This window comes from Rhodococcus sp. C26F, from assembly GCF_053345925.1.
On the sequence record NZ_JBKFBA010000024.1, the window covers coordinates 1 to 41,175 of the forward strand.

The following is a 41,175-nucleotide window of genomic DNA, read 5'->3' on the forward strand; positions in this document are numbered from 1 at the left end:
CGCGCGACGGCCGCCGACGCCGCAGCGCGCGCAGGATGCCGGCTCGTAGCGGTCGGCACACCGATCTTCGAACCTCCGAGCGGATCGGTCACCGCGTGCTGGAGAGCCGCGCGGGACGGTCTGGCCGGGCACGGTGTGGATCTCGGCTCTGAGCAGTTGGTTCCGGCAGTCGACCTGATCCGGCGACTGCTCGTGCAGGTCCGCCCGGTCCTCGAGGAACTCGACGCATATCGCCCCGTGCACGACGCCCTGGCGGTAACCCTGGACCGAGGCAACGGCGCGATCAGACAACGTCGCATCCTCGAGCGCGGTGGTTCCTTCACCGAGGTGGTTGCCGACGCGACGCGGCGCACCGTAAAGGGTTGTACGTCCGATCTGCTGTAGGCGCTGCATTTTCAAGCTTGCCGCGCTGTCGACTTCCCGATGTGAGGGGCGCTCGGGTGACCTACTGTCGGATCAACACTGGTCGACCGGTCGGTTCACCGCCGGTTCACAACGGTGAGGTGGTGGATCTGCCATGGCCGACGGGATCTCTTCCGCCGAAAACAGTCAGCTGTCCGGCCGAAGTCGGTTGCTCGCCGTCCTTCTCGCGATGGCGATGTTCGTCCTTGTCGTCGACACGTCGCTGATGAACGTGTCGATCTCGGCGGTGGTGCGCGACCTCGACACCACCGTCAGCGGTGTGCAGTCCGCGATCGCGCTCGAGGCGCTGGTCTCGGCGGCGTTCATCCTGATCGGCAGCAAGGTCGGTGACCTGATCGGCCGCAAACGCGCTTACGTGCTGGGACTGCTCGGCTACGCGACGGGCGCGGCGGCAATGACCCTCGCGCAAGGACTGACCGTGGTGATCCTCCTGTGGGCGGTGGTCGGTGGGATCGGCGCATCGCTGCTGCTGCCTGCCATGCAGTCACTGGTACACGGCAACTTCCACGGCGCCGCGCAGAAGAAGGTCTACGCACTCGTCGGCGCGGCAGCTGCGATCGCCGCTGCAGTCGGCCCATTACTCGGCGGCTTCGTCACCACCTACCTGTCGTGGCGGGTCGGGTTCGCCCTGGAAGTGGTGATCATCGCGGTGGTGCTGGCCGGCATCGGGCTCGTCCGGGACGTGCCGTACACCGGGCCGCGCGGCGTGGACCCGATCGGAGCCGTGCTCTCGGTCCTCGGCATGGGTGGGATCGTGCTCGGGATCCTGGTGTGGCAGGAGGGCGGCGAGGCGGTCGCGGCACTGCTGCTCACCGGCGCCGCCGCGCTCACCGCTCTCACCTACTGGCTGATCCGCCGCGCACGGCGCGGCGAACCTGCTCTGCTGGACCCGGACCTGTTCCGGTCGAAGGTGTTCCGGCTCGGTGTCACCGGGCAGATGCTCCAGCAGATCGCGCTGGGCGGCACCATGATCGCGCTGCCCATCTACCTGCAGATGGTGCTCGAGTACAACGCCATGCAGGCCGGTCTCTCACTCGCACCGCTGTCGCTGAGCATGTTCGCCGTCGCTCTGCTCGCGGGGAACAAGGCGGGTAACCGCCGTCCCGCAGTCATCATTCGGTGGGGGTTCGTGCTCGTCACCGTCGGCGTCGCCGTGCTCCTCCCGCTGGTACCCCGCGCGGACTTCGGGTGGGCGCTATTGGCACCGCTCGTCGTCGTCGGCGCCGGACTGGGGCTGCTCGTTTCGCAACTGAACAACTACACCCTCGCCCCGATATCGGAAGAGCGGGTCAGTGAGGCTGCGGGCACCAATTCCGCGGCCGGGTCGTTCGGGCTGTCGTTCGGACTGGCCTTCGCCGGGGCCGTCATGCTGGCCACCTTGTCATTCACGTTCACCGCCATGACGCAGTCGAGCACCGTCCTGCCGCCCGAGGACCAGCAACACATCGCGCAGGTCCTCGAGGAGGACGCCGAAGTCATGAGCAATACCCAACTCGAGGCACTGCTCGCCGGCCGGCCACCCGAGATCCGCGACGAGATCGTCCGCATCAACACCGACGCCCGGCCCGTCGCGCTGCAGGCTGCGCTGCTCGTGCCCATCCTCGCCGGACTGCTCGGACTGCTGAACTCCTTCCGGATGATGCGTGAACCCGACGCACCGCCCGCGGCGCCGGGAGCCGCACCCGGACTGCTCTGACACCGCTTCCACACTGCACCCGTCGGCGCCGGCGTGACAAGGAAAGCCGTTCCGCGAGACCCGGGATAGGCAAAGAAGATCAGTGCCACACGCGTCACGATGTCCGCCACCGGCGGATAGTGGATGGACCGGGCAATGCGGGCCCACGCCGTAGCCAGCGGCAGGTGAGACCGTCGCAGGGTCCGGAACCCGTGCATCGTGCGGAGACCCCGCTCGTTGCTGAATCGGAAAGCGAACTTACCGGAATATGTTGCGGTGTCCGACCGAGCAGGCGCACAATTCGGCAAAAGAGGGCGATGAGCGCCCCGTGTGGGAAGTGACCGTGTCGATGATATCGATGCTGGGGGACCGATCGAGCGGCGAGCCCTTGCGCGACGCCCTCGCAGAATTGTGATTGCAGCGGAGCCGGCAGCGTTGTCACGCCGATTCGGGCACGAGCAGGACGATTCACCGTCGTCGAGTCCGGACCGACAGCGCGGATCGGTACCACGAGGTCGGTAACCGGACGATCGAACGCGGTGACACCGTCGTTCTCGACTTCGGTGACCAGAGAACGCAGGACTCGAGATGAGCACTGTGCGCGCCACACCCGACAGTCAGATCGCGGATCGGCTTGCCGCCGAGTTCGAGGGCCACCTCCCGCGGTATCGGATCGAGGCAGTGGTTGCGAGCTGCCTGGAGGACCTGCGAGGAATTCCGGCGCCGGCTCTGCCGGAGCTGGGCGAACGCCTCGCCCGCCAACGTCTGCTCGACCTGGTCGAAAAGCCGAAAGCCCCGGTGCCCTAGCTACGGCGGTGCGGTGGCAGAAAGACGTACTCTCCCCCGCGGCCAGACCGCTCCGAACTTCTCGGCCTGTGTCGCCGGTCCCTTCACCGGAGGTGCACATCATGGACTCGTTCTGGGATCTCCTGTGGTACACGATCATCGTGTTCGCCTTCATGGCGTACCTGCTCGTGTTCTTCCAGATCCTGACGGATCTGTTCCGCGACCACACCGTGTCCGGGCTGGGCAAAGCCGTCTGGGTGATCGCCCTGATCCTGATTCCCTTCTTCAGCGCCCTGCTCTACCTGATCGTGCGCGGACAGGACATGGCCATCCGGGCCCGAGAGGCTCAACTCGCCGCCCGACACGCCACCGACCAGTACATCCGGCAGGCGGCCGGCAGATCCGCCGTCGATCAGATCGCCGACGCGAAGACGCTGCACGAGTCCGGGGCGATCACCGCAGCCGAATTCGAGCAGCTCAAGACTCGTGCCCTGGAACAAGACACCCCGGGGCGCGGCGAGATGCCGAGCCGATGATGACCACCGGACCGTCGTTCTCCGTGCGATTGTGGCGGCGCGCGCCCTGGCACCGGAGCCCCCTGCTGCGCCGCCGCGACCGGCTCGAGTCGACGGTAGCTCTCGCGGTGGTCGCCTTTATGGTGATGATGGTGCCTTTGGCAGCCACCGTCGGCACCGTCACCTACGGCACGCTGGTCGAGCAGGCCCGCCAGGACATCCACACCCACCGTCAGGTCGAAGCAACCGTCCTGGACACCGCTCCCACCGATGCCGCGGCGCCGGAGACCGCCCCACCGCTCCCGCCCGCCGTCGACCAGACCGAACTCCGGTGGGTGCGGTGGAATGTGGACGGGCACACCCACACCGGCCGGCTGAGTCGGCCGCTCGACGCGCAACCCGGCGCGACGATCGACCTGTGGGTGGACCCCAGCGGCGTCCCGGTCGATGCTCCCCACAGCGGGACGGACAGCGCAACTACGGCCGTGCTCACAGCGATAGCCGTGTGGGCGGCCGTGTTGGTGGGCGGGGTCGGGTTCTGGTACGGCATACATCGGTACAACGAGCACCACCGAATGCAGGAATGGGAACGCGAGTGGCGCCGGGCGCACCACACCCCCGGGTGGACTGTCGGTTGACCGACCGAACGGTGGTACCGCCAGCGGCGGATGTGTACACCACCTCGATGATTCGCCCCGAACTACCGCCGGTTGGATGAACGATCAGGACGCCGGATCCGAGACTTCTCGGCCTCGGTGCCCCCTTCGCCGAGAAGATCCCGGTCGTGGGCAACAGTTCGTGCATCGACTCCGGTAGCGAGAAATTCGTCGTGATCACATCGAGCGCACGGGTGAGATCGGCGCGAACGGCCGGAACTCCTGGTCGCTCCCCCGAACGACACCCGCGCTCGACTCGGGAACCTCCAGCCAGGCCCCTTCGAGATCCCGAAGGGGTTCGGACACCACGAAGCGGGTGTCGTCCCCCAGCTGGTACAGCACTTCCACTTCAGGATGCTGCGCCCGTATCGCCTTGATGTCGGCCGAGTAGAACAACGAGCGCGTCTTCCGCTCCGTCGAATACCGGAACACCCAGACGCTGCTGCCGTCGGTTGTGGCGATCGTTCCCTGTATGGGATTCTCGACGCTCATGCGTGCTCCGACGTCCTCCACGAAACCGACGGCCTTCGCCACGCCGGTGAACGGGTCGTCGGCGAGGCCGAAGGTGAGCGCGAGGTAGAACAGCATCTCCGAATCCGTCGACCCCCGGATCGCGTCGTAGAGACTCGCATCGACGGCCATCGCCAGATCCCGCTTCATGAGGTGGAATCCGTGCACCGCCCCGTTGTGCATCCACAACCTGTTCTCGTAGCGGAAGGGATGGCAATTGGTGCGCTGCACCGGAGTTCCCGTCGAGGCGCGGACATGCGCGAACATCAACGGCGTCCGGATCTGCGTGGCGAGCTCGCGGAGGTTGCTCTCGTTCCAGGCGGGTTCGATGCACTTGAACAATGCGGGCCTCGGGCCCTCTCCGTACCAGCCGATGCCGAAGCCGTCCCCGTTCGTGGTAGTTGCGCCCATCTTGGAATGCAGGCTCTGGTCGATCAGGGAGTGCACCGGCCGGAACAGTAGGTCGTCCATCAGGACGGGATCACCGGTATACGCCATCCATCTACACATCCCTCCATTGAAGTCGTGGGATACGCCGGAATGTGAGATCCGAAGAGTTCAATTCGGCCACAATATCTTCCGCAACCGAACGGAATCGAGGTGCGGGGGCGGCACACGCGCTCCCGGACGGTTGCGGGGAACACGAACTCGTAGCGCTCCGGTGGAGATCGTGCATCGGACGGGTGTCGACAGCATCACCGACTCACCGTCGACTCCGACCGGAATCTCCGGTACGTCCGCATCGACGACCACTTCTGTGGCGGTGCGCTGCAACAGGCCTCGGTTGTGGGTGCGACGGAACAGGCCGACCGCCTGGCGTGCGTTCGAGACCGAGATCGCGACGACACCGAGCCGGCCGTTGTCCAGGCGGGGCCGTCGGCCCATTCCTGCCAGGTCGTCGAAGGCGTACGGACCGTTGCTGACCAACACCGCCTGAGGTCCCTCGACGGTCTCGGTGTCGATGTGCGCCCGCAGGCCCGGCCTGCCCTGCTCACCGAGCAGATCGGGCAGCATCTGCAGCACCGTCGCCGTCTTGTCGGCACGGTACTGAGGGCTCCGCACCATCTCTGCGTAGACCCCGAAGGACGCATTGTTGACGAACGGTCGCCCGTTGATCCGGCCGAGATCGACGCGCAGTTCGACCCCGTCCCGGAGGGCGTCCAGACCCGCGGCGGGATCCTCCCGATCCAGTCCGAGGTCGAGAGCGAAATGGTTGCGGGTTCCGGCGCTGATCACCACGAACGGAAGCCGGTGTTCCGCCGCGACCGCCGCGACCAGGGCCTGCGTTCCGTCACCACCTGCGACGCCGAGCAGGTCCGCCCCGCGCTCGACGGCCTTCTCCGCCAGCTCGGTGACGTCGAGTTGCTGCGGACCGCTCAGCAACACCACTTCGGCCCCTAGTTCCTCGGCCTTGTGCTGCAGGTCGAAACGGACGACCTTGCCCCCGCCCGAGCGTGGATTCATCACGAAGAACGGATGCTGCACGGGAACGGCCGGGAACTCCGGCTGCGGACTCACGCGATCGGCCCGCAGGGCGCGGCGCCCGCACGCGACCGCCACGGCGACGAGCAGCACCGACACGATCGCAACCCACAGGTGACCCGACGCCGCGAAGACGATCACCACGACCACCGGCGCGAGGACGGTCACGGCCAGAGCCGCCCCGCGGATCACGCCCCGGTGGGTGAGGAACCAGTAAGCCGCGGCAACGGCCAGAGCTGCACCGGCCGCCGCGACCAGCAGCAGCGCGACGACACCGCGCAGACCGGCTTCGGCGATCGGAAGCCCGATGGCAACGAACAGCACCACGACAGCGGTCCACGCCCACCAGCGGGAGTCGGCGGATACCGGGCCCCGGTGCGATTCGTGTTCCTCGGCCATCGACTCGACCTCGCAATCGTTCCTGCGCGCCCGGACAGCCGACCTTGCGGGCCGGACGAACTTCTCGGGTCGAGGACCGACCACCACTTCCGAGCTTGGCACGATCGTGCGCGGGTGAGAGGTGTTTTGCCGGTAGAGAATTCTGCGACACCGAACGTTCCGCTGTGCCGGCAAGCCGGGCGCGGACCGTTCAGCTCAGCAGGAGGGCGCCGACGAGGGCGATCAGCATCACCCACAGCGTGGAGGCCGCAGCGACTACGAACGGTCGTAGTCCGATCGAACGCAGCAGTCCCACGCGAACCCCGAGGCCCAAGCCGAACATGGCCGTGGTCAACAACGCCGACTGCACGAGCGCGGCCTGTTCGAGCACGACGTCGGGCAGCACGCCGGAGGACCGCACCGCCACCGCTGCCAGGAATCCGATCACGAACACCGGCACCAGAGGTGGCTGCCGGCCGACCGTGTCCTCGTGGACGCCCGTCTCGCGACTGCGCCGTCGGCGGACCACGCCCAGATATGCCATCACCGGGGCCAGCATCAGGACACGGGCAAGCTTGACCACGGTGGCGACGGCGAGGGCTCCGCCGCCGATCATGCCTCCGGCGGCGACCACCTGCGCGACCTCGTGGATCGATCCACCGGCGAGGATGCCGGACTGCAGGTCGTCCATCCCCAGAACTCCCACCAGCAGCGGAATCCCCGGGATCATCAGTGTGCCGAAGACGACGACCAACGCGATCGAGGTGATCACCTTCTTGCGCTTCGCGTCGACGACTCCGTCTGCGGCAGCCACCGCCGCGGCGCCGCAGATCGAGAATCCGCACGAGATGAGGACCCGCTGAGTCCACGAAAGTCCGAGGACCCGCCCCAGGTACATCGTCCCGGTGATCCCGGCCGCGACGATGACCACGACGAGCGCGATGACACCCCACCCGAGGGCGAGGATGTCGTGGAAGACCAGTTGGAGGCCGAGCACGGCGATGCCGAGGCGCAGCAGCCGTTTGGCCGAGAAATCCACACCTGGGCCGATCCACGCCGGGACGGGAATCAGATTGGCCACCAGTGCTCCGAACGCGATCGCGATCAGCATCGGGTTCACGGCAGGGAGCAGTCGGCCGAACCCGATCGCGATCGCAGCGCCGGCCGCGCACACCGCGATACCTGCGGCGAGGGCGGCCGCTCGGGAACGCGGACCCACCGACGTCGTTTCCGGGCGGACGACGTCCTGTGGCGCCGACGTCACCTCGACCTCAGCCGACATCCGACGAACCCTGACTCGTCGATACCGTGCTCGTCCGTACCGTGGCGACGAGTTCGCGTTTGAGGATCTTGCCCGTCGCGGTCGTCGGAAGCGTCGTGACGATCTCGATCGAGCGCGGATACTTGTATCCCGCCATCCGGTCGCGGCACCAGGACATCAACTCTTCTTCCGTGGTCTGCTCCCCTGCCTCGAGGATGACGAATGCGCCGACCTCCTCGCCGTACACCTCATGGGGGACGCCGACGACCGCTGCGAGCGACACTGCCTCGTGGGTGATCAGTACTTCCTCGATCTCGCGGGGGTAGACGTTGAAGCCCCCGCGCACGATCAGATCCTTCGCTCGATCGACGATGTAGTAGAAGCCGTCCGCGTCCCTGCGAGCGAGGTCGCCTGTACGCAGCCAGCCGTCTCGCATCGCTTCGGCGGTGGCATCCGGCCGCCCGAGATATCCCGACATGACGTTGTGGCCGCGCAATGCCAGTTCTCCGACCGTGTCGACTTCGGTGACTGTGTTCCAGTCGGCATCGACGAGGCGGGCCTCGACTCCCCAGACCGGGACGCCGATCGATCCGGGCCGCGGGTCGCGTTCCGGATCGCTGAACAACGCGAGCGGAGACGTCTCGGACAGCCCATAGCCCTCGAGGATCCGGACACCGAAGCGCTCGGAGAAGCGGGTGAGGATGTCGACGGGCAGGGCGGCGCCACCGGAGATCGCCCGGCGCATCGTCGCGGCGATCCGCTGCACGTCGACCGTCTCGTCCACCGCATCGAGCAGAGCCCAGTACATCGTCGGGACCCCGGCGAAGACGGTGATGTCCTGCTCGATCATCAGTGTCAGTGCGGTGCGGGCATCGAAACGCGGTAGGAGAACCAGCGTGGCTCCCACCGACAGTCCCGCATTCATGGTCACGGTCTGGCCGAAGGAGTGGAACAGCGGCAAGGTCACCAGGTACGTGTCGGGACACATCGGACTACTGTCGAACAGACGGTTCCCGGTGAGCGCGTTCGTCACCATGTTCGAGTGGGAAAGGCAGGCTCCCTTCGGTTTTCCTGTGGTTCCGCTGGTGTAGAGGATCACCGCCGTGTCCTGCGGATCACGTACCACCGACGAGCGGACATCCGATACTTCCCCCAGCGCAGTATCGAGACTGTCCGCACCATCGAGTCCGCCGACGACGAACATGTCGCGACACTTCGGTGCTGCGGCGAAACCGGCACGACCGTATTCACCGATGAGCAGGTCGGGTCCACCTTCGGAGCAGAAGAACGCCCGGGCGCCGGAATCCTGCAGATGGTAGGCGACTTCATGTCCCTTGAGCATGATGTTCAACGGCACCACGACGGCGCCGGCCTTGAGGATGCCGTAGTAGACGATCACGAACTCCGGCACGTTGGGGATCGACATCGCCACGGTGTCGCCCGGCGCGATTCCACGCGCGATCAACAGGTTGGCCACCCGGTTCGCTCGGGCGTCGAGTTCGCCGTAGCCGATCCGGGTCTTTCCCAGCACCAAGGCGTCCCGGTCGGGATACCGTCGGGCGGAATCCTCCAGGAGAACGGACAGGTTGAGCATCGTGGGTTCGCTTTCAGGATTCGGACGGAACGGGGGCGGTCTCGCGCGTTGTTGCTCCGGACCGCTGGAGCAGTTCCTGTAGGAACAGATCGGCGGCGGGCCAGTCACCGAAGCCGGAGGCCGGATTCAGATGCCCGACCTCACCGAGGTCGACGAACCGGCTGCCCCACGCTTCGGCCAGCCCCGCGACCCGACGCCGGTCCCCGAGTGGATCGTTGCTGCTCGCTGCGAGGATGCTCGGAAAGGGAAGGCGGCGACGTGACATCGGGAGCCAACCGCCTCGATCGAGGTCGTCCGTGGTCGGATAACCTTCGGGGAGCGGCTTTTCGATATCGGCTGGTGTTGCGAGCAGCGCGCCGAGAACCGATCTGGTCGATGTGTGGGCCCAGTGAACGGCAATCAGGACGCCGGCGCTGTGCGCGACCAGCACGATCGGACCGTCGACGTCGCTGACGACCGCGTCGAGAGCGGCGATCCGTGCGTTCAGGCTCAGTCGGTCGTGGTCGAGCGGGGGTACGGTGCGGACCCGGTCGAGCCGATCGGCAAGCAGTGTCTGCCAGTGGTCGGCGACGTGGTCGCGCAGGCCGGGCACGATGATCACGGTCGGTTCGGTGTCGTTCATCCTTCTCCGAAACTTTCCTTGGTGCAGAGCATTTCCCATCGGACGGGAACCGAGGGGTGTCAGCCGTGGTGGGTGAAGCCGACCTGTCCCGGGCGGCGGTTGGGGGCGTAGCCGAGTTTGGCGAGCGTTTCGTCGGCGTCGCGGTAGGTCTCGCCGATCCGGTAGATCTCACGGGCTTCCTTGCCGGTGGCGACCTCACGGCCGAGTTCGTCTGCGAGACGGACCAGTTGCCGGATCTGCTCGACCGAGGTCATCTTCTCGCCCTTGCGTCCCCAGAGGGTGTCCTCGTTGCCGCAGCGGGTGTGCAGCCCCATGGCGATGGCCATCGTGTTGACCGGCAGCACCGAACGCATGAGGGTTTCGAGCGTCAGGCACGCGCCGTCCGGCACACGCTGGACGAAGTTCATGATGTTGTACGGGTTCGGTCCGTCGAAACCGCCGCCGATCCCCACCCAGGTCAGATTCAGTGGACCGGTGTAGATGCCGCGCCGGATCAGGCGTTCGACGGTCTCGAGCTGCGGAACGGACGACAGCTGGAAGTGCGGCTGGATGCCGGCGGCCTGCAGGCGCCGCAGGTGCTCCTCGACCCATTCCGGCCCGGCGGGCACGGTCATCTCCCGGTAGGTCACCGCGAGTTCCGGACGCTCCATGGAGGTGCCGGCGATGTCGTCCGCGGTCATGAGCTCCATGATGTTCATCTGGCTGGTGTTGATGGCGATGGTCACCTGGTCCGGCTTGGGATCCAGTTCGGCGAGCATGTGCCGAACATCGTCCGAGAGCCACTTCGCTTCGGCGCCTTCACCTTCCGGCGCGAAGGAAATCGATCCTCCGACCTGCAGGATCATGTCCGGCACCGCTTCGCGCAGGCGGGAGAGCAGTTCGTTGAACTTCGACAGACGCTTGCTGCCCTTGCCGTCGAGTTCGCGAACGTGGATGTGCAGCACCGTGGCTCCGGCCTCGTAGCAGTCCACCGCCTGCTGGACGTGCTCGTCCATCGTCAGCGGCAGGTCTTCCGGGAAATCCTCCGGCTCCCATTCGGGTCCGTACGGGGCCGCGGTGATGACCAGCTTCTCCTGGCATTCGGGGAACAGGGCATCGTCGTGGAAGTGCATCGTGGTCTCCTGTGGATCGGGTCGTGCGTGATGAGAGAAGGAAGTTCTCGAAGGTCAGAAGGGACGATCGCCGGCGATTCCGGCGCGCTCCATCCTCCGGACGGCAGGCCAGTAGTCCTGGACCGCGTAGTGCTGGGTGGACCGGTTGTCCCAGATCGCCACGCTGTTCGGCGTCCATCGCCACCGGACCTGGTACTCGGGGATCGTCGCCCGGCTCTGCAGGTACCGGAGCAGCTCGCCCGCCCCGGGGGCGTAGTCGATACCGCAGCGGACGTTTTGTGCCGTATGGAAATTCGTGAAGTGTGTGGTGAAGCTGTTGACGAAGAGGACCTTCTCCCCCGTTTCGGGATGGGTGCGGACGACGGGGTGCTCCGCGTCCGGGAACCGGTCCTTCAGCGCGAGTCGCTTGTCGATCGGCAGTCGCGCACCGAAAGATGCCTCGATGCTGTGACGCGCGCGCAGCCCGGCGATCTGTTCCTTCACGTGCCCCGGGAGTTGCTCGTAGGCGAGTGCCATGTTCACCCAGATCGTGTCGCCACCGACGGCGGGACCTTCGACGCATCGGAGCACCGATCCCATGGGCGGGTTCTCCCGCCAGGTGGCATCGCAATGGTAGGAGTTCTCGAACGCCTCAGGTGGGCTGTCGAGGTCCTTGTAGATGCGGACCAGGCCGGGATGTTCCGGATCGCTGCCGAGTACCGGATGGTCCTCGAGCGAGCCGAAACGCTCGGCGAGCGCGACGTGCTCGGCCCTGCTCATCTCCTGGTTCCGGAAGAACAACACCTTGTGTTCGAGCAGCAGCGCCTTCAGTTCTGCGAACCGTTCGTCGTCGCGGGCCACCTCGGCGAGGTCTACGCCGTGCAGTTCTGCGCCGATGCTGCCGGTCAGCGGTCGTACGTCCATCGAGAATCGGCGACGTGTCTCGTCCCGGACGTGGGCGTGGTCGAAGGTGGTCATGACGGTCTCCTGAGCGTGAGGGGGTGGATCGGGCCGAAGGTCAGAGCGAGAACACCGACGAGCCGACGCTGATGCCGGCTTCGAGGTCGCGGTGCGCTCGTTCGGCTTCGGCGAGTGCGTATCGCTGGTTGATCTCGATCTCGATATCTCCGGCGGCGACCTGTGCGAACAGCTCGTTTGCCAGTTCGGCTCGCTCGATCGGATCGGAGATGTAGTCCGCGAGCGCGGGCCGGGTGACGAACAGTGAGCCCTTGACCGCGAGGTCCATGGCGCTGATCGGTGGGATGGGGCCGGAGGCCGTTCCGAACGCGACGAGCAGGCCTCGGCGGGCGAGGGAATCGAGCGAGGAACGATGGGTCGAGGCTCCGACGCTGTCGAACACGACCGGCACACCGGCTCCGTCGGTCAGCTCGCGCACACGTTCCGCGATGTCCTCACGGGTGTGGACGATGACCTCGGTACAACCGTAGGACCGAGCGACCTCCGCCTTCTCGTCAGTGGACGTGGTTCCGATGACGTTGATTCCCAACCGTTTCGCCCACTGGCAGAAGATCAGGCCGACGCCCCCGGCTGCGGCGTGCAGCAGGACCGTGTCGCCGGCTTCGAGGGGGTGGATGCGGCGCAGGAGGTACGCCGCGGTCAGGCCGCGCATGGTCATCGCGGCCGCGGTGTCGAAGGGAATCCCGTCCGGCAGTGTGATGAGGTGTGCGGCGTCCATCACTCGTTCGGTGCTGTATGCACCAAGCGGGCTTCCCGTGTAGGTGACGCGGTCGCCTTCGTGGAAATCGGTGACGCCGGGGCCGACCGCCTCGATCACGCCGGCGGCCTCGACGCCCATTCCCGCCGGCAACGGCGCCGGGTACAGCCCGGTACGGAAGTAGGTGTCCGCAAAGTTCAGGCCGACGGCTTCGTGTCGGATCCGCACTTCGCCGGGGCCGGGATCGCCGACCTCGACGGCTTCCCATTCGAGGACGTCGGGGCCGCCCGTCTCGTGGAAGCGGATCGCGTGTGCCATCTGTGTTCTCCTTGGATGTCGAGCGTTCTGCTAGCGCAGAGTGGGTGTGACGCCGATAACACGAGACTAACGAGCGCAGATCCGGAATACTTATCCCTACGGGACATATTCGTTGTCATTCGGGGACAGTCCTTCCGGTCGCCGGGAGATCGAGGAGATGCGCGATGACGCTGCCGAAGCCGTTGGCGCGCTACGCAACACTGACGGGTTTCGTCGAACTCGCCCGCTCGCTCTCGGTCGACCCGATCGAGCTGTTGCGCAGCGTCGAGCTGGATCCGTCCGGACTCGACCTGCAGGACCGGTGGGTACCGGCGGCGTCGATCGTCCGCCTGCTGGAACTGTCCGCTGCCGTCACCGCCCACCAGGATTTCGCGCTGAGACTCGCCGAACGGCGACGCCTGTCGACCCTCGGCCCCTTGAGCGTGGCCATCCGCGACGAACCGAACGCCCGTAGCGCCCTGCGCATGCTGATCCGTTTCCAGCACACGTACAACGAGGCGCTGTTCATCGACGTCACCGAACATGACGGGCTGTCGACGATCGTCCTACGCGTCGAACCGGGTGAACCCATGCCCGTGCGTCAGGCCACGGAACTCGCGGTCGCCGTCATCCACCAACTTCTGCAGTATCTGCTCGGCGACCGTTGGCGACCCGTATCGGTGTGTTTCGAACACGGCCGGCCCGGCGACGACAGCACGCACCGTCGCGTCTTCGACGCGCCCCTCGTCTTCGACGGCAAGTATTCCGGAATCGTCGTGTACACCGGCGATCTGGATCTACCCAATCGCCTCTCCGATCCTGTCCTCCGCAGTTATTCGCAACAGATCCTCGACGACCTCTCGGCATCCGAGACCCCCGCGCTCGAACGGCGGGTCCGGGAGCTCGTCGAACTGCTGTTACCGACCGGGCGCTGTTCGGTCGACCAGGTGGCAGCGAGTCTCGGTGTGGATCGCCGCACCGTTCACCGGCACCTGGCCGGATCGGGACAGACCTTCACCCGGGTCGTCGACGACACCCGGGCCGAACTCGCCCAGCGACTGGTGACGAGCGGGCGCCACACCTTCGCCGAGATCTCGGAAATGTTGTCGTTCTCGGCCCCGAGCGGGTTCTCGCGTTGGTTCACCCGCCGTTTCGGCATGACTCCCCGAGAATGGCGCAAGCGATCCGAAGCCTGAGTGTCCCGAAATGGACAGAGCTGTGTCCCGTAGGGATAAGTAAGCACGTCGCACACCGATTATTGTGATGTGCACCACGACAATCGTGGACCGGCATGCATACCCTGCCACCTCTCCCTTTCTTTCGCATGAAACGAGTGTCGCGTGACGACAGAACCCGATCCGACCCCGACCCTGGACGCCATGCGCCGAGACGGACAGTGGAACCCATTGTGGGACAAACTGTCCGATTGGGACCCGGAGTGGACCGAGCAATTCATGGCGATGAACGCCCTCCCTCACCGGCGAGGTGTATTCACTCCCCGATTCGTGGAACTGCTCAGCATCGCCATCGACGCCGCTGCGACCCACATGTACGCCCCCGGTGTACGTCGGCACATCCGGGCGGCGCTCGACCTCGGCGTCTCCCGCGAGGAGATCCTCACCGTGCTGCAGATGGTCAGCGTTCTCGGAATCCATGCCTGCAATCTCGGTGTCCCGATCCTTGCGGAGGAACTCGAGGCCCAGCGGGTCCGCAGCATCGGTTCCTGACCCACCCCTTTCCTACCGAGGAGCTCCCATGGGAATTCTCCCCATTCCGATCGGCACCTCTGCCGAACTCGACCCCGAATCTCCGGGCGTCCACACGTACTCCGGTCACCCCGCACCCGAGAGGCGTCCACGCCGACGGATCGCGTATCCCTGGCTGGTCTTCGCGCTGACGTTCGCACTGCTGCTCTCGGACTACATGTCGCGCCAGGTGCTCAGCGCGGTCTTCCCGTTCCTGAAAGCGGATTGGGCACTGTCGGATTCGCAACTCGCGTCGCTCACCAGCATCGTCGCCCTGATGGTGGGCCTGTTGACCTTCCCACTGTCGCTCCTCGCCGATCGGTGGGGCCGGGTGCGGAGCCTCACCCTGATGGCGGTGATCTGGAGTATCGCGACGCTGTTCTGCGCCGTGGCCGCCAATTACGAACAGCTGCTCATCGCCCGCTTCCTGGTCGGAGTCGGCGAGGCCGCCTACGGCAGCGTGGGCATCGCCGTGATCCTGAGCGTCTTCGTCCCGCGGGTCCATTCCGCACTCAGCGGCGCCTTCATGGCCGGCGGCTCGTTCGGTTCGGTCATCGGCGTCGCGCTCGGTGGCGTCATCGCGGTGCACCTGAGCTGGCGGTGGTCGTTCGCGGCCATGGCGGTCCTCGGCCTGATCCTCGTCGCCCTGTTCCGCACCCTGGTCACCGAAGGCAGGTTGGCGGCGCACAAAGTCGGTCAGGACACGCCGATCGAGCCGTCTCCTCGTCCGGATTCGTCACCCCCGATCCGGGTACCGATCTCCACACTGTTCACCAGCCCAGCCGTCTGGTGCGCCTACCTCGGGGGCGGCCTGCAGATGTTCACCGCCGCGGTGCTGTTGGCATGGACGCCCAGCTTCTTCAACCGCGAGTACGGTCTGGCCCCGGACAAGGCCGGGATGGTCGCATCGATCTTCGTCCTGCTGATCGGCACCGGCATGGTGGTGTGTGGGATGATCACCGACCGGGTCAGCCGCACGAACCCGTCGGCGAAGTGGACCAGCGCCATCGCATTCTGCCTCGTATCGCTCGTGTCCCTCGGCATCGGATTCCAGCTGGCACCCGGTTCGGCGCAATTGACTCTCATCGGGATCGGAGCATTCTTCGCCGCCGGGTCCTCGGGTCCCACCGCGGCCATGGTGGCACGGCTGACCCACGAGTCGGTGCGGGCTTCCGCGCTCGGCACTCTCACCGTCGCCAACAACGTCCTGGGGCTGGCGACCGGACCGTTCGTCGTCGGGATCCTCGCCGACCGTCTGGGTCTGCTCGCTGCGCTGCAACTGACCCCGCTGGTGTACGCACTCGCGATCGTGGCGCTGATCTTCGGTAAGCGTTGGTACGCAAGCGGCGTGGAGCGGCTGCACCGTCGGAGCGCAGCCGCATCGGATCATCATGTCCCGACTCGATGAGATCGGGTTGGGCCACCACGAAGCCGTCCGTGGTTCACGCTGCGCCGGAGGCGTCAGTTCCCGCCGTAGCGGCGCGCGAAGGTGTCGAGCGACGACTGCAGGTCGCCGTGCAGGGCGCGCGCAACCCCCGATCCGATCGGACCGAACAGGGGCGCACCGCCGAGGTCGATCTTCATCGACAGCGTCGAACCGTCCCCGCGAGCTGCGACGGCGAGTCGCATGGAGAACTTCGTGCCGCCCTTGCCGGTCCCCTTCAACACCACGTGGTGCGGCGCGTCCAGTTCGACGATGGTCCACGTGACGCGGTTGCGCATGCCCTTGACCGACACCACCGACTGCAGGGTGGTGCCCTCGGCGAGGGTGTCCGGCAGGTCGCTGCGCCACCCGTCGTGGATCCTCAGCCACTCCCCGAACGACTCGAGGCGGGAGGCGTGCTCCCAGGCGGAGTGCGGGTCGAGCGGAAGGTCGGTGGACACTTCGAGTTTCGCCATGGTCCGCAACAGTAGACGGTCGGCTCCGAGGACGGGGCCCCGCGACACGACGGTGGCCCGCCCCCGGATCGGGAGCGGGCCACCGCGACGCAGAGAATCAGTGGGAGACGGCCTTCTCCACACCGACACCGGTGAGCGAGCGGACCTCCATCTCCGCCTGCTTGTACCGGTCCTCCTGCTTGCGGCGTCCGACGAAGGTGCCGACGACCCCGAGGACGAACGCGAGCGGGATCGACACGATGCCCGGGTTCGACAAGGGGAACCACGAGAAGTCCACGTCCGGGAACATCGCCGACGGGGCACCGGATACCGCCGGGGAGAACACGATGAGGACGAGGCAGCTGATCAGACCACCGTAGATGCTGAACAGGGCGCCGGTCGTGTTGAACTTCCGCCAGAAAAGCGAGTACAGCAGCGTGGGCAGGTTCGCCGAGGCGGCGACCGCGAAGGCCAGCGCCACGAGGAAGGCGATGTTCTGCCCCATGGCGAGGATGCCGAGGACGATCGACACCAGACCGATCACGACGACCGTGATCCGCGAGACCCGAACCTGTTCGTCCTCCGTGGCGTTGCCACGCTTGATGACGCTGGCGTAGATGTCGTGCGCGAAGGACGCCGAGGCGGTGATGGCCAGGCCGGCGACGACCGCGAGGATCGTCGCGAAGGCGACCGCCGAGATGATCGCAAGGAACAGCGTTCCACCGAGTTCGAAGGCCAGCAGCGGGGCCGCCGCGTTCTCCTTGCCGGGAGCACCGAGGATCGCGTCGGGGCCGACCACCTTCGCGGCACCGTAACCGAGGACCAGGGTGAACAGGTAGAAGGCGCCGATGAGCGCGATGGCCCAGGTGACCGAGCGACGAGCTTCCTTGGCGGTGGGCACGGTGTAGAAGCGCATCAGCACGTGCGGGAGACCCGCGGTACCCAGAACCAGCGCGAGGCCGAGCGAGAGGAAGTCGATCTGCGACATGTTGCTGATGCCGTACTTGGCGCCAGGGGCGAGCACGTCACGCTGCGCAACCGCTTCGTTCGACGAGCTCGACACCATCGCCTGCGCGTCGGCGAGCAGCTGCGAGAAGTTGCCGCGCACGGCGAACAGAACGAGCACGAACATCAAGCCTGCGCCGGCGATGAGCAGCACGGCCTTGACCATCTGCACGTAGGTCGTGCCCTTCATGCCGCCGATGAGCACGTACACGATCATGAGCACACCGACGACCGCGACGACGATGCCCTGGCCGACCTTGCCCTCGATGTCGAGCAGCAGCGCCACCAGTCCGCCGGCGCCGGCCATCTGCGCGAGCAGGTAGAACAGCGACACCGCGAGGGTCGAGAGCGCCGCCGCCATACGCACGGGACGTTCCTTGAGCCGGAAACTCAGCACGTCGGCCATCGTGAACCGGCCCGTGTTGCGGAGCAGTTCGGCGACGAGCAGCAGGGCGACGAGCCATGCGACCAGGAAGCCGATCGAGTACAGGAAGCCGTCGTAACCGTAGACGGCGATCGCCCCGGCGATACCGAGGAACGACGCGGCCGACAGATAGTCACCGGCGATGGCGAAACCGTTCTGCGGGCCGGAGAACTGGCCGCCGCCGGTGTAGAAGTCGGAAGCCTTCTTCGTCGTGCGGCTGGCCTTGATGACCAGGCCCATCGTGACGACGACGAACGCGACGAAGATGGCGATGTTGAGGATCGGGTTACCGACGTCGGTCCCACCCTGCGCAAGAACGGTCACTGCTGCGGTCCTTCCAGTTCCTCGCGGATCGCGGCGGAACGCGGATCCAGCTCACGGCCGGCGAACTTCACGTACACGGCGGTGATCACGAAGGTCGTGACGAACTGACCGAGACCCAGGATCAGCCCTACGTTGACGTTGCCGATGACCTTCGTCGCCATGAACTCGTCGGCGTAGGTCGCCAGCAGGACGTACAGGGCGTACCAGGCCAGGAAGAACGCCGTCACCGGGAACACGAAACGGCGCAGGCGGCTGCGCAGTTCCTGGAACTCCGGGCTCTCCTGCATCGTGACGAACTCCTGCGGCGTCGGTATCCGCCGCTGCTGGGGTACGCCACTCTCGCTGAGTGGTGCTGTGGTCACTGCCGACTCCTTGGTAGTCGTGTGAGGTGAGGATGATCACAACGTTAATGAGACGGCAGTCACACGGACAGAGTCCGGAACGGGCGGAACGACGAGGGGTGTCCTCGTGCGACGAACGGTCGCCTCACCGCGACGAACGGCGCCTCTCCCCGGGTCCCCGTCCACGGTCGCCGAACGCACCGAGTTCACGGTCGCGGCCCATGCCGAGTCGCTCGGGCACATGCATGCGGGAGAACGTCCGGCCCACGTCGCGAGGGATCCGCCGGCGCGTCAGCACACTCACCGTGATCATCGTGACGAACGCCAGCGGCACACTCAACGCCGCCGGATAGGCGGAGAGCACCGTCGGCCACCCGGCGGCCACCGACGGATCGATCGGCAGCAGCACGGTCGCCAGGGCGGCGCCACCCGCGACGAGACCACCGACGACCATCCCTGCCGCGGCACCGACCGCGGTGAGGCCGCGCCACCAGATCCCCAGCACCAGCAGCGGACACAGCGTCGACGCGGCGATCGCGAAGACCTGCCCCACCGAACGCGATAGGTCGAGGGAAGTCACCGACAGTGCCAGGACGAGCGGCACCACGCCCGCGAGTACCGCCGCGATCCGGAAGTCGCGCACCCGTCCGCGCAGCACGTCCGTGGACAGCACGCCCGCGACACTGACCAGCAACCCGGAGGACGTCGAGAGGAAGGCCGCGATCGCGCCCGAGGCGACGAGCGCCGCGAGCAGCTGTCCACCCCATCCGGACAGCACGGATCCCGGCAGCAGCAGCACCGCGGCGTCCGACCGTCCCGTGATGAGCAACTGTGGGACGTACAGGCGCGCGAACACCCCGAGCAGCGTCGGGAACAGATAGAACAGCCCGAGCAGCCCGATCACGGCGAAGGACGTCATGCGCGCCGCGCGACCGTCCGGGTTCGTGTAGAAGCGCACCAGTACGTGCGGCAGGCCCATGGTTCCCAGGAAGGTGGCGAGCATCAGCGAGTAGACCTGGAACAACGGATGTTCGCTGCTCGCCCCCAATCCGGCCCCCGGCGACGCCCAACTGTCGTTGTCGGTCGGCGCACCGGCGACCACCGGCAGCGGTGACCCGGCGTCGAGGACCAGTTCGGTTCCGGCCCCGAGGACGTGCTCCCCCGGCTCGAGTTCGAAGACACCCGCGACCGGCCGGCCGTCGATCTCCCCGGTCGCCACGACGGGGAGCGTTTCGGCGACCTGCACGACCACGTCGATCGTCACATCGACGGTGGTGGTCTCGGTGACGGTGGGCGGCACGGGCTCGTCGACACCCCGGTCGTCACCGACGAAGTGCAGCGTGAGGACCAGAGCAGGCAGAGCGACAGCCGTGAGCTTGAGCCAGTACTGGAAGGCCTGCACGAACGTGATCGACCGCATCCCGCCGCCGACCACGTTGGCCACGACGATCACGCCGACCACCGCGACGCCCACCCAGTCGGGCACTCCCAGAAGGATGTTCAGCGTGAGTCCCGCACCCTGGAACTGCGGCACCAGGTACAGGATGCAGATGATCGCCACGACCATCATCGACAGCGTGCGCAGCCACTTCTCCCCCAGCCGGAACTCCGCGAAATCCGGGACGGTGTACGCGCCCGAACGTCGTAGGGGCGCAGCGACGAACAGCAGCAGACCCAGATAACCGGCGGTGAAACCGACGGGATACCACAGCGCGTCGGCGCCGAACTTCGCGACGAGCCCGGCCACGCCGAGAAAGGATGCCGCCGAGAGGTATTCACCGGAGATCGCCGCGGCGTTCCAGCGCGGTCCGACGCTGCGCGAGGCGACGAGGAAATCCGAGGTGGTGCGCGCCATCCGCACGCCGTACACACCGATCGCGACGGTGGCGACCGCCGCGGCGACGAGACCGACGACGGTGACGACGGGAATCGATCCACTCATGGGCTCGTCAATCGTCGGTGAGGTCGGTGAAATCCTGCTCGTTGCGTTCGGCGAGGCGCAGATACACCCACGCGATACCGAGCAGGATCGGATAGCCGACCACCCCGAGCAACACCCACGGCAGGCGGATCCCCAGCACCGTCATCTCCGCGAGAGCAGGAAAGACGTGGAACAGCACCGGAATCGCGCCGAGCAGGCACACCGTGAACAACGCGACCCGAAGGGCGAGCCCGAGTTGCGCACGGACCAGCCCGCGGACCATCGCGTCGCCGACCTCGGTCTGCTGCTGCACCTCGACCCGGGTGCGGACCATGCGCGCCCCGCGCCGTTCGGCGAGGACGACACGCTGCCGCTGCGGGGGTGATCCACCGGTGGTGCTCATCGCGACGTCCACGACTGCATCGGACCGCGGATGAGCCGGTCCTTGAGTTCCCGCGTGTGCCGACGGCTGACGGGCAGTTCGACGGGCGGGGAGTTGCTGTCGCTGCGCAGGCACACGACGAGACCCGAACCCACACTGCGGATACCGGTGACGAGCGGCAGCGCCACGAGATAGGAGCGGTGCACGCGCAGGAAGCCGGCATCGGCCCAGCGGTTCTCGAGCGTCGATATCGGAATCCGCACCAGGTGCGAACCGGTCGCGGTGTGCAGTCGCGCGTAGTCGCCCTCGGCTTCGACCCAGTGGACCGCCGAGCGCGGCACGAGCGTGGTGACCCCACCGAGCTCGACCGGGATCACGTCGTCGCCCGGACTCGTGTCGGACGTCGCCGGCGCGGCGGGCCGGCTGCGTTCGGCGATCCGCCGGACCGCTTCGGCGAGTCGTTCCTCCCGCAGCGGCTTGAGGACGTAGTCGACGGCGCCGAGGTCGAACGCCGAGACCGCGCGATCGTCGTGCGCAGTCACGAACACCACGGCCGGGGACACCGCGAAATTGCGCAGGATGCCTGCGAGTTCCAGCCCGTCGAGTCCGGGCATGTTGATGTCGAGGAATACCGCGTCGACGCCTCCGTCGCGCAGCACGCGCAGAGCGGTCGTCGCGTCTCCCGCGGTGTGTACGACGCCGATCTCCTCCTGCGCGCGCAGCAGGTAGGCCAGCTCGTCGAGGGCGGGCGGTTCGTCGTCGACCGCCAGCACGGTCAGGTTGTCTGTGATCTCGTTCACGGCGAATCCATCGTGCCATGCCGGGTGTTCCTCACGGCCGGATACCCGCCCTGAACTTCGGCACGCGCATGCTCACCCGGGTGCCGGCCCCCGGCGCGGTCTCGACGACGAGGCCATAGTCGTTGCCGAAGGCCGCACGCAGCCGGTCGTCGACGTTGGCGAGACCCACGTGCGCGGACTCGCGGACACCGCTGCCGTGCTCGCTCTCGGCGATCGCGTCGAGCGTGCCCGATCGCAGCAGTTCCGGGTCCATGCCGATCCCGTCGTCCTCGACGCTGATGACGCAGTCGGTGCCCTCGTCCGCCGCGGTGATGGTGATCGTGCCCGTGCGGGTTTCCTTGCCCGCGATCCCGTGCCGCACGGCGTTCTCGACGAGCGGCTGCAGAGCGAGGAAGGGCAGCGTCACGTTGAGCACCTCGGGCGCGACCTGCAGGCGCACCTCGAGGGCGTTGCCGAAGCGGGCACGTTCGAGCGTCAGGTACCGGTCGATGTTGCGCAGTTCGTCGGCGAGCAGGGTGTACTCACCGGCCGCGCGGAACGAGTAGCGGGTGAAGTCGGCGAAATCCAGCAGCAGTTCGCGGGCCCGGTCGGGGTCGGTCCGGACGAACGACGCCACCGTGTTGAGCGCGTTGTAGATGAAGTGCGGACTGATCTGGGCGCGCAGCGCCCGGACCTCCGCGCGGTCGAGCCGGGCGCGGGAGGCATCGAGTTCGGCCAGCTCGATCTGACTGCACGCGTACCGCGCCACCTCGGTGATCGCGCCGAGCAGCGCCGGGCCGGGTTCGACGGTCGTCACGACGCCGAGCACCCCCGCGACACCCATGTCCTCCACGACGAGCGGCTGGGCGATCAGTGCGCGAGCTGCGAGGTCGCCGTGGGTGCGCCGCAGGTCGTGGTGTCCGACGAGCACGCGGCGCTTGTCGGCGACGGCACGGCCCGCGGCGGCGTTCATCTCGTCCGTCAGTTCCTCGAACGGGCCGTCCCAGGCGAGCAGGGCGCCGTTCTCGTCCAGCAGCGCCACCGCGCGTGCTTCGGCCAGCAGCATCCGCAGGTGCGGAGCCGCCTCCTTCGCCGACGACGCGTCGAGCCCGGCACGCAGGGGACGCGCCGCGAGGGACGCCGTGTGCAGGGTCGCGTGGACTGCACGTTCGGCGGGTGTGGTGACCACTCGCCGGGTCCACAGCACCACTGAGACCACGACCAGCACCAGGAGCAGTACCACCGCGGCGAGCTCGATCGCGATCATGCGCTCACGTTACGTCGAATCGACCCGACGTCGAGTTGCGCCTCGACAACGGCGGCCTGCTCCCCGCCTGCGCGGTCAGTGCTCCCCACCGAGCCGACCGGACAACCGGCGGAGGCGGTCGAGGCTCGCACCGTCCAGTCCGACGATGGTGACCGTCTTGCCCTTGGCCGCGTACTTCTGCTGGATTGCATCGAAGGTGGCAACGGTGGACGCGTCCCAGATGTCGGCGTCGGTGAGGTCGACGACGACGTTCTCCGGGTCGCCGACGTAGTCGAACTGGAAGACGAGATCGTTGCTCGACGCCCAGAACAGTTCCCCCGTGACCCGGTAGGTGCACGTGTCGTCGCTCGTGAGGGTCCTCTCGACCGTGGTCATGTGCGCGACCCGGCGGGCGAACAGCACCATCGCGGTGAGCACTCCGAGCGACACCCCGATCGCGAGGTTGCCGGTGCTCACCGTGGCCACGACGGTGACGACCATGACGACGGTCTCACTGAGCGGCATCAACCGCAGCGTCCGCGGGTGCACGCTGTGCCAGTCGACCGTCGCGATCGACACCATGATCATCACGGCGACGAGGGCGGCCATCGGAACCAGACCGACGATGTCGCCGAGCGCGACCACGAGGATCAGCAGGAACACGCCGGCCGCCAGGGTGGACAGACGGGTCCGTGCCCCGGAGACCTTGACGTTCATCATGGTCTGGCCGACGACGGCGCAGCCGCCCATGCCACCGAAGAATCCGGTCACGATGTTGGCGATGCCCTGACCCCAGCCCTCGCGGGTCTTGTCCGACCGGGTGTCGGTGATGTCGTCGACGAGCTTGGCCGTCATCAGCGATTCCATGAGCCCGACGAGGGCCATCGCGAGCGCGTACGGCGCGAGGATCCGGAGGGTCTCGAAGGTCAGCGGCACGTCCGGTAAGAAGAGCGAGGGCAGACTCTCGGGCAGTTCACCCTGGTCCGCGACATCCGGCACGTTCAGCGAGAAGGCCACCGTCACGACGGTGAGGAGCACGATCGTGACGAGCGGAGCCGGCACGGCCTCGGTGATCCTCGGGAGGAGCACCAGCACCAGCAGACCTGCCGCCACCAGCGGATAGACCATCCACGGCACGTCCACGAGATGCGAAATCTGGGCGACGAAGACGAGGATCGCGAGCGAGTTGACGAAGCCGACCATGACGCTGCGCGGCACGAAACGCATGAGCTTGGCGACGCCGAGGAAGCTGAGCAGCACCTGGAAGATGCCGCCGAGGATCACGGTCGCGATGAGATGGTCCACACCGTACTGCTCGGACACCGGAGCGATCACGAGCGCCACCGCCGCCGTCGCTGCCGAGATCATCGCAGGCCGTCCCCCGACGATCGCGATGGTGATCGCCATGGTCACCGAGGCGAACAGGCCCACCCGGGGATCGACACCCGCGATCACGGAGAACGCGATCGCCTCCGGAATCAGGGCGAGCGCCACGACCAGACCGGCCAGGAGTTCGGTCTTCAGCCGAGCAGGCGACCGGAGAGCGAAGCGGACGGAGACGTCGGCGCGGGGATCGTGCGGCACCTGTTCCGGGCCGTGCGGGGTGTTCACTTGCGGAAAGTCTACCGTTGCGCGCTGTCGTCCTGACCGTTGCGCGCTGCCGTCCTACCGTGTGCACTGCCGTCCTACTGGTGTGCACTGCCGTCCCGACGGCGGCGGCGGATGCGTTCCTCGACGGCTGCCTCGTCGACATCGAGACTCTCCAGCACGTCGCGGAGAATCTCGTCGTCGAGTTCCCCACGATCACGTGCGTCGATGAGATCCTGTCGTCGCGCCCGCAGGGACGCTCGCCGGATGTCGTCGAACAGCGCGGCAAGTCGCGCGCCCGCGTCTGCAGCCGCGTCCTCGACGGTCTCTGCCTCCTGCCGCGACCGGAGCGACGTGCGTGCTTTGGCCAGCAGCCTGTCGTAAATCTCCGGATCCACACCGTCGGGCGGCTGTGCGGCGAGTTCGGTGAGCACACGGTCGCTGGACTCCGCCGAGATCCTGCGGGCCACCGCCATCTGTTCCTCGGTCCGCAGCCGCTCGTAGGGGTCGGTGACGTCGAGTCTGCGGATGAGCCACGGCATGGTCGCTCCCTGGATGAGCAGTGTGCCGATGGCGACGACCAGCGCGGAGATCTGGATCATCTCGCGACCGGGGAAGTCGGCACCCGACGCGATCACCACGGGCACTCCGCCGGCGGCCGCGAGAGTGACGACTCCCCGCATGCCCGCCCAGGACACCACGACGTGTTCCCGGAAATTCAGCTGGTCGCGGCCGAGACGTTCGGATCCGGCGCGGCGCACGAGTGCGCGCCGCCCCCAGTGCAGCAGACCCCACGCGGGTCGCACGAACATGACGACGAGCAGGATCACCACCGCGCCCAGCAATGCGACATGCAGGTCGGTACCGCTGTCGCGGACGTCGTCGAGGACGAACCGGAATTGCAGACCCATGTAGGCGAAGACGAAGGTCTCGAGCACCACGTCGACGCTCTTCCACACCGCGCGTTCCTGCAGCCGCGTGCTCACCGAGACTTCGGTGGCGCGGTGCCCGAGGAACAGTCCGGCGGCGACCACGGCGAGCACTCCCGAGGCGTGGACCTCCTCGGCGGCGAGGTAGGCCGCGAACGGCAGGACCAGCCCCAGGACGGTCTCGAGCGGCGAGTCGTACATCCGGGCGCGGATCAGGTGGACGATATACGCGAGCGCCAGACCGACAGCGACCCCGCCCGCGACCTCGTAGAGGAAGAACAGGACCGGCGAATCAGCGAGGATGTGCGTTCCCGTGACGGCCGAGATCGCAACGGTGAACAGGGTCAGGGCGGTGGCGTCGTTGACCAGACCTTCCCCGGTCAGCACCGCGATGACCCGTTTCGGCAGTCCGAGCCGTTGCCCCACGGCGACGGCGCTGACCGCGTCGGTCGGTGCGACGACCGCGCCGAGAGCGAGCGCCGCACCGAAGGTCAGCGCCGTCATCATCGCGGACGCCGTCCACGCTACGACGAACGCCGTGACGAGCACCGTGTAGATCCCGAGCCGCAGGATCGACGGCAGATACTGTCGGAAGGTAGGAACCGAGAACCGCAGGGCCGACGAATACAGCAGCGGCGGCAGGACGACCCCGAGGATGACGTCCGGATCCAGTTCGAGCCGCGGCAGACCCGGCGCGAACGACACCAGTGCGCCGACGGCGACGAGCACGAGTGGGGCCTGCAGGTCGCGTCGCGACGCGACGGCGGTCACCGCGATCCCGGCGATGACGACCAGCAGGATCCACGCGCCGTTCATCGCGACGGCACCGTGCCAGGTGTCCGGTTCACGGTGTGATGGTGACACAGCCGGCGGCCGGCCGTCGCGAACGTGCAGGTCGTTTGCACCGATCCGGCCGGGGTATGCAACCGATCGACCGCCGTGTACCCGGCCCAGCGAGGAGTGCGTGTGATCCCAGCTCGCGACGACGACGGCTATGCGGACCTGCGCACCTATGCCGCGCTGGGCGACGGTGACACCGTCGCCCTCGTCGCCGAGGACGGCTCGGTGGACTGGTATCCGGTTCCGCTCCTCGATTCGCACCCGGTCTTCGCACGACTGCTCGATGCACCGGCGGGCGGTTCCGTCGAGTTGCAGCCTGTCGCCGAGTTCACCGTAGAACGCGCATACGTGCCGGGTACGAACGTGCTGAGCACCGTCTTCACCACCGCACAGGGCCGGGTCCGCGTGACCGATTCGATCGATACGGGCGTCGCCGGGCGGTTGCCCTGGGGTGAGCTCGCCCGCCGCGTCGAGGGCCTGGACGGCGAGGTCGCGATGCGCTGGACGGTCGTCCCCGGCACCGGACTGGGCCGGTACCAGCCCTGGTGCGACAGGACCGAACACGGCCCCGTCCTGCGCGTGGGGACCGTGAGCATCGGGGTACGCACGTCCGGCACGGGCGAACCGATGATCGAGCACCGCTCGATCGGCGGCGGCTTCGTCACTTCGGCCGGATCCCGGCACCTGATCGCCGTGCTGTCGACGGAGAACGAACCCCTGCCGTTGCCCGACGCCGACGCGATCGACGCCAACATCGAGCGCACCGTCGACCGGTGGAAGCAGTGGTCGTCGCTCCTGCACTACGACGGGCCGTGGGCCGATGCGGTGATCCGGAGCGCGCTCGCACTGAAACTGTTGCAGAACCGATCGGGTGCGATCGCCGCAGCGGCGACGACGTCCGTTCCGGAAAGCCCGGACGGCGAGAAGAACTGGGACTACCGTTTCGCCTGGGTGCGCGACGCCGCCTATACCCTGCACGCGCTGATCCGTCTCGGCGATCGCGAGGAGGTGCACGCCGCGATGAGCTGGTTGCTCCGCGTGGTGCGCGATCAGGGCGCCGACGCGGAGGTGTTCACCCGGCTCGACGGCGGAACACCCGACGACGAACGGCGACTGGACGTTCCGGGTTGGCGCGGCATCGGCCCGGTGGTCGAGGGGAACCGGGCCGCAGGCCAATTGCAGCTCGGGATCTACGGCGACCTGTTCGAGATCGTGACCCTCTACAGCAGTGAGGGTTACGTGCTCGACATCGCGACCGCGCGTCTGCTCGCCCGCATCGCCGACCACACCTGCGATGTCTGGCAGCAGGCGGATCACGGCATCTGGGAGCTGCTCGACCGCGAGCACTACACGAACTCGAAGATGAGCTGCTGGCACGCGCTCGACCGCGCCGTCCGTCTCGCCGAGGTCGGGCAGATCCCGGGGACGGCGGATCGCTGGCGGCGCGAACGCGATCTCATCCGCGACTGGATCGAGGAGAACTGCTGGTCGGACGAACTGGGTTGCTACACCGCCTATCCCGGCACCGATCGACTGGACGCGTCCGTCCTGCTCGGAGCCGTCGGCGGGTACGACCGGGGTCCGCGCATGCAGGCCACCTGCGGCGCCCTGCGACGGGAACTCGGTCGCGGGCCGCTGCTCTACCGGTTCAGCGGCGCCGACAAGGAGGAAGGGACGTTCGTCGCCTGCGCGTTCTGGATGGTCGCGGCGCTGGCCGAGACGGGACGGACCGACGAGGCCACCGAACTGATGGGCGAACTCGTACCCCTCGCCAACGACGTGGGCCTGTACTCGGAGATGATCGCCGAGGACGGCACCTTCCTCGGCAATCTCCCTCAGGGACTGAGCCATCTCGCACTCATGACGGCTGCACTGACTCTCATCGAGAAGTACTGATCGCCGATCGACCGGAGGAGCGGACAGGTATGACGCTGATAGGTTTTCACGCCTCGCACGAACAGGCGTCCCCATCCCGCCTGCTCGAGGACGTCCGGCTCGCAGAAGCGGCCGGTTTCGGGGCGGCCATGTGCTCGGACCACATCGAACCGTGGTCGCACCGCCAGGGACACTCGGGGTTCGCATGGTCGTGGCTCGGAGCCGCCCTGGCCACCACGGACTTACGTTTCGGCGTCGTCACCGCGACCGGCTTCCGCTACCACCCGGTCGTCACCGCCCAGGCCACCGCCACTCTGGCATCGATGTTCCCGCAGCGCTTCTGGTTCGCACTCGGCAGCGGCGAGCACTGCAACGAACGCATGTCCGGAGTCGCCTGGCCACCCAAGGAGGAACGGCAGCAACTCCTCGGTGAGAGCCTCGACATCGTGCGGCGCCTGCACGCGGGCGAAGTCGTCGACCACGACAGCGCGGTGGAGGTCGACCGCGGACGGGTCTGGGACCGGCCGGAGACTCCTCCCGACATGCTGCTTCCCGCACTGACTCCCGAGACGGCCGGTCGTTTCGCCGACCGGGTCGACGGTCTCGTCACCGTGAACGCCCCGCTCGAAGACCTGCGGCGGATCCTCGGCGCCTACCGCGACGGGGGCGGACGCGGACGGACCGTGCTGCAGGTCCATCTGAGTTGGGCGCCCACGCGGGAACGCGCTCGGGAGATCGCGCGGGAACAGTGGGCGACGAACGCCCTACCGCCGGAACTGATGGCAGAACTCGCCACGCCCGAGGAATTCGAGTCCCATGCCGCCGAACTCGACGACGGCGACCTCGAGGGCGCGGTGATCGTGTCCGACGATCCCGCCGAACACGTCGACCGCCTGTGCGAATTCGCCGAACTCGGTTTCGACGAGATCTATCTGCACCATGTGGGGCCGGATCAGCGTCCGTTCATCGACACCTTCGGCGACACCGTACTGCCGTACCTGTCGTGATCAGGGCTGACGCGGTCCCGGCTGCGCTTCGGGCCCGGGGCCGCCCTCGGGGCCCGGTTGCCCGCCCGGCTCCGGCTGCGCTCCCGGAGCGGGATTACCGGTGGTACCCAGATGTTTGCGGGCGGCGTCCTGCGCCTTGTCGACGTGCTGGGCGTACTTTCCGCCGGTACGTCCGTCCACCTGGTCGCCGGCCTTCTCGATGAACTGGTCGGCCTTGTCGGGGTTCTTCGAGGCGTAGTCCTTGCCCTTGTTCACAAGGCCCTTCACCGAATCCATGAAACCCATCGTTCGGTCCTTCCCTCGTCGGATCGCCGTGAGGTTCGGGCGCACCCATCCGTGCGCTGCGGGTCAGTGTACGCCCGGCAGCAGATCGTCGGGGGCGGCGAACAGGCGGCGGCGCTCCCCGTGCAGACGCCCCGACACCCACCACAGGGCCTCGACCAGGACGACTCCGATCAGCCCGCACGTCACCGCGATCGTCGTGTACCCGACGTTCGACGGATCGAGCGCGAAGAACTCCCGGGTGAACGGCACGGAGAACAGGATCACGTAGCCGAGCACCGAACCGGCGAGCAGCACGATCTTCCACCACTGGTACGGGCGGGCGACCACAGCGAGCACCCACAGCGCGATGATCAGCAGGGTGATCAGGGCCGAGGTACCGGCCTGGATCTTCTGCTGCTCGGTCTGCTCCGGGCCGGCGTAGACGAGCACGTAACAGACGAAGGTCGCCACACCGACGACCACGCCCGAGGGGATCGCCAGTCGCATCACGCGGGAGACGAAGCCCGAGCGTGCCCGCTCGTTGTTCGGTGCCAGCGACAGCAGGAAGGCGGGGATGCCGATGGTGAACCACGCCGCGATCGTCACGTGCCGGGGCAGGAACGGATAGGGCAACGGCTCGAAGTCGAACACCTGCGACAGCACACCCGACACGCCCACCAGGAAGGCGAGCAGCACCGAGTACACCGTCTTGGTGAGGAACAGATTGGAGACGCGTTCGATGTTGCCGATGACCCGGCGACCCTCGGCCACCACGTAGGGCAGCGTCGCGAACTTGTTGTCGAGAAGGACGATCTGTGCGACCGCGCGGGTCGCGGGACTGCCCGACCCCATCGCGACTCCGATGTCGGCGTCCTTCAGGGCGAGCACGTCGTTGACGCCGTCGCCGGTCATCGCGACGGTGTGACCGCGCGACTGCAGCGCGCCGACCATCGAGCGCTTCTGATCGGGACGGACCCGGCCGAAGGTCGTCGAGCCTTCGACGACGTCGGCGAGTTCGTTCTCGCCCTCCGGCAGGGAACGCGCGTCGATGGGAGACGCGCTACCCGGCAGGCCGAGCGACGAGGCGACCGCACCGACGGCGATCGCGTTGTCGCCGGAAATGACCTTGACGTCGACCTGCTGGCCGGCGAAGTACTCGAGGGTCGGCTTCGCGTCCGGGCGCACCCGCTGTTCGAGGACGACGAGCGCGACGGGCGTGACCGTGCCGGGGGCGAGTTCGTCGTCGACCGGGCGGTCGCTGCATGCGAGGAGCAGCACCCGCAGCCCGCTCGAGCCGAGTTCCTCGGCGCGTCGCGCCGCCTCGGTGCCGGGGTCGAGCAGCACGTCGGGTGCGCCGAGCAGCCAGTTGCCGTGGGTGCCGTACGACTGGCCGCTCCACTTCTTCGCCGACGAGAACGGCGCGACCGCGGTGGGCTCGCCCCAGCCCGGGGCGGTGGGGAACGCCTCGGCGATCGCGAGGACGCTGGCGTTCGGACGCGGGTCGTCGGCCGCGAGCGCGGCCAGGGCGGCGCGGGCCTCGTCGAGGTTGCTGCCGTCGAGGGGCTCGAGATCGGACAGGCGCATGCCGTTCTCGGTGAGCGTGCCGGTCTTGTCGGCACACACCACGTCGACGCGCGCGAGGCCTTCGATCGCCGGCAGCTCCTGCACGAGGCACTGACGACGTCCGAGGCGGACGACTCCGACCGCGAACGCGATGGACGTCATGAGCACGAGCCCCTCGGGCACCATCGGCACGAGGGCGGCGACCATGCCGCTCAGCGCGGGGCCGAGCGACTCGCCGCTGGAGAAGAGCTGGTTGTAGATGATGAGCAGACCCGCGGGGATCATCAGGTAGGTGATGAAACGCAGGATCTTGTTGATGCCCGCGTTCAGCTCCGACTTCACGAGCGTGAACTTGCTCGCCTCTTCCGCGAGTCGCGCCGCGTAGGCGTCGCGGCCGACCTTCGTCGCACGGTAGGAGCCGGAGCCGGAGGCGACGAAGCTGCCCGACATCACCGTCGAGCCGGGCACCTTGTGCACGGGATCCGACTCCCCCGTCAGCAGCGACTCGTCGAGTTCGAGACCCTGGGCCTCGACCACCTCGCCGTCGACGACCAGCTGGTCGCCGGGGCCGAGCTCGATGATGTCGTCGAGCACCACCTCGCGCGGAGCGATCGGTGCGGCGATGCCGTCCCGGCGCACGACGGGTTTCGTCTGGCTGACGATGGCCAGCTTGTCGAGGGTGCGCTTGGCACGCACCTCCTGGATGATGCCGATGCCGCTGTTCGCGATGATCAGCAGACCGAACATGCCGTCGATGATCGAGCCGGTGGCCAGCACGATCAGCAGCAGCACCCCGAGGATCGCGTTGATCCGGGTGAACACGTTGGCCCGGACGATGTCCTTGACCGATCGGGACGCGCGGTCGGGGACATCGTTGGTGAGGCCACGTGCCACACGCTCGGCGACCTGCTCGGTGGACAGCCCGGTGGCTGCATGGTCGGATGCGAGGACCGGTGCCTCGCCCGTTCCCACCACCGTCGTGGGCTCTTCTACTGCCATGACGAACCAGATTAGGGCACGAAAGCGAACAACCGGTGCCGTGGCAGGTGGATCAGCTCGACGTGAGCCACCACGGATCGACCGCGACGGGCTTCGACGCATCGGACTTCGACACGTCGATCCGCTGACCCGGCATCGGCACCGCGATGGTCACCTCCGACTCCCGCGCGGCGGGCAGCAGCCGGGTGATGGGCTCCGACCAGGCGTGGAAGGCGAGGTCGAAGGTTCCCCAGTGCACGGGGACCAGCAGACTGTCGCGACGGTCGACGCCACCGAGGTCGAGATGCGTGCGCACCGCCTCCTCGGGGTTCATGTGCACGTCGGGCCATCGCTTGTCGTAGGCGCCCACGGGCAGCAATGTCAGGTCGAACGGGCCGTAGGCCTCGCCGACGTCGGCGAACCGCGGGGTGTACCCGCTGTCGCCGCCGAAGAACACCCGGCGCGTCGGCCCGGTGAACACCCATGACGACCACAACGTGATGTTGCGCTGCAGGCCGCGCCCGGAGAAGTGCCGGGCCTCGGTGCACGTGATGCGCAGGCCGTCCACCTCGACGTGTTCGTCCCAGTCGAGTTCGACGATGCGTTCCTCGGCGATCCGCCAGCGGCGCAGGTGCGCGCCCACCCCGAGCGGCACGACGAACCGGACGGTCGGCTGCAGCACGGCGAGGCTCTCGACCGTGAATCGGTCGAGATGGTCGTAGTGGTCGTGCGAGATCACCACCGCGTCGAGGCGCGGCAGGGTCTGCAGTTCGACCGGCGCCGGATGCAGACGTGCCGGGCCGACGGTCGGTGAGGGTGACACGCGCTCGCTCCACACCGGGTCGCACAGCACCCGGTAGCCGTCGACCTCGACGAGGGCGGTCGAGTGCCCGAACCACGTCATGGCGAGTTCCGCCGCGTCGACCGGCGCGAGATAGGTCGACAACGGCACCTCGGTGCGAGGTCTCCCCCGCGACCCGCGGGTGAGCAGGTCCTTCGCGAAACCGCCCGCCGCCTCGGGGCCGAGCACGGACGCCGGGTCGGTGTTGTGGAAACGACCGTCGCGGTAGCGGGGCGACGCGGCGGCGTAGGGACGGATGTCGGAGACCGAGGCGCCGATGGAACCGGGCAGGCCGTTCACGGCGCGCGCGACCCACAGCGTGCCCGCTCCGGCGAGCGCTGCCGAGACGGCGGACCGGATGTTCATCGTCCGCGGAAGATCGGGTCGCGGCGCTCGGCACGAGCGAGCCTGGCCTCCTGGGCGTCCTCGCTGAGCCACGCCGCGGCGAGTGCGGCGGTCTGCTCGGGCGTGGCCTCGTCGCGGGTGCCGTCGTCGTTGAGGAACAACTTCATCGCGTTCAGCGACAGCGGCGCGAGCTTCGCGATCTCGTGCGCCCAGGCCTGCGCGTCGGCGAGGTCACCGATGCGATTGGCGAGCCCACGCGCAAGAGCTTCCTCGGCGTGGACGGGTTCGGCGGCGAGGAAGACCGCGCGTGCCGGACCGCCGCCGATGAGCGAGGCCAGTCGCCGGACCGTCCACCGATCCACCGAGATGCCCAGGCGCGCAGCAGGAACCGAGAAACGCGAGGTGAGCGCCACGACCCTCAGATCCGCCGCGAGCGTCAGCTGGGTGCCGGCACCGATGGCCGGGCCGTTGACGGCCGCGATCACCGGGATCGGGGCTTCCACGATGGTGCGCAGCATCTCGGCGAGGCTGTCGGTGAACCCTTCGGCGTAGACGTCGCCGGAGAGATCGGCCCCGGCGCAGAAGCTCGTGCCCCGCCCGGTGATCACCACGACACGCGCGTCGTCCGCCACGGCCTTGTCCACCGCTTCGCGGATCTCCACGCACAGCTGCGTGTTGAGCGCGTTACGACGCTCTTCGCGTTGCAGTTCCACGGTCACGACGTCGCCGTCGCGGCTGATCCCGATCATGTGTCGCCCCATCCCTTCGTCGCCGAACACCCCGCATCATTCCACCCGCCCCGCGAGTGTGGGCGAGGCGCCGGATCGTCAGGCGCGGCCGGTCGGCGCGTAGCTCTCACGTTCCCACCGCTCGACCTCTTCGGTCACGTTGTCGGCCTCGTCCGAGAGATACGCGATGGCACCGAGAATCATGATCGACGCACCGGAGATCCACGCGATCCACGAGGCGCCGTCGCCTGCGAAGCGGCCGACCCACGGTGAGACGAGCATCGCCAGACCCACCACGGACAGCGCCCAGTGATCCTTCGTGGGATCGCGCGCGACCAACGACCACAGCGCGAAGATGCTCGCCAGAGCACCCAGACCGAGGGTGGCGCCGCGACCGGGCTCCGTGGTCTCCACCCAGAACGACGACGACATGGTGAGCAGACCGAGGAACAACGCGATTCGTCCTGCCCAGGACGCGCGAACGGACATGTCGAAACCTCCTGACAGCGAAACGCTACATGTATTGTAGCTACAGCCACTGTATCGACGTTCCGGCCCGAATGCCATGCTTCGATGGAGCGGCCGACCCGACACCCGAAAGAAGAGGCCGAAGGCGATGGACGCCGCGACGACACCCTCACCCGAACAGCGGATCGCCGACACGGTGCTCCTGCTGCTGCGCACGAAAGGGCCGAAGGCCGTCACGATCGAAGCGGTCGCGAACGTCGCCGGCATGGCCCGGACGACGATCTACCGCCGGTACCGGGATCGCAGCGAGATGCTGAAGGCGGTGATGGAACCCCTCACCCGACCGGCACCCCCGGAACCGGAGGCCACGGCCGAAGAGCTCCTGCGGTGGGTGGTGGAGCAGTCCCGCCTCTCCGTCGACGAGGGCATCGGGCTCGGTGGGCTCGCGGCGCTCGTCACCGAACAGGAACCGTGGTTCACCGAGCTGATGCGATCTCTGTTGATGCGCCACCGGCAGATGCTCGCCGAGGCCATCCGACGCCACTGCGACGACGGAACCGTCTGCACCGATCTCGATGTGGAGACCTTCCTGGACTGCGTGGTCGGAGCCTACTTCGCCGAGCAGGCGCGTCGCGGCGAGGTGGACGAGGACTGGCCCGCTCGCATCACGCGAACCCTGCTACCGACCTTCGCCGCCTGATCCGATTTCGGTGGATCCGACCCCGCCGAGCGGGGGTGGAACCACCGAAACAGTGGAATCGAGATCAGTGGAACCAGTCGAGAATTCGGCCTCGCGACCAGCAGCGCGCCACCGCGTCCACCCGATGCTCGGCGCCCTCGTACAACGCGATGCCGACGATGCTGTGGCCGGAGGCCGGACGATCACCGAGCGTCGGGACCGACGGCGCGACACCTACACCCTCGGCCGACACCCACGCGACCGTTCGTCCCGTGGCCGCCTCGCGAAGGCGGTCGACGAACGACGGGCGCCGCGGGATCGGCAGACGTGCCAGAGCCCAGGTCGTCGTCACGACGACCAGGGCATCCTCGGGTACCGCCGCGATCGCCTCGGGCAGCAGTTCCACGACGTCGCCGCAGAACCGGACGGGTGGGTCCTCGGCGAGCAGGGCGTCCTCGACGTCGGGGCGGTGCCGTGTCACGGCGACGCGCGCGACCACCGGAGGCATCGTCCGGTCGGGAACCGCCCCGCCGTGGACGATCGAACAGCTCTCCTGAACAGGAGAATCCGGGTCGCCCAGGAACACCCCATCGCTGTAGGTGATGCCCACGCGGTCGACGCACAGGTTCAGCGACGCGGGGCGTCCCACGTCGATCAGACCGATCGCGGTCGCGCCTACGCGGTGGGCCGCCTCGGCGAGCGCGGGATAGAGCACCGCGTAGCGACCCGTCTCGTCGGTGGCGCCTCCCCGTCGTGCCGTGCCGGCCATGTCTGCTCACTCCTCGTCGTCGGCATCGGCACGCGGACGGCCCGGTCCGCGTATGCGCCCCACCTCGCGCGGCATCCGGCCGGCCTCGGTGAGGGCCCGCCGGAGCAGGAACTCGATCTGGGCGTTGGTGCTGCGCAACTCGTCGGCAGCCCACCGCGCGAGCGCGTCGTGGACTGCCGGGTCGAGGCGCAGCAGCACCTTTTTACGTTCGGCCATGCCGCATGATCCCTACTGGTACAGCGATCCCGTGTTGAGGACGGGCTGAGCACTCTGGTCTCCACACAACACGACGAGGAGATTCGAGACCATCGCGGCCTTGCGTTCCTCGTCGAGTTCGACGGTGTGCTCGGCCTCGAGGCGGGCCAGGGCGGTGCCGACCATCGAGACGGCACCTTTGACGATCTGCTCGCGGGCGGCGATGACAGCGCCGGCCTGCTGACGTCGCAGCATCGCCTGGGCGATCTCGGGTGCGTAGGCGAGCTGGTTGATGCGGGTCTCGATGACGCGGATACCGGCGGACTGCACGCGGTCGTGGACCTCGGCCGAGAGCTTGGTGGTGATCTCGTCGGCGTTCTGACGCAGCGACATCACTTCCGGCGCAGCGTCGTACGGGTACGAACCGGCGATGTGGCGGACCGCGGCCTCGGTCTGCACGGCGACGAACTCCTCGAAGTCGTCGACGTCGAAGACGGCGCGCGCGGTGTCCTCGACCTGCCACACGATGACCGCCGAGATCTCGATGGGGTTGCCGTCGGCATCGTTGACCTTGGCTCTGCCCGTCTCGTGGTTGCGGATGCGGGTGGAGATCTTGCGGCGGGTGTTGAGCGGGTTCATCCAGCGCAGACCGGGTTCGCGCAGGGTGCCGGTGTACGAGCTGCCGAGGAGCTGGAGGACACGGGCCTCGTTCGGTTCGACGAGGACGAGTCCGGCGAGTGGCACGAGGGCGAGCACCACGATGACGGCGCCGGCGACGATCAGCGGAACGGTGACATCCACTGCTCCCCAGCCGATCAGACCGGCGCCGACGGCGATTGCGACCAGAGCGGCGATCAGTACCGACCAGCCGTTGGACGAGGCGCCCGGCCGCTCGACGGTCACGGGCGATTGCACGACATCCATGTTCCTACCTCCCAGAGTCATAGCGATATTAAAGTGATATCACATTTCTACGGCTGCGGACAGCGTTCCCTCCGCGCACCGGCCGCGATCGCGGCATGATGAAGGACAACGATCCGAGAGGGAGGCTCGCGATGCTCGCCGACGAGGCACTCGATGCGGCCGAGGTACAGACCGCCGATGCGACGCCGGTCGACATCGTCGTGATCGGCGCCGGGCAGGCCGGCCTGTCGACCGCCTACTTCCTCACCCGCTTCGGAGTCGCACCCGAGACCGGATTCGTCGTCCTCGACCGCTCGTTCGGCCCCGGTGGCGCATGGCAGGACCGCTGGCCGTCACTGACACTGAGCACCGTCAACGGCGTCCACGACCTGCCCGGCCTCGCGTTCGCGGACGTCGTCGACACCTCCGCGGGCGAGGTTCCGGCAGCCTCTGCGGTACCGCAGTACTACGCCGCCTACGAGAAGGAGTTCGACCTTCCCGTCCACCGCCCCACCACCGTGCGGGTCGTGTGCGACCGCGGCGAGCGACTGCGGGTCGAGACCGAATCGGCCGTCTACGCGGCACGCGGCATCATCAACGCGACCGGCACCTGGGAGCGCCCCTTCGTCCCGTGGTATCCCGGCGCCGCGCGGTTCACCGGACGGCAGCTGCACACCAAGGACTACCGAACGGCCGAGGAGTTCACCGGGCAGCACGTGCTCGTCGTCGGTGGCGGCATCTCCGCGGTCCAGCTCCTCGACGAGATCTCCCGCGTCACCGAGACCACCTGGGTGACGCGACGCGAACCTGCCTGGAGCGAGGAACCTTTCACGGCCGAGCGCGGTCACGCCGCCGTCGCTCTCGTGGAGGATCGGGTACGACGCGGACTGCCACCCGGATCGGTCGTCTCCGTCACCGGGCTCCCGCTCACCCCGGCGCTGCGGGCCGCGCGCGAACGCGGCGCGCTGGAGCGGTCCCCGATGTTCTCCGAGATCACCGAGACCGGTGTCCGATGGAGCGACGGCCGGACACTCGACGTCGATGTCATCCTGTGGTGCACCGGATTCCGGAGTTCCCTCGACCATCTCGCGCCGCTGTCGTTGCGCAACGCCGGTGGCGGCATCACGATGGACGGCCGGCTCGCGACCCGCATCGCGAAGGATCCGCGCATCCACCTCGTCGGCTACGGCCCGTCGGCGTCCACGATCGGAGCGAACCGCGCCGGTCGCGCCGCGGCGCGGGAACTGCTCGACCATCTCACCGGCGAGGTGCCGCAGCAGTGAGCAGGCGGGGCGGATCGGTGCTGCTGGTCGCGCTCGCGACCACCGCCAGCCTCGTCGCATCGGCACCGGCCCTGGTCGACGTCGCGCTCCCTCCCCCACCGCCGGCGCCGGTCGTTCCTCCCCCGACACCGCTGACCGCCGACGAACTCACCGCGCGTACCCTGCCGGTCGTCGTGACGATCGACGCGAGCGCGGGATGGACGGGCATGACGGGCACCGGGATCGTGATCACCCCCGACGGCACGGTCGTCACGAACCATCATGTGGTGAGCGGAGCCACCGACATCAGCGCGGTCAGCGGCGCGGACGGCCTGATCTACGACGCGGAGGTCCTCGGCTACGACCGCGAACGCGATCTCGCCGTCCTGCGACTCGGCACCGCGAGCGACCTCCCGGCCGCCACGATCGCCGAGGACCTGCCGCCGGTGGGCAGCCGGGTCACGGCCTTCGGCAACTCCCAGGGCGGTGGGGTCGTCGTGGCGACCCCCGGCACCATCGTCGAGTTCGACCGCAATGTGGTGGTGCGCGACGCCACGGACGGTTCACGTCACCGCCTCACCGGGATGATCCGCACCGATGCCCCGATCCGGCCGGGTGATTCCGGCGGGCCGCTCGTCGACGAGTACGGAACGGTCGTGGGGATCAACACCGCGGGTGCGGTGCAGCGGAACATCGACACCTCGCCCGATACGACCCCCGAGGCGTACGCCGTGCCCATCACCGAGGCGATCACCGTCGTCGAGCAGGTGCGGACGGGAGTGAGCGAAGGGTCGGTGCACGTGGGCCCGACGCCCCGGCTGGGCGCGAGCGTCACCACCGCCCGCAAGGACGGGCAGGATCTCGGGGCCGAGGTGCTGTGGGTGTCCTACGACAGTCCCGCCTATCACGCCGGTCTCGACGCCGGCGACGTCGTGGTGTCGTTCGACGGGGAGCGCGTCTCGTCGACCGGGGAACTCGAGGAACGCCTGCTCCGTCACCGTCCCGGCGACGTCGTGTCGATCGGGTGGACCACCGAGAACGGCGAAAGGCGTTTCGCCGACATCGTTCTCGAAGCCGGACCCGCACGCTGACGGCGACGCTCACGGAAAAATCGGTTGAGCAGTCGCCCGAGGGGCGAAGACACTTGACCTCGAGTCGCCTCGAGGTCGCAAGATCTCATCGGACCGTCCGACGACCGGGGGAACGCGATGAGCAACCACACCGCATCACCGACGCACCGGCGTCCGCGCCTGGCGCGCGGACCCGTGCGGCCGTTCGCTCATCCGCAGTACCGCCTGCTGATCCTGGCGCTCGCCGCGGGACTGCTGTCCGTGGGCACCTGGCTCATCGCGGTGGTGTGGCAGGTCGTCGAGATGGGTGGCGGCCCGGCCGAACTGTCCTCGGTCGCAGTGGGGCCTGCCGTGGGCATGCTCCTCGTCGCACTTCTCGGGGGTGTGCTCGCCGATCGGATCCCGCAGCGCACCCTGCTCCTCGCGACGTACATCGCCCGGGCGGTGCTGGTTGCGGTGACGGCTGCGCTCGCCGTGAACGGATCGATCGCCTTCTGGCATCTCACCGTCGTGGGTTTCGCACTCGGGCTCGCCAACGGCGTCCAGTTCCCGGCCTATTCGGCACTGTTGCCGTCCATCGTCCCGCCGCAGGACCTGCTAGCCGCCAACGGTGTCGAGGGTGTGCTCCGGCCGACGCTCGTGCAGGCGGCCGGTCCGGCGGCGGCGAGCGCCGTCGTCACGGCCTCGTCCCCCGCCGTCGCCATGTGCACCGTCGCGCTCCTCGAGGTGGTCGGGGCGCTGTGCATCCTCGCGATGCACCCGACCGTGGTCCGCTGCGACGACACGCGGACCGGAGGGTCGAGCGGATTCCGTTCCGTGCTCGACGATCTCGCGGAGGGTGTGCGGTTCACCGTGCGCACGCCGTGGTTGCTCGGAACGCTCCTGTTCGGGTCCGTCGTGGTCTTCTGCGTGCTCGGACCGATCGAGGTGCTGATCCCGTTCGCGATCCGCGAGGCGACCGGGGGCGGGCCGTCGCAGCACGCGATGGTGATGGCCGGTTTCGGTGTCGGTGGGGCCGTCGGGTCGATGCTCGTGGCGTCGCTGCGGCTGCCGAGGCGCTATCTCACCGTGCCGCTCCTGATGTGGGGGCTGGGCTGCATCCCCCTCGTCGTCATCGGCGTCTCCGGGTCTGTACCGATCATGGTCGTGGCGGTGTTCGTCGTCGGCGCCCTCTTCAATGCCGGATCCGTCGTGTGGGGCACCCTGCTGCAGCGGCGGGTACCCGCGCACCTGCTGGGCCGGGTGTCGAGTCTCGATTTCTTCGTCTCGATCGTGTTCATGCCGCTGTCGATGGCCGTGGCCGGGCCGCTGGCCCTCACGGTCGGGCTCGCGCCGACCTTCGCGGTGGCGGGGATCGTGCCGGCCGTCGCGGCCGTGATCGTGATCGTCGCGGCCCGGACGCCGCGCGACGAGATCGCCAATCCGCTCGATCTCGTCCCGGTGGACGAGGAGGAGGTCGCCCCGGTGGACGAGGAGGTCGCCCCCGCGGAGTGCCGGAGTTGACGGGTGGTTCCGTGGCACGGAGGACCCGCGCCCGAACCCGGGTCCACCTCGACCGGGATACTCGGAGCGTGAGCGCAACACTTCGTATCGACGGCCTGTCGGCCTCCCGCGGGGAACGTGTCCTGTTCGACGGACTCGATCTCACCGTCGCACCCGGCGACGTGATCGGCCTCGTGGGGGCCAACGGCGCCGGGAAATCGACGCTGCTCACGACCCTCGCAGGGGTCGGTGACGCCGATGTCACCGGCTCGGTGGTCCTCAGCCCGCCCGACGCCACAATCGGCTATCTCGCGCAGGAACCCGAACGGGTGCCGGGCGAGACGATCCTCGGTTTCCTCTCCCGGCGCACCGGTGTCGCC

General features: G+C 67.9%; 39 protein-coding genes and 1 pseudogene. 15 read left to right on the plus strand and 25 right to left on the minus strand.

The features are described from left to right. From ACLBYD_RS20545 to ACLBYD_RS20565, 5 genes and pseudogenes are all read left to right on the plus strand, one after another. Window positions 1-384: pseudogene (locus ACLBYD_RS20545) on the plus strand (carboxylate--amine ligase); the annotation flags it as partial. Between the two features lie 133 nt (window positions 385-517). Continuing rightward, window positions 518-2,119, plus strand: a complete 1,602-nt coding sequence (locus ACLBYD_RS20550) for an MFS transporter (protein WP_447817884.1) — start codon at window positions 518-520, stop codon at window positions 2,117-2,119. A 567-nt stretch (window positions 2,120-2,686) separates the two neighbouring features. Next, complete coding sequence (locus ACLBYD_RS20555) at window positions 2,687-2,905, plus strand: hypothetical protein (RefSeq protein ID WP_447817885.1); 219 nt, start codon at window positions 2,687-2,689, stop codon at window positions 2,903-2,905. A 101-nt stretch (window positions 2,906-3,006) separates the two neighbouring features. Further along, a complete protein-coding gene (locus ACLBYD_RS20560) occupies window positions 3,007-3,420 on the plus strand; it encodes an SHOCT domain-containing protein (protein ID WP_447817886.1) in 414 nt (137 codons plus the stop codon). Then, a complete protein-coding gene (locus ACLBYD_RS20565) occupies window positions 3,417-4,037 on the plus strand; it encodes an Rv1733c family protein (protein WP_447817887.1) in 621 nt (206 codons plus the stop codon). Before ACLBYD_RS20560 ends, ACLBYD_RS20565 begins: the two co-directional genes overlap by 4 nt. 195 nt (window positions 4,038-4,232) lie before the next feature. Here ACLBYD_RS20565 and ACLBYD_RS20570 read toward each other — a convergent pair whose 3' ends face one another. From ACLBYD_RS20570 to ACLBYD_RS20605, 8 genes are all read right to left on the minus strand, one after another. Continuing rightward, window positions 4,233-5,063 carry a class II glutamine amidotransferase gene (locus ACLBYD_RS20570; protein ID WP_447817888.1) on the minus strand — a complete coding sequence of 277 codons (831 nt, stop codon included), beginning with the start codon at window positions 5,061-5,063 and terminating at the stop codon, window positions 4,233-4,235. 60 nt (window positions 5,064-5,123) lie between these two features. Next, window positions 5,124-6,446: a diacylglycerol/lipid kinase family protein gene (locus ACLBYD_RS20575; protein ID WP_447817889.1), complete on the minus strand. Its 1,323-nt coding sequence runs from the start codon at window positions 6,444-6,446 to the stop codon at window positions 5,124-5,126. 190 nt (window positions 6,447-6,636) lie between these two features. Beyond that, window positions 6,637-7,707: a YeiH family protein gene (locus ACLBYD_RS20580; protein ID WP_447817890.1), complete on the minus strand. Its 1,071-nt coding sequence runs from the start codon at window positions 7,705-7,707 to the stop codon at window positions 6,637-6,639. Continuing rightward, complete coding sequence (locus ACLBYD_RS20585; RefSeq protein ID WP_447817891.1) at window positions 7,697-9,280, minus strand: long-chain-fatty-acid--CoA ligase; 1,584 nt, start codon at window positions 9,278-9,280, stop codon at window positions 7,697-7,699. The genes ACLBYD_RS20580 and ACLBYD_RS20585 overlap by 11 nt, the downstream gene beginning before the upstream one ends. A 13-nt stretch (window positions 9,281-9,293) precedes the next feature. Beyond that, window positions 9,294-9,902, minus strand: a complete 609-nt coding sequence (locus ACLBYD_RS20590; RefSeq protein ID WP_447817892.1) for an RBBP9/YdeN family alpha/beta hydrolase — start codon at window positions 9,900-9,902, stop codon at window positions 9,294-9,296. Window positions 9,903-9,961: 59 nt separating this feature from the next. After that, complete coding sequence (locus ACLBYD_RS20595; protein ID WP_016695758.1) at window positions 9,962-11,014, minus strand: BKACE family enzyme; 1,053 nt, start codon at window positions 11,012-11,014, stop codon at window positions 9,962-9,964. 54 nt (window positions 11,015-11,068) lie between these two features. Beyond that, complete coding sequence (locus ACLBYD_RS20600) at window positions 11,069-11,971, minus strand: TauD/TfdA dioxygenase family protein (protein WP_447817893.1); 903 nt, start codon at window positions 11,969-11,971, stop codon at window positions 11,069-11,071. Window positions 11,972-12,011: 40 nt separating this feature from the next. Then, window positions 12,012-12,986 (minus strand): quinone oxidoreductase family protein, encoded by a 975-nt coding sequence (locus ACLBYD_RS20605; RefSeq protein WP_447817895.1) that lies wholly within the window; start codon window positions 12,984-12,986, stop codon window positions 12,012-12,014. Window positions 12,987-13,150: 164 nt separating this feature from the next. On the opposite strand from ACLBYD_RS20605, the gene ACLBYD_RS20610 reads away from it, so the two are divergent. From ACLBYD_RS20610 to ACLBYD_RS20620, 3 genes are all read left to right on the plus strand, one after another. Beyond that, on the plus strand, window positions 13,151-14,161 hold the full coding sequence (locus tag ACLBYD_RS20610) for an AraC family transcriptional regulator (RefSeq protein WP_447817896.1): 1,011 nt from the start codon (window positions 13,151-13,153) through the stop codon (window positions 14,159-14,161). 144 nt (window positions 14,162-14,305) lie between these two features. Then, window positions 14,306-14,692 carry a carboxymuconolactone decarboxylase family protein gene (locus ACLBYD_RS20615; RefSeq protein WP_138841829.1) on the plus strand — a complete coding sequence of 129 codons (387 nt, stop codon included), beginning with the start codon at window positions 14,306-14,308 and terminating at the stop codon, window positions 14,690-14,692. Window positions 14,693-14,720: 28 nt separating this feature from the next. After that, on the plus strand, window positions 14,721-16,118 hold the full coding sequence (locus tag ACLBYD_RS20620) for an MFS transporter (protein ID WP_447817897.1): 1,398 nt from the start codon (window positions 14,721-14,723) through the stop codon (window positions 16,116-16,118). A gap of 53 nt (window positions 16,119-16,171) precedes the next feature. Here ACLBYD_RS20620 and ACLBYD_RS20625 read toward each other — a convergent pair whose 3' ends face one another. From ACLBYD_RS20625 to ACLBYD_RS20665, 9 genes are all read right to left on the minus strand, one after another. Beyond that, window positions 16,172-16,609 (minus strand): type II toxin-antitoxin system Rv0910 family toxin, encoded by a 438-nt coding sequence (locus tag ACLBYD_RS20625; RefSeq protein ID WP_413768510.1) that lies wholly within the window; start codon window positions 16,607-16,609, stop codon window positions 16,172-16,174. Window positions 16,610-16,706: 97 nt separating this feature from the next. Beyond that, entirely contained in the window at window positions 16,707-18,341 is a 1,635-nt protein-coding gene (locus tag ACLBYD_RS20630) for a solute symporter family protein (protein WP_447817898.1), read from the minus strand. Beyond that, complete coding sequence (locus ACLBYD_RS20635; protein ID WP_060652036.1) at window positions 18,338-18,703, minus strand: DUF485 domain-containing protein; 366 nt, start codon at window positions 18,701-18,703, stop codon at window positions 18,338-18,340. The genes ACLBYD_RS20630 and ACLBYD_RS20635 overlap by 4 nt, the downstream gene beginning before the upstream one ends. Window positions 18,704-18,827: 124 nt before the next feature. Beyond that, window positions 18,828-20,624: a sodium/solute symporter gene (locus ACLBYD_RS20640; protein ID WP_447817899.1), complete on the minus strand. Its 1,797-nt coding sequence runs from the start codon at window positions 20,622-20,624 to the stop codon at window positions 18,828-18,830. Window positions 20,625-20,631: 7 nt separating this feature from the next. Continuing rightward, window positions 20,632-21,006 (minus strand): hypothetical protein, encoded by a 375-nt coding sequence (locus tag ACLBYD_RS20645; protein ID WP_217580127.1) that lies wholly within the window; start codon window positions 21,004-21,006, stop codon window positions 20,632-20,634. Continuing rightward, a complete protein-coding gene (locus tag ACLBYD_RS20650; protein WP_447817901.1) occupies window positions 21,003-21,785 on the minus strand; it encodes a LytR/AlgR family response regulator transcription factor in 783 nt (260 codons plus the stop codon). The genes ACLBYD_RS20645 and ACLBYD_RS20650 overlap by 4 nt, the downstream gene beginning before the upstream one ends. Before the next feature lie 31 nt (window positions 21,786-21,816). Next, window positions 21,817-23,031: a sensor histidine kinase gene (locus tag ACLBYD_RS20655; protein WP_447817902.1), complete on the minus strand. Its 1,215-nt coding sequence runs from the start codon at window positions 23,029-23,031 to the stop codon at window positions 21,817-21,819. A gap of 75 nt (window positions 23,032-23,106) precedes the next feature. Next, a complete protein-coding gene (locus ACLBYD_RS20660) occupies window positions 23,107-24,621 on the minus strand; it encodes a SulP family inorganic anion transporter (protein WP_447817903.1) in 1,515 nt (504 codons plus the stop codon). 74 nt (window positions 24,622-24,695) lie between these two features. Then, window positions 24,696-26,342 (minus strand): Na+/H+ antiporter, encoded by a 1,647-nt coding sequence (locus ACLBYD_RS20665; RefSeq protein WP_447817904.1) that lies wholly within the window; start codon window positions 26,340-26,342, stop codon window positions 24,696-24,698. A gap of 150 nt (window positions 26,343-26,492) precedes the next feature. On the opposite strand from ACLBYD_RS20665, the gene ACLBYD_RS20670 reads away from it, so the two are divergent. Beyond that, window positions 26,493-28,262 (plus strand): glycoside hydrolase family 15 protein, encoded by a 1,770-nt coding sequence (locus tag ACLBYD_RS20670; RefSeq protein ID WP_447817905.1) that lies wholly within the window; start codon window positions 26,493-26,495, stop codon window positions 28,260-28,262. A 29-nt stretch (window positions 28,263-28,291) separates the two neighbouring features. Further along, on the plus strand, window positions 28,292-29,248 hold the full coding sequence (locus tag ACLBYD_RS20675; protein WP_447817906.1) for a TIGR03885 family FMN-dependent LLM class oxidoreductase: 957 nt from the start codon (window positions 28,292-28,294) through the stop codon (window positions 29,246-29,248). Here the strand turns inward: ACLBYD_RS20675 and ACLBYD_RS20680 are convergent, their stop codons facing one another. From ACLBYD_RS20680 to ACLBYD_RS20700, 5 genes are all read right to left on the minus strand, one after another. Continuing rightward, entirely contained in the window at window positions 29,249-29,533 is a 285-nt protein-coding gene (locus ACLBYD_RS20680; RefSeq protein ID WP_447817907.1) for an antitoxin, read from the minus strand. It lies immediately after the preceding gene. Window positions 29,534-29,596: 63 nt separating this feature from the next. After that, on the minus strand, window positions 29,597-32,074 hold the full coding sequence (locus ACLBYD_RS20685) for an HAD-IC family P-type ATPase (protein ID WP_447817908.1): 2,478 nt from the start codon (window positions 32,072-32,074) through the stop codon (window positions 29,597-29,599). 52 nt (window positions 32,075-32,126) lie between these two features. Beyond that, window positions 32,127-33,260, minus strand: a complete 1,134-nt coding sequence (locus tag ACLBYD_RS20690) for an MBL fold metallo-hydrolase (protein ID WP_447817909.1) — start codon at window positions 33,258-33,260, stop codon at window positions 32,127-32,129. Beyond that, on the minus strand, window positions 33,257-33,988 hold the full coding sequence (locus tag ACLBYD_RS20695) for an enoyl-CoA hydratase (protein WP_447817910.1): 732 nt from the start codon (window positions 33,986-33,988) through the stop codon (window positions 33,257-33,259). The genes ACLBYD_RS20690 and ACLBYD_RS20695 overlap by 4 nt, the downstream gene beginning before the upstream one ends. 78 nt (window positions 33,989-34,066) lie before the next feature. Beyond that, the gene (locus tag ACLBYD_RS20700) at window positions 34,067-34,456 is read right to left on the minus strand and encodes an SPW repeat domain-containing protein (RefSeq protein WP_120281581.1); all 390 of its coding nucleotides are present in this window, start codon (window positions 34,454-34,456) and stop codon (window positions 34,067-34,069) included. A gap of 127 nt (window positions 34,457-34,583) precedes the next feature. Here ACLBYD_RS20700 and ACLBYD_RS20705 point away from each other — a divergent pair, with 127 nt between their 5' ends. Beyond that, on the plus strand, window positions 34,584-35,135 hold the full coding sequence (locus tag ACLBYD_RS20705) for a TetR/AcrR family transcriptional regulator (protein ID WP_447817911.1): 552 nt from the start codon (window positions 34,584-34,586) through the stop codon (window positions 35,133-35,135). Window positions 35,136-35,199: 64 nt separating this feature from the next. On the opposite strand, the gene ACLBYD_RS20710 is transcribed toward ACLBYD_RS20705, so the two are convergent. Genes ACLBYD_RS20710 through ACLBYD_RS20720 form a run of 3 tightly spaced genes read right to left on the minus strand, consistent with a single transcriptional unit; the run spans window position 35,200 to window position 37,002 of the window. After that, entirely contained in the window at window positions 35,200-35,883 is a 684-nt protein-coding gene (locus ACLBYD_RS20710) for a DUF2332 family protein (protein WP_447817912.1), read from the minus strand. A 6-nt stretch (window positions 35,884-35,889) separates the two neighbouring features. After that, the gene (locus ACLBYD_RS20715; RefSeq protein WP_060652022.1) at window positions 35,890-36,099 is read right to left on the minus strand and encodes a hypothetical protein; all 210 of its coding nucleotides are present in this window, start codon (window positions 36,097-36,099) and stop codon (window positions 35,890-35,892) included. A gap of 12 nt (window positions 36,100-36,111) precedes the next feature. Then, window positions 36,112-37,002 carry an SPFH domain-containing protein gene (locus ACLBYD_RS20720; RefSeq protein WP_006551625.1) on the minus strand — a complete coding sequence of 297 codons (891 nt, stop codon included), beginning with the start codon at window positions 37,000-37,002 and terminating at the stop codon, window positions 36,112-36,114. Between the two features lie 131 nt (window positions 37,003-37,133). Here ACLBYD_RS20720 and ACLBYD_RS20725 point away from each other — a divergent pair, with 131 nt between their 5' ends. From ACLBYD_RS20725 to ACLBYD_RS20740, 4 genes are all read left to right on the plus strand, one after another. Continuing rightward, window positions 37,134-38,264 (plus strand): NAD(P)-binding domain-containing protein, encoded by a 1,131-nt coding sequence (locus tag ACLBYD_RS20725; RefSeq protein ID WP_447817944.1) that lies wholly within the window; start codon window positions 37,134-37,136, stop codon window positions 38,262-38,264. Continuing rightward, entirely contained in the window at window positions 38,261-39,334 is a 1,074-nt protein-coding gene (locus ACLBYD_RS20730; RefSeq protein ID WP_447817913.1) for a S1C family serine protease, read from the plus strand. Before ACLBYD_RS20725 ends, ACLBYD_RS20730 begins: the two co-directional genes overlap by 4 nt. A 117-nt stretch (window positions 39,335-39,451) precedes the next feature. After that, complete coding sequence (locus ACLBYD_RS20735) at window positions 39,452-40,816, plus strand: MFS transporter (protein WP_447817914.1); 1,365 nt, start codon at window positions 39,452-39,454, stop codon at window positions 40,814-40,816. 68 nt (window positions 40,817-40,884) lie between these two features. Then, window positions 40,885-41,175: ATP-binding cassette domain-containing protein (locus ACLBYD_RS20740; protein ID WP_447817915.1), on the plus strand; the 291-nt coding region annotated here is incomplete at its 3' end.

Excerpts from the sequence above, each read along its gene's own strand:
- ACLBYD_RS20550 (WP_447817884.1), top strand. The coding sequence starts at position 518 with ATGGCCGACGGGATCTCTTCCGCCGAAAACAGTCAGCTGTCCGGCCGA.
- ACLBYD_RS20555 (WP_447817885.1), top strand. The coding sequence starts at position 2,687 with ATGAGCACTGTGCGCGCCACACCCGACAGTCAGATCGCGGATCGGCTT.
- ACLBYD_RS20560 (WP_447817886.1), top strand. The coding sequence starts at position 3,007 with ATGGACTCGTTCTGGGATCTCCTGTGGTACACGATCATCGTGTTCGCC.
- ACLBYD_RS20565 (WP_447817887.1), top strand. The coding sequence starts at position 3,417 with ATGATGACCACCGGACCGTCGTTCTCCGTGCGATTGTGGCGGCGCGCG.
- ACLBYD_RS20570 (WP_447817888.1), bottom strand. The coding sequence starts at position 5,063 with ATGGCGTATACCGGTGATCCCGTCCTGATGGACGACCTACTGTTCCGG.
- ACLBYD_RS20575 (WP_447817889.1), bottom strand. The coding sequence starts at position 6,446 with ATGGCCGAGGAACACGAATCGCACCGGGGCCCGGTATCCGCCGACTCC.
- ACLBYD_RS20580 (WP_447817890.1), bottom strand. The coding sequence starts at position 7,707 with ATGTCGGCTGAGGTCGAGGTGACGTCGGCGCCACAGGACGTCGTCCGC.
- ACLBYD_RS20585 (WP_447817891.1), bottom strand. The coding sequence starts at position 9,280 with ATGCTCAACCTGTCCGTTCTCCTGGAGGATTCCGCCCGACGGTATCCC.
- ACLBYD_RS20590 (WP_447817892.1), bottom strand. The coding sequence starts at position 9,902 with ATGAACGACACCGAACCGACCGTGATCATCGTGCCCGGCCTGCGCGAC.
- ACLBYD_RS20595 (WP_016695758.1), bottom strand. The coding sequence starts at position 11,014 with ATGCACTTCCACGACGATGCCCTGTTCCCCGAATGCCAGGAGAAGCTG.
- ACLBYD_RS20600 (WP_447817893.1), bottom strand. The coding sequence starts at position 11,971 with ATGACCACCTTCGACCACGCCCACGTCCGGGACGAGACACGTCGCCGA.
- ACLBYD_RS20605 (WP_447817895.1), bottom strand. The coding sequence starts at position 12,986 with ATGGCACACGCGATCCGCTTCCACGAGACGGGCGGCCCCGACGTCCTC.
- ACLBYD_RS20610 (WP_447817896.1), top strand. The coding sequence starts at position 13,151 with ATGACGCTGCCGAAGCCGTTGGCGCGCTACGCAACACTGACGGGTTTC.
- ACLBYD_RS20620 (WP_447817897.1), top strand. The coding sequence starts at position 14,721 with ATGGGAATTCTCCCCATTCCGATCGGCACCTCTGCCGAACTCGACCCC.
- ACLBYD_RS20625 (WP_413768510.1), bottom strand. The coding sequence starts at position 16,609 with ATGGCGAAACTCGAAGTGTCCACCGACCTTCCGCTCGACCCGCACTCC.
- ACLBYD_RS20640 (WP_447817899.1), bottom strand. The coding sequence starts at position 20,624 with ATGAGTGGATCGATTCCCGTCGTCACCGTCGTCGGTCTCGTCGCCGCG.
- ACLBYD_RS20645 (WP_217580127.1), bottom strand. The coding sequence starts at position 21,006 with ATGAGCACCACCGGTGGATCACCCCCGCAGCGGCAGCGTGTCGTCCTC.
- ACLBYD_RS20655 (WP_447817902.1), bottom strand. The coding sequence starts at position 23,031 with ATGATCGCGATCGAGCTCGCCGCGGTGGTACTGCTCCTGGTGCTGGTC.
- ACLBYD_RS20665 (WP_447817904.1), bottom strand. The coding sequence starts at position 26,342 with ATGAACGGCGCGTGGATCCTGCTGGTCGTCATCGCCGGGATCGCGGTG.
- ACLBYD_RS20675 (WP_447817906.1), top strand. The coding sequence starts at position 28,292 with ATGACGCTGATAGGTTTTCACGCCTCGCACGAACAGGCGTCCCCATCC.
- ACLBYD_RS20680 (WP_447817907.1), bottom strand. The coding sequence starts at position 29,533 with ATGGGTTTCATGGATTCGGTGAAGGGCCTTGTGAACAAGGGCAAGGAC.
- ACLBYD_RS20685 (WP_447817908.1), bottom strand. The coding sequence starts at position 32,074 with ATGGCAGTAGAAGAGCCCACGACGGTGGTGGGAACGGGCGAGGCACCG.
- ACLBYD_RS20690 (WP_447817909.1), bottom strand. The coding sequence starts at position 33,260 with ATGAACATCCGGTCCGCCGTCTCGGCAGCGCTCGCCGGAGCGGGCACG.
- ACLBYD_RS20695 (WP_447817910.1), bottom strand. The coding sequence starts at position 33,988 with ATGATCGGGATCAGCCGCGACGGCGACGTCGTGACCGTGGAACTGCAA.
- ACLBYD_RS20700 (WP_120281581.1), bottom strand. The coding sequence starts at position 34,456 with ATGTCCGTTCGCGCGTCCTGGGCAGGACGAATCGCGTTGTTCCTCGGT.
- ACLBYD_RS20705 (WP_447817911.1), top strand. The coding sequence starts at position 34,584 with ATGGACGCCGCGACGACACCCTCACCCGAACAGCGGATCGCCGACACG.
- ACLBYD_RS20710 (WP_447817912.1), bottom strand. The coding sequence starts at position 35,883 with ATGGCCGGCACGGCACGACGGGGAGGCGCCACCGACGAGACGGGTCGC.
- ACLBYD_RS20715 (WP_060652022.1), bottom strand. The coding sequence starts at position 36,099 with ATGGCCGAACGTAAAAAGGTGCTGCTGCGCCTCGACCCGGCAGTCCAC.
- ACLBYD_RS20720 (WP_006551625.1), bottom strand. The coding sequence starts at position 37,002 with ATGGATGTCGTGCAATCGCCCGTGACCGTCGAGCGGCCGGGCGCCTCG.
- ACLBYD_RS20725 (WP_447817944.1), top strand. The coding sequence starts at position 37,134 with ATGCTCGCCGACGAGGCACTCGATGCGGCCGAGGTACAGACCGCCGAT.
- ACLBYD_RS20735 (WP_447817914.1), top strand. The coding sequence starts at position 39,452 with ATGAGCAACCACACCGCATCACCGACGCACCGGCGTCCGCGCCTGGCG.